We start from the raw sequence: 51,132 nt of genomic DNA, 5'->3' as shown, positions 1-51,132 counted from the left end.
ACATTATTGGTGGGAAAGAGACAGGAAGCTCATCACTACTTTGAAAACCTGGGCGTTGTTCGAAGCGCCATCAGGTGGAGGCGTAAAATCCGTGCAGGTTATACAGACAGACTCGGTAATATGAGTGAAAGAACGATATGGCCTTTCGCGCTGGGTTACTTCTCCGGCGCTATTGTGCTTGCTGCATGGTGTGAAGAACGTAACGACTTCCGTCATTTCGACGTAACGCGATTAAAATCTCTTCAGTACCTGCAGGAAGGATATCCTCATTCCCGGCATAGCTTACTCCGTATATGGCGTAATGCAGGTCTGGATAACATCGTTCCCACGCGTAGCTGAAATGGATATGATTGCCCCAGAAAATCCAGGCTGTTCTTATCTATAAATATATCCGCTCTTCGCTCATAACGGACCTAAGCCTGCAGTAAAAGTCCGCTTTGTGCCAGGAGCGGACGTTGCTTACATTGCGATATATTCATTTATGGAGGGCAGGTCAAATGCCTGGCATTACGCATGAAAGCCGATACCAGAGGGAAAGAATGACGCGTTTAGAAATATCAGAGAAACACCTGGCACAAAAAATGAAGGTAGTAAGTGAAGAAAAACGAAGAAGTGCAGTCAGAGTGGCTTGTGAACTCGCTTTTCAAATCTGTCCGGTAGACCTGCCTGTAGTGGACGAATCACTCAGGCAACTACTATCAGGATATAAGCTATCGATCGAGCAGGTTGCGAAACTGGAATGGCTGGCCGCACAGTTAGATGAAGAATATTTTAACCTGCATGATAGTCAGAACGAAGAGATGCAATTAAATCCTCAAGCTTTGCATTTGTTTAGCCAGGCACGCGCAGTATCAGCTCTCGCTTGCGCCGGGAGAGAGGATTCAATTGAGTCAGCAACCGAAGCAATTTATGAAGCAGCCTCAGCCATTGATGATGGCCTGGTTTTGAATGCAGTCTTTTCGGTTCTGTCAGAGATTTAGTCGACAGCTATATCATAGTTCTGCAAAGTCTGCTCCTCGCTCTTAGCGCACAGAGTTTTTTTACAGTGCCTGCTTCATCCGCTCGAGCGCACTACTGCTCTATAACTGCGGTCGCAATTAATTCTCTAAAGGGAGATCTGATGAAAACAGGACTACTTTCACTGGTTTTGCTGGCCACCACGCTGCTTACCGGTTGCGATGCTGGCGCGAAGAGTATTGATTGGTATAAAGCGCATGACGCGGAGCGCAAAGCTAAATATGAGGAATGCACGAAAGCCTTTGATCCACGCGATACCGAAGACTGCCGCAATGCGATTGATGCCACTGTCCACGGCGGCTCTTTTACAAAGAGTCCTAAGAAAAGTAGGTAAATTCAGGCGAGCCGCCGCCTGGCGGTTTTTCATGCCCTTCTGCGGGAACAGGTATAACGTCCTTTCTGTCAGCCACTCAAAGGCAGATGCCGGGCACAATTGACATTGCACTACCAAAAGGCAATGGTTATTTTAGAATCAAGTGGATCTACTATATTCGCACATAAGGAATGGAGTTCTCATGTCATATAGCTGCTATTTACTTCTCAATCGGCGTGAAATGACCAGCCTGAGCTGCCCTGGTATTGGTACATTTCCTGCTTTTTCTGGTCAAAAAGAAGGCCGCAATAATCCTGAAAAAACAAACGTACCTGATATAGGCCCAATAGTTCGTGGCCGTTACTTTATTGTAGAACGACCTTCAGGTGGAAGATTGGGGCCGTTTAGAGAACGCTTGTTGAAAGAGATATACGGTACAGATCGCTCAACATGGTTTGGACTATTTCGTGACGATGGAAAAATCGATGACTACACGTTTGTACAAGGCATCAGGCGGGGTAATTTCCGTCTGCACCCTATTGGGCCATTAGGGCTGAGTGAAGGCTGCATCACACTTCAGCATCCTCCTCAGTTCAATTACATGCGCGACATGTTCCTTAAATCTGGCCCAACGCTTAACATCCCAGGCAGCCAGCTCAAAGCCTATGGAACGGTAAAGGTATACTAACGATGCGCTTTATTTTAACTATTTTTCTGTTTGTTTTTTGTGCGATTGCTATTTCAAAAGCTATTGCTGTCATAGTGCCGGTAACATTCTTTTATGCCATCGCAGGTTTTTTCAATATTAATGGCGATGAGGCAACCATCGACTTTGTAATGTCAGCCAATATCCTTATTTCTATTATTATGTCTGTTGCGCTTTTATGGGTGCTGAAAGCTGTTTTCAAAAAGCATTAAACAGGACTGTATGAGTACCATTGAGTAGAAAAGTCAGTCTTCTGGCTTTAGTGAACGCTACAATCAACACCGTATCCGGTTAACTTTATGGGGCAGTGCCTCGCGCTCCTTCGCTGCATCCACCCGTTACTGTAAGAGCATTATCAGACCGTGATGGTATGAGTATGCTGCCGGATGGGCCTCTGCTCCCGCCAATTGCGCCTGCTGTACTCTTCACTGCACTTCAACTCCCACACTTTGAGACTATTACCCTTGTCTCAGATAGCCGCAGCCAGGATCCTGCTCTATTCTCGGGGAAAATGGATTCCTCCAGGCTTTGTCGAGGCACTATGACGTACAAATCCCTGATTGCTGAAGTCCACAATCAGCAGCGCACCCTGACCGCTATTGTCGAACAGGATGAGCGCACTGCCTATTTTTACATCTGGCCAACCGACCTGTTCCGCAGCCAGTATGCGGTACGCGGCTGCTGGCTACGAAACCTGCTGCCGGCACCGGCGCAGGAAGATCGCGAGGCGATGGAGCAGGGCATAGCGCCGCTGCTCAGCGCCGAGTATTGCCGTAATCTGGAAGCCGAACCCGCGCTGGATCCAGCCGGTCTGCAGGTGCTGTGGGAGCCGAGCGATGATGGCGCGGCGCTGTGGTACTACGGCCAGCTGCTGGCGGTGATCCCCGGCTGGAGTCTCTATCAGGAGAAGCAGGTGAGCTTCTCTGCAGGCTGCATCAAAAAGAACCGGCTGACGGCACCGCTGGGGTCGGCATCAACCAATGACTACTACGCCCGAGCGGAGCATCAGCGTCAGTTCTGGCGCGAATGGCACGACGGCAGCGAGTGGGATAAGGTGCAGAACGATCTGATGGCCTGCTATCAGGCGCGCTTTGGCGAGTCAGTGAAGTATTACGCTATCGATCAGGGCAGCTGGCCGCCGATGGCGATCTCCCAGCACTGGCATCAGGGCGTCTGGTATTTCCTGACCATCGGCATGAGCATTCGGCCGATGCCGCAGGTCGATTATCTGTTTGATGAGCTGGCGCCGCAGTATCGCCGCATTGAACTCGGCATGGCGGTTGACGGTGAAGTCATGACCGAAGGCAACGCGGTGCAGATGGCCAGCGCGCTGGCGGAGTTCGTGCATCTGCCTTGGGCGCGGCTGACCTGGCTGGGCGAGGGCCATACGCTGGCGTCGGAAGTGGCACCCGTCGGCTTTGAAAGCTTCCTGCTCGCCAATGAGCTGGCAACCGATCAGGCGCAGTTCTCGCTGCCAAAACGCGACGGCGATCGCCCGACTCTGCTCTGGACCACGCCGATTACTGAAGCGGAACGGCAGTTCGCGCAGGCGGATGAACATGGCGGTCAGAAGTTACGGGAATTGTTAACGGCGGATGGCAATAATCACATCTTCCGCCCGCGCCAGCAGGTCGTCAGTTCAGAAGAGTAGGCCAGCAATAATGCGGCTGTTCGCCCATTCCCCGGCGCCCGCCGGGGATGTGATAGTTTCCATATGAAATTAAATTTTTACAAAAATCAAACATTTCTCAAATATGTGATCCTGCTCATCTCAAGTTCCCGCTTGCCGCGCCGTTAAACCCGATCAGGCAATCGCGCCGCACCAGGTTCAGGGGAACGAAGATGTTTAAAACAACACAATCCCGCTTCACCGCAACAATGATCGCGTTCTTTGTTGCGCTTTTACTCGTTACAGTCTGGGTTATTAATCAGTTTGTCGCGCCACAACTGGTGGATAGCGAAAGCCGTCTGGTTCGCTATCAGGTGGATTCGCTGGCTTCCGGTATCGTTGAACAGATGAACCGCGTTCAGGCCCAGCAGCGCGCCATTACCGAAGCCGCATCTGTCATGGACAGCGCCACCATCGACACCCTATTACCGACGCTGGTTAACCAGTATCAGGACAGCAATGTGTTTGGTGGCGGGATCTGGCCACTGCCAAATCGTCGTGACCCGGCCAAAGAGAAGGACAGCAGCTTCTTTGCCCGTAATGCCAGCAATGAACTGCAGGTGAACACCTACTGGAACTCGGGCGCGGCTGACAAATACTGGGAGCAACCCTGGTACAAAGATGGCATGGCCGCTCCGAAAGGCCAGTGTGCCTGGGCAAAAGCCTATCAGGATGCCGCCAGCCCGCAGCCGCGCACCAACTGTGCGATGGCCATCTACAAAAACGGCACGGCCTGGGGTGTCGCCACCATCGACGTGACGCTGGGGTTCTTTAACCAGCTGGCGAAGCAGATGGGTGAAACCATTCAGGGCAACGTCCTGATCGTCGAAGCCGACGGTAAAGTCGTGGGCAATGGCGCGCTGGTGAATGCCGCACCGAAGCTGGAGAACCTGGCTGACGTGCAGATGCCGATGGCAGCACCGCTGAAAACGCTGCTTAACGGTGTTGGCAATCAGCCGCTGGAAACCACCTATGACAGCAGTGAAGGCGAGCAGACGCTGTTCGTGCAGGCCATTCCTGGCAGCCCGTGGTATCTCGCCAGCAGCCTGCCAACCAGCCTGCTGAAAGCGCAGTCGCACAACATGCTGACTCGTCTGGGTCTGGTGCAGATCCCTCTGGCGGTGATCCTGCTGCTGGTGTCGCTGGGCTTTGTCCGCGCCATGATGAAACGCCTCAACGTGCTGAACAGCAACATCGAAGCACTGTCGACCGGTGGTGCCGATCTGACTCAGCGTCTGCCAGCCAGCAACAGCCCGGAGTTCAACGCCGTCGCGCAGAGCTTTAACCAGTTCATCAGCTATCTGCAGGGGCTGCTCCAGCAGGTGGGCGACAGCGCGCTGGCGATCACCGCCGCGTCGCGGGAAATTGCCAGCGGCAACGCTAATCTCTCTTCCCGTACCGAAGATCAGGCCAGCTCGATTGTAGAAACGGCCGCGTCGATGGAGCAGCTGACCGGCACCGTGCGTCAGAACGCCGACAACGCCACCCACGCTAACCAGCTGGCGGGTGATGCCTCGCAGGTGGCCGCACGTGGCACCGAAGTGGTCCGTCAGGTGGTCACCACCATGGGCGAGATTCATCACTCATCCCGTAAAGTGGTCGATATCATCAGCGTGATCGACAGCATCGCATTCCAGACCAATATCCTGGCGCTGAACGCCGCAGTAGAAGCCGCACGGGCCGGTGAACAGGGTCGCGGTTTTGCGGTGGTGGCATCGGAAGTGCGCAACCTGGCACAGCGTTCAGCCAACTCGGCGCGTGAGATTAAAAAGTTAATCGAAGAGTCGGTGGCGAACATCGATACCGGCAGCGCGCTGGTCGAGCAGGCGGGTCAGACCATGGATGAGCTGATGAAGGGCGTGAGCAGTGTGACAACGCTGATGAGTGAAATTATGTCAGCCAGCCGCGAACAGAGCCTGGGCATCGAACAGGTTAACGTTGCGATTACCCAGCTGGATGGCACCACGCAGCAGAACGCCGTGCTGGTGGAGCAGGTTTCTGCTGCCGCGCAGGCGATGGAATCGCAAAGCACCCAGCTTGAGCGGGTGGTTCAGAGCTTCCGACTGTAATCCCTCTCCAGGCCAGCCCTGCTGGCCTGATTTTCTCTCTGCTTCATCCGCTTATCTCCGCCTGACCCGGGTAAAAAATCCTCGATGATCCGCCCAAACCGATAATTCTGTGCCAGAATAGTTGGGAATAATCTCAAGGAAACGCCATGTCTGCTATTGAAGTTATCCTCGTTGACCACCTCGATCGTCCCACCGGCAAGATGGAAAAGCTGGAAGTGCATGAAAAAGGATTACTGCACCGCGCGGTGACGGTCTACGTCTTCAATTCCCGGCAGGAGCTGTTGCTACAACGGCGTGCCAGCGATAAATATCATTGTGGTGGCTTGTGGAGTAATACCTGCTGTGGTCATCCTTATCCCCATGAATCAACCCGCGACGCCGCCGAGCGCCGCTTGCGTGAAGAGATGGGGATGGTGGTGACGCTGACGCCGGTGTTTGAGCTGAGCTACAACCTGAAACTGAGCAATGGCCTGACTGAACATGAGTATGGTCACGTCTTCTTTGCCGTCTGCGACAGCCTGCCGCAGCTGAATCCGCAGGAAGCGGATGCCTGGGATTATCGCCCGATGGCGCTGATTGAGCAGCAGATGCAGCAGCAGCCACAGCAGTTCACACCGTGGTTTTTGCACACCTTCCCGCGCATCCCGGACTATCTGGAGCAGTTTCCTTTCCCGCAAGTCACCGCATAAAAAAACCGCACTAAGGTGCGGTTTCAATGCTGGCCGGAGAAGTCGGGCCGGTGTAAACAATGCGCCAGGGTTATGAGCCCGTTTGCTCCCTGAGCCTGCGCGCTATCCACGCCCTGACCATTGATTATCGCTGCAGCTCGAAATCTTCCGCATCCACATCATAACCCGACGGTTCCCAGCGGATCGCCAGCAGCGCCAGCAGGCCCGCCAGTGGTGCCAGGAAGATCACCCAGAACACGCCGGTGCCCAGCGCCGCGACCAGCACCGGAAACAGAAACAGCGAAACGGTAGAGCTGCCGCGCATCAGCGTCTGGTTAAAGCCGACACCCACGCCACGCAGCGACGTCGGGTAGCTCAGCGACGCAAAAGTCATGGTATGCGAACCCGGCCCGAATCCCTGTCCAAAGAGAAACAGCGCCAGCATGCCGATCGCCAGCGCGGCTTCCTGGCCGCCTTCCGGACGACCAATCAGCGCCAGCCCGAGCAGCGCCACGCACTGACAGGCATATCCCGCCACCGACATCTTCCACGCCCCGAGGCGCGGCACCAGCCGCACCGCCAGTATCCCGCCGACAAAGGCGAACAGCAGATTCAGCGCCAGCGACACCAGAATGGTGGTAAGCATTGACTGGGCAAAGAAGCTGGAGATGATCACCGGCAAGCCAAACGCCACCGCGTTATAAGCAAAAGATGAGGCAATGGAAGTGATGGTCGCCAGCAATGTACGGCGGCGATAAACGCCCTGTAACAACGCACCATAGTTACGCCAGCTCGCCTTGCGCACCGGCATGGCAGCCGTCAGCGCGGCGTCGGGCGCCACCTGGGCATTAATATTCCACGCACTGCGTAAAATCGCCGCGGCACCTTTCAGGTCGCCCTGATTCGCCGCCCAAACCGGGGATTCGCTCATGTAACGGCTACGGATGGCGATGATGATAATCGCCGGAACGGCACCAAAACCAAGGATCAGTCGCCAGAGCCAGTCGGTGTGGCTTTCGGGTAACACGGCATAGAGCAGCAGCACCAGCAGATAAGAGATACTGATTGCCGCATACCAGGTAGGGCACCACATCGCCACGCTGGCCGCTTTATTCCCCTTGCCACGCAGTCGGGAAAACTCCGCCAGAAACGCCATCGCCACCGGCAGATCGATTCCGACCCCCAGGCCCATCACAAAACGCGCGCCGGCCAGCACGTACTCATTGGGGGCAAACGCACAGGCGATAGCCGCCACCACGAAAAAGAACATATCGGCCATAAACACCCGATAACGGCCAATTTTATCCGTGAGATAGCCGCCGATCAGCGCGCCGATAATGGCTCCGAAGGTGATTGCCGAGGCGACCATGCCGGTGCCGGTCGGGGTGAGATTAAATTCACGCGTGATGTCTTTGATGCCAAAGGCCAGCGCACCCAGGTCGTAGGCGTCAAGGAAGACGCCCCCCAGCGCAATCGCCACCACAATGCGGGCATTATTACGGGCGCTGTCGCCACTGTTCACTAATCGGGAGACGTCAGCTGCGCTGCGGATCCACTGTGTTTCGCCACCGGGCGAACTCCCTGCTGTTGCCACATGGGCGGAAGAGGTCAGGTCGGACATGATGTTGTGCTTCTTTTATTATAAAAACAGATTTTCGAGGATAGCCGTTTAGACGCCCAGACGTAAATTCATTTCGGTTATATGAGATGAATTTATAATCTCAAATCGTTATCAATTTGCGATAAAGTCAGCTGCATCGCCGCTGCGCCAGGCTACGCTTTTAAGGCAGATAATTTCCGCTGCACGCCTTGCCAGCCTCCCGCAGAGTGGCAGGAGGGCAGCCTGAACGCGCAGGCGCACAACGCCTTGTGAATCATCACGCATGAACAAAACGTAAAAACAACACACTGCGATAAGGAAAAAGCCATGGTCAGAATTCGGGGTTGGATGGGCGTCAGCGCTTTGCTGCTCAGCATGGGGATAGCACAGGCGGCGGACCCGGTGCGGGTCGGCTCAAAAATTGATACCGAAGGATCGCTGCTGGGCAATGTGATTCTTCAGGTGCTGGAAAAGCATGGGGTAAAAACCGTCAATAAAATACAGCTCGGCACCACGCAGGTGGTGCGCGGTGCCATCACGGCGGGCGAACTTGATATCTATCCGGAATATACCGGCAACGGTGCATTTTTCTTCAATGATGAGAAAGACAGCGCCTGGAAAAATGCCGTCGAAGGCTACGAGAAAGTGAAGAAGCTGGATGCGGAGAAAAACCATCTGGTCTGGCTGACACCCGCTCCGGCCAATAACACCTGGACCATCGCTGTGCGAAAAGATCTGGCTGAAAAAAATCAGCTCAATTCTCTGGCGGATCTCAGCGCCTGGCTGAAAAAAGGCGGCACCTTCAAACTGGCGGCCTCAGCAGAATTTATTGAACGCAGCGATGCCTTACCCGCCTTTGAAAAAGCCTATGGCTTTGACCTCAAGCAGGACCAACTGCTGTCGCTGGCTGGCGGCGATACCGCTGTCACCATCAGCGCAGCGGCACAGCAGACTTCCGGCGTAAACGCGGCGATGGCGTACGGCACCGACGGTCCGGTAGCGGCATTAGGTCTGCAGACCCTCAGCGATCCTAAAGGGGTTCAGCCGATTTATGCGCCGACGCCGGTGATCCGTGAATCGGTACTTAAAGCCTATCCAGAGATTGCAGAGTGGCTGAAGCCGGTGTTCAGCGCGCTTGACGAGAAGACGCTGCAACAGCTCAACGCCAGAATCGCGGTCGACGGTCAGGATGCCAGCAGCGTAGCGACCGAATGGCTGCAGCAGAAAAAGCTGCTGTAAACGATGCAGATATCGCGGGAAGCGATACGCCGTCCGGTTGAGCAGCCGGTGGCACTGCTGCTGCTGACGCTGCTGACTCTGGCGCTGGTGGCATTGCCGTTTCTGAACTTCGCCCCGAACCGTCTGGTGGCGGGTGAACCGCTGATGGGTTGGCAGATTAGCAGCTTCGGGCTGTTGCTGCTGCCGCTGGTGACGCTGTGGCTGCTGCTGTGGCGGCATCCGACCCGCATCACGCTGATGCTGGCGCTGCTGGCGGCAGAACTGATGCTGGCGGTGATTATCTGGCTCAGCGGTCATCAGGCCACTTTACTCAGCCAGCAGGGCAGCCGTCTGGCGCGCACCAGCTTTGCCAGCGGACTGTGGTGCAGCGGCGCGCTGATCCTGCTGATGATCACCGATCAGGTGCGGCAACTGACCCGCCATCGGCTGGCACAGCTGCTGCTCAATCTGCAGGTCTGGCTGTTGCCGCTGCTGCTGCTGTTCAGTGGCCAGCTCAGCGATCTCTCCCTGCTGAAAGAGTATGCCAACCGCCACGCGGTGTTTGATGCCGCGCTGAGCCGTCATCTCACCCTGCTGGCGGGAACGGTGCTGCCTGCGCTGATGATTGCGCTGCCGCTGGGCGTCACGCTGTTCCGGCGGCCTGGCTGGCAGGGTGGGGTGTTCGGCGTGCTGAATGTGATTCAGACTGTTCCCTCGGTGGCGCTGTTTGGTCTGCTAATTGCGCCGCTGGCCGGATTGGCTCAGCAGTTTCCGTGGCTCGGCGACTGGGGCATCAGCGGCATTGGGATGGCTCCGGCGCTGATCGCGCTGGTGCTTTACGCCCTGCTGCCGCTGGTGCGCAGCGTGGTGGTGGGGCTGCAACAGGTGCCGCACGAGGTGCGTGAGAGTGCACGTGGCGTCGGCATGAGTGGCTGGCAGCAGTTTATTGCGGTGGATGTGCCGCTGGCGCTGCCGGTCTGGCTGGCGGGCCTGCGGGTAGTGGTGGTACAGACGCTGGGCATGGCGGTGGTGGCGGCGCTGATTGGCGCGGGCGGCTTTGGCGCAATTATTTTCCAGGGACTGTTAAGCAGTGCGCTTGATTTGGTGTTGCTGGGAGTAATCCCGGTGATTGCGCTGGCGGTGGTCATTGATGCGCTGTTCCGCCTGCTGATCTCACTGCTGGAGAGAAAAGATGATTGAGTTTGACGGCGTTTCCCGCGCGTTTAACGGTAAAGCGGCGGTGAAAGATCTGTCGTTACAGGTGGCGAAAGGGGAGTTTTGCGTGCTGCTTGGCACCTCTGGTTCGGGCAAATCGACCACCCTGAAGATGATCAACCGGCTGGTGGAGTTTGACAGTGGTGAAATCCGCTTTGCCGGAGAGTCGATTCGTCAGCTCGATGCCCGCACGCTGCGGCGGCGCATGGGTTACGCCATTCAGTCAATTGGTCTGTTTCCGCACTGGACGGTGCGGAAGAATATCGCCACGGTGCCAGTGCTACTGGGCTGGCCCCGGGCACAGGTCAATGAACGTATCACGGCGCTGCTGGCGCTGCTGAATCTTGATGCGCAGCTGCTGGACCGCTATCCGCATCAGCTCTCGGGTGGGCAGCAGCAGCGCATCGGCGTGGCGCGGGCGCTGGCGGCGGATCCGGAGGTGTTACTGATGGATGAGCCGTTTGGCGCACTCGACCCGGTGACGCGCGGGGTGCTGCAACAGGAGATGTTGCGCATTCATCAACTGTCGGGCCGTACCATCGTGCTGGTGACGCATGACATCGACGAAGCGCTGACGCTGGCGGACCGCATTGTGCTGATGGATAACGGCGAGATTGTTCAGCAGGGCAGGCCAGTCGAGCTGCTCACCCAGCCGAAAAATGATTTTGTGCGCGACTTCTTTGGCCGCAGCGAAATGGGAGTACGGCTGCTGTCGCTGGAGCAGGTCGGTAATGCCGTGCGGCGCGGCGAGTGGCTGCCGGGCGAACCGATCGCTGCGGCACTGACGCTGCGCGATGCCCTTTCGCAGTTTATCGCCCGGCGTACCGATAAACTGCCGGTCATTGACGATCAGCAGCGGCCGCTGGGCGTACTCCACTTTGGCGATCTGCTGCAACTGCGCGAGGATTTAACATGCGCAGGCTAAGGGATCCGCTGCTGTGGCTGGTGCTGTTCTACGGCGCGCTGCTGACCCTGATGCCTTACAGCGGGCCGCTGTTTCACCGCTGGTTTCCCGAACTGGCGCGGCCTCTCTATCAGCAGGAGAGCTTCTGGCAGCTGACGCTGGCGCATCTGTTTCTGGTGATCACCGCCAGCCTGCTGGCGATTGTGATTGGTATTGGCAGTGGTGTGTTGGTGACACGGCGGGCGGGGCGGGCCTTCCGGCCGCTGATGGAAACCATTGTGGCGGCAGGGCAGACGATTCCGCCGGTGGCGGTGCTGGCAATTGCGGTGCCGGTGATGGGATTTGGCGCCTGGCCCGCAGTCGTGGCGCTGCTGCTCTATGGATTGCTGCCGATTTTACAGGGGACGCTGGCGGGTATTGATAGCGTACCGGCCAGCAGCCGGGAGATCGCCATCGGGGTCGGCATGAGTAGCTGGCAACGGCTGTGGCAGATTGAGCTGGCGCTGGCTGCGCCGGTCATCATCGCCGGGATACGCACCTCGGTGATCATTAACATCGGCACCGCTGCCATCGCCTCGACGGTCGGCGCGAAAAGTCTGGGATCGCCGGTGATTATCGGCTTAAGCGGCTTTAATACAGCCTATGTCATTCAGGGGGCATTACTGGTGGCGCTGCTGGCGATAGTCAGCGATCGCCTGTTTGAACGCCTGCAGCGCTGGCTTAGCGTGAGTGAACGATGAGAGAGTATCCCACCAGCATCAGACCGCCGGTGCCACCTGCCGCCATAATAAAAAACAGCGTGGCGAAGAAAGCTTTTTTACAGTTCATGGGTAAAACCTGAGCTCGTTAACAGTGAGGCGGGGATAATAGCGCGCGCAAGGCAGCAGGCAAAGTGCCCGGCGTGCGTTTTTGTTATCAGGCGGGATCGTGCAACCGCACGGCATAGCCCTGTTCCTGCCAGTGTGACAGCTGTTCCTGCTGGCGGCGGGTCAGTTTTTTACCGGTAAAGACAAACATATTCATGCCGGGAAAGAGTTCAGGACGCGGTAAATCCAGCGGTTCTGCCAGCACATCAATCCGCCAGCCATGCTGCGACAGACGCCAGCCTTCCAGCCAGATTCGGGTACGATCGTCGATACCCCAGCCAATAATCAGCGCATCTTTACCCGATTTTTTGCGGCTGCCGGTCAGGCAGAACGCGACATAATCGATCAGCAAACCATCCAGCAGACTGCACATGGTGCGGGCGGTGTTCTGGTCCAGACTCAGCTTCTGGCGCACCGGCATAAAAACATGGTCGATCAGCGCATCAATCGGATGTTCGCGACCAATCGCGGCAATTTTATTACGAAGTTTAGCGGGTCTGACATGACGCAGGACGCTGATCAGCTCATCCTGGAGTGTGGTCCAGCCGTCATGGGCATCAACATCGCCACCTTCCAGCAGTGCCTTAACTTTACCGACCGGCACGCCGCTTTCAATCCAGCGCATAATTTCTTCGATGCGATGAACATCTTCTTCGTCAAACTGACGATGTCCGCCTTCGGTACGTTGCGGCTTCAGTAAGCCATAACGACGCTGCCAGGCGCGCAGGGTGACTGGGTTTATGCCACAGCGCTCGGCGACGTCACCGATACTGTATAAGGTCATAAATTCCTCTTTCGATTGGTCTGAGTGCAATTACCATAACGAAGCCGACTAAGTTGTACAATACATTTCTCGATGTACAACTTGACTGATACGCCGTTTCTCCGTTATATCTCATATAAGAGAATTATTCCCAAATATGAGAAATCACCATGTCAGAGCTGAATACGGAGCAACGACTGGCGGTGAGGCTGGCAGAATTACGCCTGCAACGCGGCTGGTCGCTGGATGAACTTGCTGTCGCAACGGGCATCAGTCGTGCGTCATTATCGCGCATTGAGCGAAGCGAGACCAGCCCTACTGCTGCGCTGCTTAACCGTCTGTGTGTTGCCTACGGATTAACGATGTCGCGCCTGCTCAGTGAAGTGGAGGAGGAGTCCAGTTTGCTGATCAGAGATGACCAGCAGCCCGTGTGGCAGGATGAATCCAGCGGATTTATTCGCCGGAATGTTTCACCTCCTGCGCTTCATTTCCGATGCGAACTGGTTGAGGGCAAATTACGGCCCGGTGCACGTATAGATTACGATGCGCCACCCATTCAGGGGCTGGAGCAGCATATCTGGCTACGCGAAGGCGGCCTCACCGTCACGATGGGGGCGCAGCAGTGGGCGCTGAAGCCCGGTGATTGCTTACGTTTTCATCTGGTCGGGAAATCGGCTTTTGAGGCGCACCTGACTGACGGCGCGCGCTATTTACTGGTGGTGGCGAAAACATGATCAATTACAGAATACTTCGCGCCGACGAAGCGCAACCGCAATTGGATGAACTCACAGCGGTGCTGCAGGGCTGTGTGGCAGACGGCGCCAGCGTCGGCTTTATTGATGCTGAAGACGAAGAGGTGATGACGCGATTCTGGCAGCAGCGGATTGCCGCTCTGGCAGACGGCGACAGCGAACTATTCGTTGCGCGGCAGCACGGTCGCATCGTGGGCACGGTCATTCTCAATGGCAGCGCCATGCCTAATGGCCGACACCGGGCGGAGATCAGCAAACTGCTGGTGCATCCGCAGGCGCGCCGTCAGGGCATCGCGCGTGAGCTGATGCAGCGCGCTGAGCAGCAGGCCCGTGCGCAGGGCAAAACGCTGCTGGTGCTGGATACGCGCAGCGGCGATGTCGCCAGCGATCTCTATCGCTCGCTGGGCTGGCAGGTGGCGGGGTCGATCCCGTTTTATGCCGAATCCACCGCGGGCGTGCTGGATGCCACCACCTATATGTACAAAGTGCTGGCGTAGCCAGCCGCTAGCTCATGCGGCTGGCCTTTCTTCGTGCCGGACCGGCCCGGGTTGACGGGCTGCCCGCACGACCCTGAAACGGGCAACTGCTGAAATTTACGACGTCGCACGAAAAATTCGGCGCGAAAGCTGACGCCAACAGGATACTGTGTAAAAATACAGGCCATATTTTCGGTGTGGTAACGCAAATCATGGCCCTGACAGCCGCAGTAAAAAGCCAGATAGCGCAGTGGTATAAAGCGCTTCAGCAGCAGGTGCCTGACTTCATCCCACGTGCGCCGCAGCGCCAGATGATCGCCGAAGTGGCGAAATGCCTGGCGGGCGACGATTCGCGCCATCTGGCGGTTGAAGCGCCAACCGGCGTGGGCAAAACCCTCTCTTATCTGATCCCGGGCATCGCCGCCAGCCGCGCCCAGGAGAAGCGGCTGGTGATCAGCACCGCCAACGTGGCGCTGCAGGATCAAATCTTCACCAAAGATCTGCCGCTGCTGAAAAAAATCATTCCCGATCTCACCTTTACCGCCGCCTTTGGTCGCGGGCGCTATGTCTGTCCGCGTAATCTGGCGGCGATGGCGGCTGATGACGATGAGCAGGGCGATCTGCTGCTTTATCTGGACGATGACGCCGTCAGCAGCACTAAAGAGGAGCAGACGCAGTGTGGCCGGTTGCAGAAATCGCTGGATCGCTATCAGTGGGATGGCCTGCGCGACCACAGCGACGAGAACGTCAGCGACAGCCTGTGGCAGCGGCTCTCCACCGACAAAGCGAGCTGCCTTGGCGCACACTGTCGCTGGTATCGTGAATGCCCGTTCTTTGTGGCGCGGCGCGAAATCGAGCAGGTCGATGTAGTGGTGGCGAACCATGCGCTGGTCATGGCAGCAATGGAGAATGAGTCGGTGCTGCCACCGGCAAAAAACCTGATGCTGGTGCTGGATGAAGGGCATCACCTGCCGGAAGTGGCCCGCGATGCGCTGGAGATGAGCGCCGACATCACGCCGGGCTGGAGCAGCCTGCAGCTCGACCTCTTTATCAAGCTGGTGGAGAGCATTATGACGCAGATGCGGCCAAAATCGCCGCCGCCGCTGGCTAACCCGGAGCGCCTGAAAGCGCACTGCGATGAGCTGCGCGAACTGCTGACGATTACCGCTCAGGCGCTGAATCCGCTGCTGCCACCGCATAACCAGCCGGGCGAATTCCGCTTTGTGCTGGGCGCGTTGCCGCAGGAGCTGCTGGATCTCTGCGCCCGGCTCTTTAAGCTCAGCGATGCGCTGCGCGGCCTGAGTGAAGGTTTGATTAATGCGCTGAGCGAGCAGACCGGCAAGGTGGATGTGGTGCGACTGCATCGCAATCTGCTGCAGCTCAATCGCCAGTTTGGCTGGTTCGAATCGGTCAGCAAACTGTGGCGGCTGGCGGCGATGGAAAAAGCCTCTGGCGCGCCGGTATCGAAGTGGATCACCCGTGAGCTGCGCGAAGGTCAGGCGCACCTGCTGTTTCACTGCGCTGGCATCCGCGTCAGCGACCAGCTGGAGAAGATGCTGTGGCGTAAAATTCCGCACGTGGTCGTGACCTCCGCCACCCTGCGATCGCTTAACAGTTTCAACCGCCTGCAGGAGATGTCGGGACTCAGCGAGAAGGCGGGCGACCGATTTGTGGCGCTGGACTCCCCGTTTAACCACGTGGAGCAGGGCAAGCTGGTGATCCCGCAGATGCGCTATGAGCCGCTGATGACGCACGAAGCGGAGCATATCGCGGAGATGGCCGGTTTCTTCCGGCAGCAGATGGCGGAGAAAAAGCACAAAGGCGTGCTGGTGCTGTTTGCCAGCAACCGGGCGATGCAGCAGTTTGTCGCCTGTCTGCCCGACCTGCGCCTCTCAATGCTGGTTCAGGGCGATCAGCCGCGCAGCCGCCTGGTCGATCTGCATCGTCAGCGCGTCGCCAAAGGGGAAACCAGCATCCTGATTGGCCTGCAGTCGTTTGCCGAAGGGCTGGATCTTAAAGGCGATCTGCTGAGTCAGGTGCATATCCACAAAATCGCTTTTCCCCCGGTAGACAGTCCGGTAATTTTGACCGAAGGCGAGTGGCTGAAAAGCCTGAAACGCTATCCGTTTGAGGTGCAGAGCTTACCCAGCGCCTCTTTTACCCTGATTCAACAGGTCGGACGCCTGATTCGCAGCCATCAATGTTATGGCGAAATCGTCATTTACGACCGCCGTCTGCTGAGCAAATCCTACGGCAGCCGGCTATTAGCGGCGCTGCCGATCTTCCCGATTGAGCAGCCGGAAACGCCAGAGCCGGCAGCGATACCGGCCACCGTGGTGCCAAAAAATACGGTGCGTAAACGACGTCCCACGCGGCGCTGAGCCGCGCACTTAACCGGAAGCGAGTGATGGAACTGAATAAAATCATTAAAGAGATTGGTCGCGGTAAAAATCATGCCCGCGATATCGACTTTGATACTGCCGTGGCGCTCTATGGCGCGATGCTGGCGGGCGAGGTGCCGGACCTGGAGCTGGGCGGCATTCTGATTGCGCTGCGTATTAAAGGCGAAGGCGAAGCGGAAATGCGCGGCTTTTATCAGGCGATGCAGGCGCAGATGATGCAACTGCAGGCGCCGGAAAACCGCCCGATGCCGATTGTGATCCCCAGCTACAACGGTGCGCGTCGGCAGGGCAATCTCACGCCGTTGCTGGCGCTGCTGCTGGTGAAACTCGGCTTCCCGGTGCTGGTGCATGGCGTCAGCGACGACGCGACGCGCATCACCAGTGAAGCGGTGTTTGCCGCGCTGGGTATTACCCCCGTCACCACCGCAGAGGCGGCGCAGGCAAAACTCGATCAGGGCGAACTCGCCTTTATCACCATCGATCATCTCTGCCCGCCAATGGCGAAACAGCTGTCGCTGCGCTGGCGAATGGGCGTGCGTAACAGCGCGCATACGCTGGCAAAACTGGCGACCCCGTTTGCCGAACGTGCGGCGCTGCGTCTGTCGAGCGTGTCGCATCCGGAGTATGTGCCGCGTGTGGCGAAATTCTTCAGTGACATCGATGCGCCTGCGATACTGCTCAATGGCACCGAAGGGGAAGTCTATGCCAATCCACAGCGCTGCCCGGCGATCAGCATGATTCAGGGCGCAGGCGCAGAAGCGGAAGTGTGGGTTGAGCGTCAGCCCGAAGTGGCCGTTGAACTGCCGGCCGATAAGACGGCAGAGGTAACCGCGCGCTGGATTGAGCAGGTGCTGAATCAGCAGCGGCCGGTGCCCGCATCACTGCGACTTCAACTCGCCTGCTGCCTGCGCGCCAGCGGCCAGTGCGACTCGCTGGCGGCGGCAGAGCAGCAGATCCTCGCCGCCGGTTACTGACTCAGGCTGCTGGCAGCGCCTGTTCAACCAGGTTCTGCCAGAAAGTAATGCCAATTGGCAGCAGCGCGTCGTTGAAGTCATAGCGGGCGTTGTGCAGCGGGGCGGAAGGCGTGTCGCCATCCGCGCCCAGCCAGAAGTAAGCACCCGGACAGGCCTCCATCATGCAGGCAAAATCTTCAGACGCCATCGACGGATTAACCTGCCACTGAACCTGTTCGGCCCCCAGCGTCGCCAGCGCCACCTCGCGTACCTGCTCAGCCGGGACCGCATGGTTGGCGGTCACCGGATAGCCCGGTAACCACTCAATCTCACCGCTGACGCCAAACGGACGTGGCAGGGTAGCGACAAACTCATCAATCAGCCCGCGTACTTTTTCGCGCACGCTGGTCTGCAGGCAGCGCACCGTGCCGCGCAGCACAATCTGTTCCGGGATCACGTTGATCGCTTCGCCACCGTGGATCTGCGTCACGCTGACCACCGCCGAGGCGAGCGGCGAGAGCCGACGTGACGGAATCGTCTGCAGCGCCAGAATCAGCTCGGCCGCCACCACCATTGGATCGGCACCGCTTTCCGGCATCGCCGCGTGGCAGCTTTTGCCGTGCAGGGTAATCTCAAACGAATCCAGCGACGCCATCATGGCGCCAGGGTTAACCGCCAGTGACCCCAGCGGCAGGCCCGGCCAGTTGTGCATCGCATAGATCGCATCCATCGGGAAGCGCTGGAACAGTCCCTCTTCCACCATTTTGCGCGCACCGCCCAGGTTCTCTTCGGCAGGCTGAAAAATGAAATGTACCGTGCCGCTGAACTGGCGTGTGGCGGCCAGCTGTCGGGCGGCGGCCAGCAGAATGGCGCTGTGACCGTCGTGCCCGCAGGCGTGCATCACGCCGGGAGTGGCGGAGCGCCATTCAGTGTCGCCTTTTTCCGTAATCGGCAGCGCATCCATGTCCGCACGCAGCCCGATAACCGGGCCGGGACCGTTTTCCAGCGTGCCGATCACGCCGGTGCCCGCCAGACCACGAAACACCTGCAATCCCGCCCGCTCTAACTCATCAGCGATAAACTGGCTGGTTTGCTGTTCCTGGTAACCTAATTCGGGGTGGCGATGAAACTCACGGCGCCAGCGCAGGGCATCTTCAAGCAGGGCAGGGGAAAGGGTCATGCAGAGTCGCGCTCCATACAGAATGAGAAGATTTCACTTTAGAGGTCGGGTGGCGCTGCGTCTATCGCCGGCAGGACGAAATCTGGCTATAGGCTAAATCAAAATGGAATAAGTAATAAGGAAGTGATGTCCGGGCAGGGCTTCAGAAGGGAAAAATGCGACGAAAACGGGGCAAGCCGCTGCCCGCCCCGTTCAGCGTATTACTTCTGCATCGGCAGATTCAGGTCATGCTCTGCCGCGCAACTTTGTGCCAGCTCATAACCCGCGTCGGCATGACGCATCACGCCGGTGGCCGGGTCATTCCACAACACCCGACCCAGACGCGCATCCGCCTCTTTGCTGCCGTCACAGACAATCACCATACCGGCGTGCTGCGAGAAGCCCATACCGACACCGCCGCCGTGATGCAGGCTGACCCAGGTCGCACCGCCTGCGGTATTCAGCAGCGCGTTGAGCAGCGGCCAGTCTGAGATCGCATCCGAGCCATCCTTCATCGCTTCGGTTTCACGGTTAGGTGAGGCAACCGAGCCGCAGTCGAGATGGTCGCGGCCAATCACCACCGGCGCTTTCAGCTCGCCGTTGCGCACCATTTCATTGAACGCCAGACCGGCAAGATGCCGTTCGCCCAGTCCCAGCCAGCAGATACGTGCTGGCAGTCCCTGGAAGGCGATGCGCTCCTGCGCCATATCCAGCCAGCGATGCAGCGTTTTGTGGTGCGGAAACAGTTCTTTGAGTTTCGCGTCGGTCTTGTAGATATCTTCCGGATCGCCGGACAGCGCCACCCAGCGGAACGGGCCTTTTCCTTCGCAGAACAGCGGACGGATGTAGGCCGGTACAAAGCCAGGGAAGTCGAAGGCGTTGCTGACACCCTCATCCAGCGCTACCTGACGGATATTGTTGCCGTAATCCACGGTCGGGATGCCCATATGACAGAAGTCGAGCATCGCCTGCACGTGGACCGCCATTGAGGCACGCGCCGCTTTCTCCACTGCCTTCGGCTGTGAGACGCGCTCCTGCTGCCAGCGCGCCAGATCCCAGCCAGCCGGCAGATAGCCATTAATCGGATCGTGTGCCGAGGTCTGATCGGTGACGATGTCCGGTTTTGGCCCGCCCGCCCGGGCGCGTTTCACCAGCTCCGGCAGGATCTCGGCGGCATTGCCCAGCAGCCCGACCGAAATCGCTTTTTTCGCCGCGGTCGCTTCGCTGATTAACGCCAGCGCTTCATCCAGCGTGGTGGCTTTGTAATCTACATAGCGGGTACGCAGGCGGAAATCGATGCGCGACTCCTGACACTCAATCGCCAGCACACAGGCCCCGGCCAGAACGCCCGCCAGCGGTTGCGCGCCGCCCATGCCGCCCAGCCCGGCGGTGAGGATCCAGCGTCCGCTGAGGTCGTTGTTGTAGTGCTGACGTCCCGCTTCCACGAAGGTTTCGTAGGTGCCCTGCACGATGCCCTGCGCGCCGATATAGATCCAGGAACCGGCGGTCATCTGGCCGTACATCATCAGGCCCGCTTTATCCAGCTCATGGAAGTGATCCCAGGTCGCCCAGTGCGGCACCAGATTGGAGTTCGCCAGCAGCACGCGGGGTGCATCCGCGTGGGTGCGGAAGATGCCGACCGGCTTGCCGCTCTGGATCAGCAGGGTTTCATCCGGCTGCAGTGCCCGCAGCGAACGCAGGATCTGTTCGAAGCACTCCCAGTTACGCGCCGCCTTACCGATGCCGCCGTAAACCACCAGATCTTCCGGCCGCTCGGCAACATCGGGATCGAGGTTGTTCTGAATCATGCGGTAAGCGGCTTCAATCAGCCAGTTGGCGCAGTGCAGCGTGGTACCGTGAGGCGCGCGAATTTCACGTGCCACAGCCTGAGAAAGAGTTTCGCTCATGAAAGATTCCTTAATTCAAGAAGTTGGGCGCATGCTCGGCAGCAGCGCGGTCAATGCCTGAGGCCAGTCAGTGCGACTTGCCCACTGACGCATTGCCTCGATATCGGGAGCCAGCAGGCGATCCTCCTCAAGGAAGGCGACCTGCTCGCGAATGGTGTCGATGGCCTGCTCAATCAGCGCAGAGCTTTTCAGCGGCCGGTTGAATTCAATGCCCTGTGCGGCGGCCATCGCCTCAATGCCCACGACTGCGGCGCTGTTAAAGCACATGCTGCCGAGACGGCGGGCGGCGTAGGTCGCCATCGAGACGTGATCTTCCTGATTAGCGGAGGTCGGCAGGCTGTCGACGCTGCCCGGATGGGCCAGCGATTTGTTCTCAGAGGCCAGGGCTGCGGCGGTCACCTGGGCGATCATAAAGCCGGAGTTTACGCCGCCGTCGCGCACCAGGAAGGGCGGCAGACCCGACAAGCCGCTGTCCAGCAGCAGCGCCAGCCGCCGCTCGGAGATGGCCCCGACTTCGGCAATCGCCAGCGCCAGGATGTCAGCAGCAAAAGCCACCGGCTCGGCGTGGAAGTTACCGCCGGAGATCACATCGCCGCTGTCGCTGAACACCAGCGGGTTGTCAGAGGCCGCGTTCGCTTCGATTTCCAGAATCCGCGCGGCGTGGCTGAAGTTGTCCAGGCAGGCACCCATCACCTGTGGCACGCAGCGGATGGAGTAGGGATCCTGAACGCGGCCGCAATGCGTATGCGACAGCACTATTTCACTGCCCTCAATCAGGGTGCTGACGGCAGCGGCGACCGCAATCTGACCATGCTGGCCGCGCGCCTGATGGATACGGGCGTCGAACGGTTTTAGCGAGCCTTTAATCGCCTCCAGCGACAGCGCACCGGCCATCAGACCAGCGGCAAACAGGTTTTCACCCTCAAACAGGCCGCGCAGCGCCAGCGCAGTTGAGACCTGGGTGCCGTTAAGCAGCGCCAGTCCCTCTTTCGGGCCGAGTACAAACGGCGACAGGCCCACGCTTGCCAGGCCTTCGGTGGCCGGGATCAACTCACCCCTGAGCCGGACCTGACCTTCGCCCAGCAGCATCAGGGACATGTGCGCCAGCGGCGCCAGATCGCCGGAGGCACCGACCGAGCCTTTTTCCGGGATGCAGGGCATGACACCCGCATTGAACAGCGCCAGCAACGCCTCAACCAGTTCGATTCGCACGCCAGAGTGACCGCGTGCCAGGCTGATGATTTTGGTGGCGACCACCAGACGGGTAACATTGTCGGGCAGCAGATCGCCCAGCCCGACGCTGTGTGACAGCACCAGATTACGCTGCAGATCCGCCAGCCGACTGGCCGGGATCTGCGTCTGCGCCAGCTTGCCGAAGCCGGTATTAATGCCATACACCACGTTGCCGGAGGCGACAATCGCATCCACGGTCTGCTGCGCCGCCGCAATCGCCTGACGCGCGGGCTCATCAAGCGTCAGCGTGACGTTGCCCTGATAGATAGCGCGTAATGTGGCGAGGTCCACCTCGCCTGGCACCAGGCGCAAAACCTGAAACGAACCTGACATAGTCTACTCCTGTCTATACAAGTGTGCTGGTGTGGCTAAACTGCTCTCCTTGCCCTGATCCAGCGGAATAATACGAGTGAAACATAAGCGTTAATTCTTGTCTATGCTTGTCTATACAATCAAAGGGAGCAAGCAAGTGCCGTGCCAGGCCGATCACAAAAATCGATTGCCCGTCCGCTGCGGGTTGACTATTTAGCGCTACTCAGAGGCTGCACCATCAGGATGCGCAGACTGCACCATTGGGGCACCGCGCAGCGTACTGGATGTATATACATTCACACGGTGAGACAGTAGACTTAGGGGACTTTCAGCATAAGGAACAGCAAATGGTTGAGCATACGGCACTGGCACAACTGGCGGCGGCAATGAGCGATGAGCCTGCCCCGATTTATCAGCGGGTGAAGCAGGCCATCGTCAGCCAGATCCGTGAAGGGTTGTGGAAAGCGAATCAGCGTGTGCCATCAGAAAGTGAACTGGTTAATGAACTGGGCGTCAGCCGCATGACCATTAACCGGGCGCTGCGTGAACTCACCAGCGAAGGCTTTCTGGTGCGGATGCAGGGCGTTGGAACCTTCGTGGCGGAGATGAAAGGCTACACCGCCATGCTGGAGGTGCATAACATCGCCGATGAGATCGCTCAGCGCGGCCATCAGCACAGCTGCAAAATTCTCGCCATCGGCCAGGACAAAGCCGATCCAGAGCAGGCGGCGGTGCTGGGACTGACCACCGGGCAGACGCTCTATCATTCGCTGATTGTGCATTACGAAAATGATCTGCCGGTGCAGCTGGAGGACCGTCTGGTCAATCCGCTGGTCGCACCCGATTACCTGACGCAGGATTATCAGCAGATGACGCCTTACACCTATCTGATGCGCGTCGCGCCGCTGACGGCGGGCGAGCACATTGTTGAAGCGGTGTTGCCCGATGCGCGTCAGCGTAAACATCTGTCGGTGGATGAGCACGAACCCTGCCTGCTGATTCGCCGTCAGACCTGGAGCGACACTAAAATCGTGACCTATGCGCGGCTGCTCTATCCCGGCTCACGTTACAAACTACTGGGCCGCTTCAGGGGACACGGTTAAGACGGGTAAACAGCAGCCGGGCATCGGTATCGCACGGGCTGAATGCTGTTTCTTCATCGACCCACCACGCGCCCTGCTGCGCAGTCAGCCGTTCCCCGTCAGCCATCTGCCAGGCGCCAGCCAGCACCCAGGCAATGCCATGCAGAGTGCTGACCGGCGTGGTCACCACCTCCACCGCTGCCTGCCATTCCCCGCGCCGCGTCATAATATTAAAATCTTCGCTGACGCTGCCCTGCAGCTTTGCCGTTAAGGCGAGTTCGCCGGCAAACGCCCAGGGCTGCTGAGGCGTCAGTAAGTGCTGCACGCCCGGCGCGGTCAGCAACACCGGATCGCCATGCAGCAGGGTAATCACCCGATCAATGTCAGGAAAGGCTGAGAAGGGGCCATCCTGCGCCAGCGTCGCAATGCTGGCGCGCCAGCCGAAGCGCTCCGCGCCGGGTGGAAAGCTGATGATTTCGCGGGTTTCGCCGCCGCCGTTGCGCCAGCGGCTGACCGCCAGCTCCGCGTACGTGAACCGGGCGATCATCGCAGCGCCTCCATCGCCTGAGCAAAGCGGGCGGCACACGCCGTCTGGTGCGGATGCACCCCATCTTCTACCACGGCTTTACCCGCCACATAAACGTCCCGAATCTGATCGCGCTGCCCGGCAAAGAGCCAGCGGTTGAGGACGGCGTGCGACCCGACGCTGCCGAGCCACGCCTCATCCCGCAGCACCAGCCAGTCGGCACGTTGTCCCACCGCCAGCGTGCCCTGCTGAATGCCACACGCCTGCGCACCGCCCGCTGCTGCCTGTTGCCACAGCAGATCGCCTACCGACGGCTGGCCGGGCAGGGTAATCCGGTTGCGACGCTGGTCGCGCAGTCGCTGAGCATACTCCAGCCAGCGCAGCTCCTCCTGGGCGCTCAGCGAGACGTGACTGTCAGAGCCGATGCCCCAGCGTCCGCCCTGCGCGATGTACTCCACTGCCGGAAAGATGCCGTCACCGAGGTTGGCTTCGGTGGTCGGGCAGAGACCCGCCACTGCGCCGCTGCGGGCGAGACGCGCCAGCTCACTCTCATCCAGATGGGTGGCGTGGATCAGGCACCAGCGCGCATCCACCTCAAAGCGGTTCAGCAGCCAGGCCACCGGACGCTCGCCGCTCCACGCCAGCGAGTCATTCACCTCTTTCTGCTGTTCAGCCACATGGATATGTACCGGCAGTGTCAGATCACTGGCCGCCAGCACGTCCTGCATCTGGCTTTCACTCACCGCCCGCAGTGAATGGAAACAGAGGCCACGGTTCAGCAGTGGCCTTTGCTGCTGCCACGTATCAAGCCGCGCCTGCTGTTGCAGATAGCGGTCGGTCTGCTGGATAAAACGCTTCTGACCCGCCGACGCTGGCTGGCTGCCGAAGCCGCTGTAGCTGTAGAGCACCGGCAGCAGCGTCTGGCCGATACCGGCGATCTCCGCCGCTTCAATCAGCTGTTGCAGCATCGCATCATCACTGTAGGGCGCACCCTGTGTGTCGTGGTGCAGGTAGTGAAACTCTGCCACCTGGGTGTAGCCGCCTTTCAGCATCTCGATGTAGAGCAGGGCGGCAATATCGCCCACCTGTTGCGGCGTCAGGCGCTGCACCATGCGGTACATCAGATCCCGCCACGTCCAGAAACTGTCCTGAGGATCGCCCGCCACTTCAGCCAGACCCGCCATGGCACGCTGGAAGGCGTGCGAGTGCAGGTTGGCGATTGCCGGGATCACCTCGCCGTTGAGCCGGATAGCCTGATCAGCGTGGCTATCCGGAGTAATAGAGTCGATAAAACCGGCCTGATTGACCGTGATACGCACCTGCTGCTGCCAGCCCTCCGCCAGCAGGGCACGCGAGGCAAAAAAAGTCGCCATGGTTGATCCTCATCGGATGTGGTTGTATATACATATACATACTTTGAGGCACAGTGTAAACGGCGGAGGCATGAGGTAACGATGGCAGAAGAGATGCGCGTAGAGACGGTGTGGACCGGGGCTGACCTGGTCACCATGCGTGACGGAAAGTACCATCTTATCCCGCAGGGGGCGCTGGTGGTGCGGGCGGGCAGGCTGGTGTGGGTCGGGCCGCAGGCGGAGATGCCCGCGTTCGTCGCCGATCAGCATCATCATCTGCCGGGCGGCATCGTGACCCCGGGGCTGGTGGATTGTCATACCCATCTGGTGTTTGGCGGCGACCGCAGCCAGGAGTTTGAACAGCGCCTGAATGGCGTCAGCTATGCAGAGATTGCCGCGCAGGGCGGTGGCATCCTCTCAACCGTGCGCGCTACCCGCGCCGCCACTGAAGAGGAACTGGTGGCATCGGCTCGCTGGCGGCTTAACCGCCTGCTGGCTGAGGGCGTCACCACCGTGGAGATCAAGTCCGGCTATGGCCTGGATGAAGAGAGCGAACTGCGGATGCTGCGGGCGATTCGCCAGCTGGGAGAGAGCGTAGCTGCTGACGTGCGCGCCACCTGTCTGGCGGCACATGCTTTTCCGCCGGAGTTTAAGCACGACCCGGATGGCTGGGTCGATATCATCTGCGAACGGCTGCTGCCGCAGGTGCAGGCACTGGGACTGGCGGATGCGGTGGATGCGTTCTGCGAGCATCTCGCCTTTTCACCGCTGCAGGTGGCGCGGGTGTTTGATCGGGCAGTGGCGCTTGGCATGCCGGTGAAACTGCATGCGGAGCAGCTCTCGGCGTCAGGTGGCGCAGCACTGGCGGCGCGCTATGGGGCGCTCTCTGCCGACCACCTTGAATATGCCACCGAGGAGGATGCCAGAGCGATGGCACAGCATGGCACCGTGGCGGTACTGCTGCCTGGTGCATTTTATCTGCTGCGGGAGACCCAACGTCCGCCGGTGGATCTCTTCCGGCGCTATGGCGTGCCGATGGCGCTGGCCAGCGATGCCAATCCCGGCACCTCGCCTGCGCTGTCGCTGCGTCTGATGCTTAATATGGGCTGTACCCTGTTTGGCATGACGCCGGAAGAGGCGCTGGCGGGCGTCACGCTGTGGGGGGCAAAAGCGCTGGGGCTGGCTGACAGTCACGGCTCGCTGGAGGCGGGAAAAGTGGCGAACTTCGTTCACTGGCCGCTGGCCCGTCCGGCAGAACTGGTTTACTGGCTGGGTGGTGAACTGCCCTGTACCGTTATCTATCGTGGAGAACCGCAATGAACCCTTTCCATTTTACCCAGGGCAGTCTGCCGCTGCTGGTCAGCATTCCCCACGCCGGTACCGAGCTGACGCCCGACGTGGAAGCCGGATTGAGTGAGGCCGCGCGCGGCTTACCCGACACCGACTGGCATATTCCCCTGCTGTATGATTTTGTGCGTGATCTCGGAGCCAGCGTGTTAATCGGCCGCTACTCCCGCTTTGTGGTCGATCTCAATCGCCCGCCCGATAACCAGCCGCTCTACACCAGCGCCACCACCGGCCTGTTCCCGGAAACCCTGTTCGACGGCACACCGACCTTTGCGGCAGGCAAAACACCCGACGACACGGCGCGTCAGGGCTACATCGATCAGATCTGGCAGCCCTATCATCAGCAGATTCAACAGGAGCTGGCGCGGCTCAAAGCGCAGCATGGCTATGCGCTGCTGTTTGACGCCCACTCTATCGCCAGTGAAATTCCCCGCCTGTTTGACGGCCGTCTGCCCGATATCAACATCGGCACCAACGACGGCGCAAGCTGCACGCCAGCAATGAGTGCGGCGCTGGAGGCCGTGTGCGCGGCGCAGAACGACTACAGCTGGGTGATTAACGGGCGCTTTAAAGGCGGTTACATCACCCGTGCCTACGGTCAGCCGCAGCAGCAAATTGAGGCGGTCCAGCTGGAGCTGGCGCAGCTCAACTACATGGATGAAACCCCACCTTACGCCTGGCAGCAGGCGCGTGCCGCCCGGTTGCAGAACGTGCTGAAGGCACTGATCCACGCCATGCTGGCGCAGGCTAAATCGCAATAAAACTCACCAGAGCGATGCGCCACTCCGGTGCATCGCTGCCCTGATTAAGTGCAGCGGCGGGCAGGTCGCCTGCCAGCTCACAGACTCCCGCCGCTTTTTTCCACCTCTGCAGAGCTGGCATAACCTTTGCTTGGTTGTATGTACAAGTGCAGCAGCACCGCCATCTGCGTAATAAATTCTGTCTGGCTCACAAAACGATAAAGCCGGCAATGAACTGTGCTGCGTTAACTTGTATATACATGACATATCATCCTGTGAAATTTATGTTAAATCTCGTCAGGGCGATCACCAGGCCGCTACTTTCAGGAGAACCGTATGACGCACCCTCTGACTCTTCGTCGTTTATGTCTCACTACGCTGGTTTCCAGCCTGCTGCTCTGTGGCGTCAGCGCCCAGGCCAAAGAGTGGAAGTCGATCACCATTGCCACCGAAGGCAGTTATGAACCCTGGAACCTCACCCTGCCAGGCGGCAAGCTGGGCGGTTTTGAACCGGAGCTGATGGCCGATCTCTGCCAGCGTATGGCAATACAGTGCAAGCTGGTGGTGCAGAACTGGGATGGAATGATCGCCGGTCTGAATGCCGGAAAATATGACGTGATCATGGATGCAATTGTGATCACCCCCGAGCGCAAGAAAGTGATCAATTTCACCGTGCCCTACGCCTCAACGCCCGCCACCTTCATCACGGTGAAAGGGTCGTTGATGCCTGCCGACAATAAGATCATCAAACTTACCGACGATGAGAAAACCGTGGAGCCTGCCATCGCACCCCTGAAAGCGGCGCTGAAGGGCAAAACCATCGGTATCGCCTCCGGCACCGTCTACACGCCGTTTATCGACAAGTACTTCAAAGAGGTGGCGGATGTGCGGGAATACACCAGCTCAGCCGATGCGATCCTTGATTTGCAGGCGGGGCGTATTGACGCGGTGTTTGACGATGTGACCTTTGCGCAGTCGATGCTGGCGCGACCGGATAACCGTAACCTCAGCTTTAGCGGTCCGCAGCTGGGCGGCCCAATCTGGGGTGAGGGCGAGGCGATGGGCGTGCGCATGGCAGACAACGATCTGAAAGCCCGGCTGGATCAGGCGATCAAAGCCGCGCTGGCCGATGGCACAGTGAAAAAGCTGAGCGAGAAGTGGTTCAAAACTGACGTCACACCCTGAGTGAGGTAACTGATGATAAGCCTGCTGAGTTTTGGCCCGGAGGGCTGGGGACGGTTGATTCTGAGTGCCACGCTGACGACGTTGCTGCTCTCATTTGCCGCGCTGCTGGTCGGTGCGGTAGTGGGATCGGGCGTTGCCGCTGCAAAGTTATCCCCGCACCGCGCGGTGCGCTGGGCAGGGGAAGGCTACTCGGTGATCTTTCGTGGCATCCCTGAGCTGCTGGTGATCTACCTGTTCTACTTCGGCGGATCGGGATTGATCACGCAGATCGGACAACTGTTTGGCGCGGACGGGTTTATCGAAGCGCCGCCGTTTCTGATCGGGGCGCTGGCCATCGGGCTTATCTCCGGCTCTTACCAGGCGGAAGTCTATCGTGCCGCACGGCTGGCCCTGGCGAAAGGGGAGATCGAAGCCGCTGTCGCTATTGGTATGCCGCGCTGGCGTATCCGGCAACGCATCCTGCTGCCGCAGGTGGCGCGCTATGCGCTGCCTGGCCTGTCAAACGTCTGGCAGATGAGCCTGAAAGACTCGGCGCTGGTGTCAGTGACCGGCATTGTCGAGCTGATGCGGGCCAGCCAGATTGCGGCCGGCTCCACCCGTGATTACTTCTCCTTTTATCTGGTGGGCGGTGCCTGTTATCTGCTGCTGACGCTGCTGTCGAACCGCGCCTTTCTGCGGGCTGAATCCCGTCTTGGTCGCGCCTGGCAAAGCCGCACCGCTGCACAGCATTAAGGAGATTTATGATCGATTTCGCGTTCCTCACTGACACCTTCCTGAAACTCAGCGCCGCGTTGCCGGTTACGCTGGGCCTGTTTATCAGCGCCTTCCTGTGCGGCGGCGTGCTGGCGGTGGGTATTCTGGCGCTACGCATGAGCCGCTGGCGTCTGCTGAGTGCTTTTGCCCGTGGCTACATTCTGGTGTTTCGCGGCTCGCCGCTGATGATCCAGCTGTTTCTGATCTACTACGGTCTGGGGCAGTTTGGTGTGATCCGGCACAGTCTCTTCTGGCCGTTTCTGCGTGAGCCCTTTACCTGTGCGGTGCTGGCGCTGTCGCTCTGCACCGCCGCCTACACCGCGGAGATCCTGCGCGGCGCGCTGCTGGCTGTGCCGCCCGGTCAGGTGGAGGCGGGGATGGCGTGCGGCATGTCGCGCGGGCTGCTGCTGCGGCGCATTATCGCGCCGGTGATGCTGCGTTATGCGCTGCCCGCTTACTCCACCGAGGCGATTCTGCTGGTGAAGTCGACCGCGCTGGCCAGTCTGGTCACGGTCTGGGATGTCACCGGGGTGGCGCAGCAGATTATCCAGCGTACTTACCGCACCATGGAGGTGTTTCTCTGTGCGGCGGCAATCTACCTGATCCTCAACTTCATCATTGTGCAACTCTATGCCCTGCTGGAGCGGCGTCTGACGCCGGTTCATAAACCGGAAAAAAAGCCGTTACCGGCCGCTAAGCCGATTCCTGGAGGAAAATAAACATGTCTGAACTGCCACCCGTCACGCTGTCGGCCAGCGATATCCATAAATCCTTTGGCGCCATGGAGGTGCTGAAAGGCATCTCGCTGCAGGCGCACCAGGGCGATGTTATCTCAATACTCGGTGCCAGCGGCTCGGGCAAAAGTACGCTGCTGCGCTGCATTAATCTCCTTGAGACGCCTGACGCGGGCGTGGTCAGCGTGGGCGGTGAAACCATTGAGATGAAGCGCCATGCCCGGGGACACCAGCTGGCGGCTAATCCGCGTCAGATTGAGCGGCTGCGCTCCCGGCTCGGCATGGTGTTTCAGAGCTTTAACCTCTGGTCGCACCTGACGGTGCTGCAGAATGTCATTGAAGGGCCGCACTACGTCCTCAAGCGCGATAAAAAAGCCTGTATTGCCCAGGCGGAACAGCTGCTGGATCGGGTCGGTCTGCTGAATCGCAAAGATTTCTATCCCGCCCAGCTTTCAGGCGGTCAGCAGCAGCGGGTGGCGATCGCCCGGGCGCTGGCAATGGACCCGGAGGTGATGCTGTTTGATGAGCCAACTTCGGCACTCGATCCGGAACTGGTGGGCGAGGTGCTGAAGGTCATGCGCAGCCTGGCGGAAGAGGGCCGCACCATGCTGGTGGTGACCCATGAGATGGGTTTTGCCCGCAACGTCTCTAACCGGGTGGTGTTTATGCATCAGGGCACCATTGATTGTCAGGGCACGCCAGAGGCGATGTTCGGCGAGGCGGGATCGGCGCGCTTTAAGCAGTTTATCTCCAGTCATCATCAGGTGGAGCCGGTGGTATGAGCGACGTAATACGTCAGACGCTGGTCTGGGGCGATGGCCCGCTGAAATGGCAGGCGCTGGTGCAGGTCGCCCGGCACGGCGCCACCCTGACGCTGAGCGACAGTGCCTGGCAGCGCATTGCGCAGAGCCGTGAAATCGTCGGTAATATCGTGGCGGCGGGGCAGGTGGCTTACGGCATCAATACCGGGCTGGGGGCGTTGTGCAACATCACCCTGTCTGAAGATGAGCTGAGCCAGCTGTCGCGCAATACCCTGCTGAGTCATGCCTGTGGCGTCGGGCCGGTGCTGGCAAAATCCGAGGTCCGCGCCATTCTGTGCGCTGCGATTGCGAACTACAGCCACGGAAAATCAGGTGTTTCAGTGGCGCTGGTGCAACATCTCCTGGCGCTGCTAAACCTGCAGATTACGCCACAGGTACCGTCGCAGGGATCGGTGGGATATCTGACCCACATGGCGCATATCGGCCTGGCGCTGATTGGCATCGGCGAGGTGGAGTGGCAGGGCGAAATCGTGCCGGCGCAGCAGGCGCTGGCACAGGCGGGATTAGCCCCTTACCGGCCTGGCGCCAAAGAGGGGCTGAGCCTGGTCAACGGCACGCCCTGCATGACCGGCTTAGCCTGTCTGGCGCTGGACGATGCCGAACGGCTGCTGGACTGGGCAGACGTCACCGGTGCGATGAGCTTTGAAGCGCTGCGCGGTCAGCTGGTGGCGTTTGACCCTGAGGTGCTGGCGCTGAAGGCCAGCCCGGGGATTCAGCGCAGCGGCGAACGCCTGCGCCAGTTGCTGAGTGACAGCCCGCTGCTGAAAGCCAGCGTTGGCATCCGGACTCAGGATGCACTCAGTCTGCGCTCGATGCCGCAGGTGCACGGCGCCTGCCGCGATCAGTTTAGTCACGCTGTCCGTCAGGTGGAGACCGAACTCAACGCCTGTACCGACAATCCGCTGGTGCTTGGGACGCCGCAGGCCTGGCGCGTGGTGTCACAGTCCAATCCGCATGGCGAGTCGGTGGCAATGGCCTGCGACCTGCTGGCGATTGCGATGGCGGAGCTGGGCAGCATCGCCGAGCGACGGCTTGATCGGCTGGTGAATCCGCTGGTCAGCGGCCTGCCGCCATTTCTGGTGGCCGAGCCGGGCGTCAATTCCGGCATGATGATTGCGCAGTACGTGGCGGCGTCACTCTGCGCGGAGAACCGCCAGCTGGCGCAGCCTGCGGTGCTTGATAACTATGTCACTTCAGGATTACAGGAGGATCATCTGAGCCTCGGCACCGGCTCGGCGCTGAAGCTGCTGAAACTGGTCAGCAATGTTGATCACATTATCGCGATTGAGTATCTGCTCGCGGCGCAGGCGCTGGAGTTTCACGGTGAATCACAGCTGGCAGCAGGCACGCGGCGCGCCTGGCAGCATTTGCGGCAGGTTGTTGAGCGCTGGCAGCAGGATCGCTGGCTGGCACCCGACATCGCCTGCGCGGTAGCTCAGATTAAAGCGCACCGGGCCGATGCGCTTGTGGGGTGAGGATTACCTGCGGCGTGCGTCCGGACGGACTAAATCAAAACGTTGCGCTTCGCTGATGCCGTAATAGGCGCTGGGGCCGCCCGCGCGCAGAATCGGCTCGGCTTTAGCGGTCTGATAAATGCCCTCTTCCAGCAGCGATTCATCGATGTGAATCGCCACCGCTTCCCCCAGCACCAGCCAGCTGTCGATCAGATTGCCGCTGGCATCCTGCAGCTGAATCAGTTGCGTCAGGCGGCACTCGAAGTTGACCGGGCTCTCTGCCACCAGACTGGCGCTGACCTGAGAAGCCGCCAGCGGCGTTAAACCGGCAAAGGCGAACTCATCCTGATCGGCAGGCAGCGAGGCGGAACTTTCGTTCATCGCTTCCGCCAGCGGACGCGTCGCCAGGTTCCAGACAAACTCTTTGGTCTCAGCAATATTTCTCACGCTGTCTTTCCAGCCACTACTGGCGAAACCGATAATCGGTGGATGATAGTTGAAACAGTTAAAGAAGCTGTAAGGTGCCAGATTGTGCTGGCCGCTGCTGCTCACTGAGCTAATCCAGCCGATCGGGCGCGGCCCGATAATGGCGTTCAGCGGATCGTGCGGCAGACCGTGACCAGCACGGGGTTGATAGGAATAGCGTTTCCGGGTCATAACTTCTCCAGCAGGGAATTTTATTTATCTTAGCCCGACAGCATCGCCCGACGGAATCGGAAAGAGGTAAGCGGATGGTGCGGGTTTATTTTCCGCCGCCTACAGCGTATTGTACGCGCGCCTGAATAATTGAGAGAACGTATGAAAAAGTCAGCCAGCTCGTCGCCTTTCCACGCCCGCAATCGCCATCAGGGCGAATACGATTTTGCCGCGTTAACCGCTGCCCATCCGCCGCTGAAAGCCAAAGTCCGGCCCAATGGTTATGGCGTGCAGTCCGTGGATTTCGCGGACCCGGAGGCGGTGATGCTGCTGAACCAGGCGCTGATCAAACTATTTTACGACATCGACTGGCAGCTGGCTCCCGGCTCACTCTGCCCGCCCGTGCCGGGACGCGCCGATTATCTGCACTACCTTGCCGATCTGCTGGCGCTGGATAACAACGGCGTGATCCCGACGGCGGACGTTCTGGATGTCGGCTGCGGTGCAAACTGCATCTATCCGCTGATTGGCGCGGCAGAATATGGCTGGCGCTTTACCGGCACCGAAGTCGATGAAGCCGCCATCAAAGCTGCTAACCGTATTGTTGCAGCCAATCCGCGCCTGACGCGCCAGATCCGTCTGCGTCGTCAGAAAAACAGCGATGCAGTGCTGGCTGGTGTAGTCAGTAAAACTGAATTTTTCAGTGCAGTAATGTGTAATCCGCCGTTCCACGCGTCGGCGGAAGAAGCGGTATCGGGATCGCAGCGTAAGGTCCGCAATCTCGGACTGGATAAGAGTGCGCCGCTCAACTTTGGCGGCCAGCACAATGAGCTGTGGTATCCCGGTGGCGAAAAGGGCTTTATCGGCAAGATGATCGCCGAGAGCGTGGCGTTTAGTCGTCAGATCGGCTGGTTTACCTCGCTGGTGTCGCGCAAAGAGAACTTACCGGCGCTGGAAAAACAGCTGCAGGCGCTCGACGTGGCGGAGATGCGGGTGGTTAATATGGCGCAGGGTCAGAAGCAGAGCCGTTTCCTGGCGTGGAGTTTTATGCCTGCCGCCCAGCGCACTAAACTGCTGAGTCGCCTGGGGAACTGAGGTGTCGCTTTACATGGTAACAGGTGTATCTGTGGGCGAAGAGTAAAATAGAACGGGCCGCGATGCGGCCCGTTTTGATTGTTGACAACGCCCGACTCGGTGGAGGTAAGACCGAGCTGGCACAGGGAACCCGGTCAGATCGGAAAGACGCAAAGGCTGTCATCCATGACACGCTCGGCCCGCGCCGTCCCTGGCGCGGGACGCTTTCCTCTTCTGACCGGGTTCCCTGTGCTTCGGGTTTATTCGTTGTGCTGCCAGATTTACCCTGGTTTGGATTGTCATCAGTTTTAACGGGCCGCTTAGCGGCCCATTTTGATCAGGAGACGTGCTGCAGGAATTCGCGCAGACGCTCGCTCGGTGGGTTGCTGATCAGGCTGTCGGGATCGCCATCTTCCGCAATCCGGCCTTTATCGATAAAGATCAGCCGTGAGGCCACCTTCTGTGCGAAGCCCACTTCGTGCGTCACAATCACCATCGTCATGCCTTCTTCCGCCAGATCCTGCATCACCTTCAGCACTTCGTGACGCAGTTCCGGGTCGAGCGCTGAGGTTGGCTCATCAAACAGCATCATTTTCGGCTTAACTGCCAGTGCACGGGCAATCGCCACGCGCTGCTGCTGACCGCCGGAAAGCTCAGACGGAAAGTGGTGCGCGCGCTCGGCGAGGCCCACTTTGCCCAGCAGCTCACGCGCCAGCTGGCGTGCCGCCTCTTTGCTGGCACCGCGCACCCGGATAGGACCAAAGGCGACGTTATCCAGCGCACTCATCTGTGGAAACAGATGAAACTGCTGAAACACCATGCCCGCTTCCTGACGAATCAGGCGGTCATCGACTTTCGGGTCATTGACGCGCAGGCCATCGACAATCAGTTCGCCACTGGTGATCTCTTCCAGCTTGTTAATGCAGCGCAGCAGGGTTGATTTACCGGAACCGGATGGGCCGATAATCACCACCACTTCGCCCTGGTTAATCTTCAGGTCAATATTGTGCAGCACCTGGGTCTGGCCAAAATGCTTGGAGACATCTTTAAATTCAATCACAGGATTTTCACCCTTTTCTCAATGCGGCGCAGCACAAAGCTCAACACCAGCGTAATAACCAGATAGATAATCGCGACGGCGCTCCAGATTTCCAGCGCGCGGAAGTTACCGGCAATAATCTCCTGACCCTGACGGGTCAGTTCAGCCACACCAATAACGATAAACAGCGAAGTATCTTTGATGCTGACAATCCACTGGTTGCCCAGCGGTGGCAGCATGCGGCGCAGCGCCAGCGGCATAATCACGTAGCGCAGCGTCTCGCGGCTCGACAGGCCAAGCGCCAGTCCGGCTTCGCGGAAGCCCTTGTTGATCGACAGCACGGCACCACGGGTAATCTCGGCAATGTAAGCGCCGGAGTTAATCATGATGGTCACCACCGCCGCGCTGAAGGGATCAATGCGCAGGTCGGGGAACGCCATCGGCAAAGCAAAATAGATAAACATCACCTGCACCACGATAGGGGTGCCGCGAATGATTTCGATAAACACCAGTGCGATGTTATTGGTGATCCAGCCACCGTAAGCGCGGGCAAAGCCCGCTACCAGGCCGATGAAGAGGCCGCCAACCAGTCCAATAATTGAGATAATTAAGGTCAGTTTAGCGCCTTCAAGCAGCGCTGGCATGGCGGGCCAGATGACGCTCCAGTCAAACTCCATGGTGTCACTCCAGATATGTTGCGATGGAAAAAAGCAGGGAAAAAGTTTCCCTGCTGAAATCAGATAACGGTCAAATTATTATTTAGGTTCGGTGCCGAACCATTTTTTATAGAGCGTGTTGTAGGTGCCGTTCTCTTTCAGGGTTTTCAGTGCGCCGTTTACTTTTTCACGTAAATCGTCGCTGCCTTTCGGGAAGGCGATACCATACTGCTGCGCTTCAATTGAATCGCCTACCGCTTTAAAGCGGCCTTTACCGGCGGTATGGATGAAGTAAAGGATGTTAGGCGTGTCATGCAGCACGGCGTCCGCACGGTTGGTGCCCAGCTCCATATAGGCGCTGTCGATATTCGGGAACTGACGCAGATCTTTGGATTTGATGTTGGCTTTCGCATATTCCACGGAGCCGGTGCCGCTTTTCACTGCGACCACTTTACCGTTCAGATCGCTGATGCCTTTGATGTCGTTTTCATTGTTACGCACCATCACCTGCAGACCGCTTTTGTAATAGCCGTCAGAGAACTCAATCGCTTTTTTACGTTCCTCGGTAATGGTGATACCCGCCAGTGCCAGATCGACATTGCGCGTTTGCAGTGCAGGGATAATGCCGCTGAAGTCCATTGGCTTCAGGGTGTAATCGAGCTTCAGCTCTTTCGCAATGGCATCCCACAGATCCACATCGAAGCCGACATATTTATCACCCTGTTTAAATTCAAACGGAACAAAGGCGGTATCCGTGGCGACGACCAGCTTTTTGTCTGCTGCAGTGGAAGAGAGAGAGAAGGCCAGCGCCAGCGCGGCCACAGAAACTTTTAACAGTGACTTCATCATTTTTCCTTTTTTTACTACCAGGCGGCAGGGCCTGCGTTTGCGGCTTGTCATATGAAAGAATTATGCCAACTTTGCAAAATCTGCGAAATCAGAGAGTTAAATAACATAGCTGACACGATTTTGCAGTTAATTCTGCCATTGCACCAGTTTGGCGCTCAGTTTTGGTGCAGGTGGCTGTTTTGGTGCAAGCGGTAGTGTGCCTCAGATGTTAAGGCTGTGAAGCGGAGGAGGGAAGAACTGTTAACAGGGTCATAAAAATGCGGTAACACAGACGTAAAAAAGGCGGGTTTCCCCGCCTGACAGACTGCATTGAGTCTTATTCGATGTTCGCTTCGATAAACCACAGGAATTTATCAAGGTCACGTGATGCCGCAGTGAAGATGTCAGCGGTATCTTCGTCTTTCACTTCAGTGATTGCTTTACGGGTGTCATTCGCGACAACGCTGTAACGGTCTGCCAGCGCTTTCAGATGATCCTGAACGCTGTGAATATTCAGCGGATAGCTCTTCAGCGGAGTCGTATCGTTAACGACCTGCGTGGTGCCCAGCGCCACGCCACCCAGCTGAACCACACGCTCGGCAATAGTATCCTGATGATCGGTAATCGCGGTGCGGAAGCCGTCCAGCATCTCATGCACACCGATAAAATTAGCACCGCGCATGTTCCAGTGCGCCTGCTTAGTGATCAATGACAGGTCAATAAACTCGACTACCAGACGGTTTAACACCGCGATGGTGGCTTTTTTATCGTCTTCGGCCACATCATTGCGGGTATAAATCAGGTCAGAAGATTTAGTTTTAACCAATTTAGCGGTACTCATCGTTTCAGTCCTCTCTTTGATGGTTGTCCTAATCAAGTACCGCATAAGTATAGCAGCGCTTTTCAGCTTTGCAGAAACGACTTTGTCGATGGATGAAATAGCGTGTGTCTTTACTCAAAGCAGAGCTGGGCTAAGAAGGTTAATGCCATGTTAAAATATAAAATAAAATAAATAGCTATTTAAATCATGTTGTTATTCTATTATGTAAATAACTGGTAAGTGTCTGTTTCAAAATAGGCAACTCAGGAAGGAGCGAAGATTAGGAATAATTCTCATGATGAGCATGATTATTATTTAGCCCCGCCTGCAGGCGGGGCGGATAGCGTTTATTTTTGGATATCGTCTGATAATTCAACGCTGTTTAACTGACTCTTTTTCGGCCGCATGGTCAGCGTTGAACCTGCCGAGGCGATGATGATCGCCAGCAGCGCCAGCCACTGAAGCCCGGTCAGGGTTTCCCCCAGAAACAGCATGCCGGAAAAGGCAGCCATGGCGGGTTCCAGACTCATCAGCGTGCCGAAGATGCGCGCCGGTAAGCGGGTGAGGGCGATCATCTCCAGCGAATAGGGGATGGCGCTGGAGAGCAGGGCAACCAGCAACGCGATCGGCATAACGGCCCATGTCCAGATGCCACTTTCTGCGAACGTCAGCCCCAGCGGTACAAAAATCACTGAGGCAATCAGCGACCCGATAGCCACTGTCGCCGGGCCATGTTTTGCGCCTGCCCGCTGTCCCGCCAGGATATAGATCGCCCAGCAGGCGCCTGCACTCACTGCCAGCGCAGCGCCCAGCGGATCAATCGCAGTCATGCCTGTGCCAAAAGGCAGCAGGAACCATAGACCAATCACGGCCAGCAGCACCCAGACAAAATCCAGTGGCCGGCGCGATCCGAATAGCGCCAGCGCCAGTGGGCCGGTAAATTCCAGTCCCACCGCCACACCCAGCGGCACGGTACGAATCGCCAGATAGAACGTGAAATTCATTGTGCCCAGCGCCAGTCCATACATCAGGAGTGGCAGACGTTGTTCCCGGCTAAAGCGTAAACGCCAGGGTTTGAAGATAATACAGAGTATCAGGGTGCCAAAGCCCAGACGCAGCGCGGTGATGCCGGTAGCGCCAACGGCAGGAAACAGGCTTTTCGCCAGCGAAGCACCGCCCTGAAGCGACAGCATCGCAATCAGCAGCACGGCAATCGGCATCACTATCGGGGCAAGGTTTTTAGAAGCGGGAGAGGCAGACATCCTGTGTACTTTTCCTGGTCATCAACGTAATGAGACAGCCAGTGTAAAGGAAATAGCAGGCAAAAAATCACGGAATGGGGTTTTAAATTTCTCTCAACTGAGCGATTTTTGGCCAGAATCAGGGCCATTTAGGTAAAGAAATGTCAGGTTTTTTTAGGATTTAACTTAAAGAACGAAATGAGCACAAAATGATTATTGCAGAAAGATGACGGATTTTATAAGAAAAATGAATGACATAGGTTGTCGCATTAACTTCCTGTTACACCAAACATTCTGTTAGACAACAAAATCCGGGCAGAGTTTCTCGCTATTTTTTGTTATATTTTCAGCGTTGTCAGGAGAGAAGTATTTTCACATTTGAGGTGGTTATGAAAAAAATTGCATGTCTTTCAGCATTAGCCTGTGTACTGGCAGTATCTGCAGGTTCAGCAATGGCACAGAGCACCGTAACTGGTGGCTATGCTCAGAGCGACTATCAGGGCGTAGCTAACAAAGCTAACGGCTTCAACCTGAAATACCGCTACGAAGACGGTTCTAACCCACTGGGTTGGATCGGTTCATTCACCTACACAGAAAAAGATAACACCGATTCTGGCATTTATAACAAAGGCCAGTACTACGGTGTGACCGGTGGTCCTGCTTTCCGTCTGAACGACTGGGCAAGCATCTACGGTGTTGTGGGTATCGGCTACGGTAAATTCCAGCAGAACGATACTTCATCACGCGATAAAACTGATTCAAGCGACGTAGGTTTCTCTTACGGCGCAGGTCTGCAGTTTAACCCAGTTCAGGACTTCGCAGTTGACGTTGGTTACGAGCAGAGCCGTATCCGTAACGTTGACGTTGGCACCTGGATTGCTGGCGTAGGTTACAGCTTCTAAGTTTAGCTTAGCTGACCTGCAAAAAAGCGGCCCCTTGTGGGCCGTTTTTTATTGTGCTGATTTACTCACCCTTCTCTCGTATCTGCACGTTTCCCGACTTTTCCGGATCGCTGTAGCCGATCAGCAGCCATGCTGGTTGAAGCCGCAGGTCATATTGATTCGATGGGGAAACAGGAAAAAGAGAGAGCAGAAAGGGAGAGTGCGCCTCTCAGCCAGCGGCTGAAAGGCATAGAATCAGGATTAGCCGCGCCAGATGAGATTCTCACAGCGACGATCGTCAGACTTATGGCCCAGCAGTTTTTCCAGCAACATCAGACGCAGTGTGAACGGTGAACGCGTCAGCAGGCACAGCCAGGATTTCATCTCCGTGGTTGTTTTCTTCTCAGCCTGGAAGCATTTACTGCAATCTAAGCAACATTTCAGGGTGCTCATAGAATCACCTCCCAATCATTGTCGACGCGGTAGTCAGCAGCCTGCGGTGAGAGGCGTCATCATCACCGGAGCAACAGAGGATCACCAGGGATCGCTCTTTTGCTGCTTACATTATCGTCAAATATAGCACTGGCTATATCCTTTAGCCAAGGCTAATGACGAAAAATTTGAGCTTCTTTGCGGCTGGTTTACAATGAGCGCAGCTAAATCCGTACAGCAGTGACAGTACGGGAAAAAATAATGAGGAAGCTGAATGAGTCGTCGTGCTAAAAGCGTGGTTTCTGCGCCAAAAGGACCACTGAAAGATATTGAAGAGCATGTCGAAGGTTTTCGGCAGGTGCGTGAAGCGCATCGTCGGGAATTAATTGATGACTACGTTGAGTTAATCTCTGATTTGATTGGTGAATTTGGCGAAGCGCGTCAGGTTGATATGGCGGCCCGCCTGGGCGTTTCACAACCGACCGTAGCGAAAATGCTGAAGCGGCTTGGCAGTGCCGGGCTGGTTGAACAGGTGCCTTACCGCGGTGTCTTTCTGACTGGTGAAGGAGAGAAACTGGCAGAGGAGAGTCGCGCCCGTCATCACATTGTTGAAAGTTTTCTGCTGGCGTTAGGCATCAGTCCCGAAACTGCCCGACGTGATTCAGAAGGTATTGAGCATCACGTCAGTGATGAAACGCTGGCCGTATTTAAGAAATTCTCCGAAACCCGCTAACGCTAAGGCGTACCTTCATCATGCCTCAACTGCTTCGATCTTTTTTGCATGACTCTGTTTTGCATTTATTAATCGTGATTGGTGTAGTTCTGGCATTTCTGGCGGATTTTCGCTGGGCCGATCTGCCCGGTGCCGTAGACTGGCATACCATTATTACGCTCACCGGGTTGTTGATCCTGACCAAAGGGCTGGAAACCAGTGGCTACTTTGACGTGCTGGGGGGACGACTGATTGCGCGTTTCCGGCACGAACGTGCGCTGGCGCTGTTTATGGTGCTGGCTGCCGCGTTGCTCTCTACGTTTCTGACCAATGATGTGGCGCTGTTTATTCTGGTGCCGCTGACGCTGACGCTGCGAAAGTTCTCTCACTTACCCATCTCGCGACTGATCATCTTCGAAGCGCTGGCGGTCAACGCCGGATCCCTGCTGACGCCGGTCGGCAACCCGCAAAACATTCTGCTGTGGAGCCACGGCAAATTAAGCGTTGTCGCGTTTATTATGCAGATGCTGCCGCTGGCCGCCTGGCTGCTGCTTAGCCTGATGGTATTAACCTGGTTCAGCTTCTCAAAGCGGTCGATTGATAAGCATGACAACCCGGAACAGCCGCAGTGGCAGAAGCCGCTGTTTATTGTCAGCGTGGTGCTATACCTGCTGTTTATCGCCGGCCTGGAGCTGGAAATCACCGGTTGGGTCCTGCTGCTGATTCTTGCCACGTTCCTGGTGATGGCGCGTCCGGTGCTGCTGCGCATCGACTGGAGCCTGCTGGCGGTGTTTATCGCCATGTTTATTGACGTCTTCCTGATGACGCGTCTGCCGGTGATGCAGGCTCACTTTGATGCGGTTTCTCATTTCGGTCAGGGGCAGCTCTACCTGCTGGCGATTGGTCTGTCACAGGTGATCAGCAACGTTCCGGCGACGATTCTGCTGCTGCAAAAAGTCCCGCCTGGCGATGTGCTGGCCTGGGCGGTCAATATTGGCGGATTCGGCCTGCTGCCGGGTTCGCTCGCTAACCTTATTGCCCTGCGTATGGCGAAAGATCGGGCCGTCTGGTGGCATTTCCATCTCTTTTCTCTCCCTCTGCTTGCCTGGTCGATGGCCAGCGGTTGGCTGCTGTTGCGGCTGCTTAATTAGGCCCGACGCATCCTGCTACCCGCCACAGGTGGCAGGATGTGCGCCATTTCTCAAGTTTCGTAAAGTTGCGCTGGATTTTGTCAGTTTCCGATATAAGGTTAACAGGACCTTTATGCCCGGGAATTAGGGCCTTAGCCAGTGATGGGAACTATGAGCGAGAATAACCAACGCGATCCACACCAGCAGGACGCAGAAAATGCGACGGATAAAAACCGTCAGTCAGAGGAAAATCAGGACAACGACCAGCAGCCTGAGCGTAAACGCCCCGGTAAAAAGCCGCTGATTATTCTGGCGGTAGTGGTGGTGATTATGCTGATTGTCGGCTTCTGGTTCTGGTTCACTACCCGCAATATTGAAACCACCGACGACGCCTTTACCGAAGGCGATGCCGTTACCATTGCGCCTAAAGCCTCCGGCTATGTCGTGAAGCTGCTGGTGAAAGATAACCAGCGGGTGAAGAAGGGCGATCTGCTGGTGGAGATCGATCCCAGCGACAATCGTGCCCAGCGTGAGCAGGCTAATGCGCAGCTCGGTTTAGCTGTCGCACAGCTGCATCAGGCGCAGGCTCAACTGGCGCTGTCAAAGGTACAGTATCCGGCACAGCGCGATCAGGCGCTGGCGGATCAGGCGAAAGCCGAAGCGAATCTGCTTAATGCGCAGGCGGATTATCGTCGCCAGCGCGGCGTCGATCCGCGTGCGACCAGTCAGCGTAATATCGACAGCGCGTCCGCGCAGTTACGTTCGGCGCAGGCGCAGTTACAAAGCGCGAAAGCACAGGTTGAAGTGGCGTCACAGGTTGCTCTGCAGATTCGCCAGCAGGAGACCAATGTTGAAGCGCGTCAGCAACAGGTTGAGCAGGCTAAGGCGCAGTTAAGCACGGCCGATCTTAATCTCTCCTATACCCAGGTTCGCGCGCCCTATGACGGGTTTGTCACCAAGCGTAACGTTCAGCTGGGCACACTGGTGCAGGCGGGATCGTCGCTGTTTTCACTGGTCTCGCCTGAGATCTGGGTCACCGCTAACTTCAAAGAGTCTCAGCTGCAACACATGAATCCTGGCGACAAAGTTGAAATCAGCGTCGATGCCTGGCCGGATATGAAGCTGGAAGGGCATGTCGACAGTATTCAGATGGGCTCTGGTTCACGCTTCTCGACTTTCCCGTCAGAAAACGCCACCGGTAACTATGTGAAAATCGTTCAGCGCGTACCGGTGAAAATCGTCATCGACAAGGGCCTTGATCCGAACCATCCTCTGCCGCTGGGTCTCTCTGTTGAACCGAAGGTAACGGTGGAATGAGTACGGCGCAGAGCTGGAAACCCGCCAGTAATCCGTGGTTAGTGGCGATCACGGTCACGCTGGCGGTGTTTATGGAGATCCTCGACACCACCATTGTTAACGTGGCGCTGCCGCATATCGCCGGTTCGCTCTCCTCCAGTTACGATGAGTCAACCTGGGTGCTGACCTCCTATCTGGTGGCGAACGGCATTGTGCTGCCTATCTCTGCGTTCTTCAGCCGACTGTTTGGCCGTAAACAGTTTTTCCTGATCTGCATCGTGATGTTTACCATCTGCTCCTTCCTGTGCGGCATCGCTACCGAACTGTGGCAAATCATTCTGTTCCGCGTGCTGCAGGGCTTTTTTGGTGGCGGATTGCAGCCGGTTCAGCAGTCTGTGCTGCTGGACTACTTCAAAGCGGAAGATCGCGGCAAGGCATTTGGGCTCTCCTCCATTGCCATTATTGTCGCGCCGGTGATTGGTCCGACATTAGGTGGCTGGATTACCGACAACTACAGCTGGCGCTGGGTGTTCTTTATCAACATTCCGGTCGGCGTGCTTACCGTGCTGGCGATCTATCAGCTGCTGGAAGATCCACCGTGGGAGCGTAAGTGGGCCAAAGGTAAACTGAAGATCGACTATATCGGTATCAGCCTGATTACCTTAGGACTGGGTTGTCTGCAGGTGATGCTGGATCGCGGAGAGGATGAGGACTGGTTTGCCTCGCACTTTATCGTGCTGTTCGCCATTCTGGCGCTGATTGGCATCGTCGGTGCCATCTACTGGCTGATGTATGCCCGTAAGCCAGTGGTCGATATTCTGGTGATGAAAGACCGCAACTTCTGGGTCGCCGGGCTGTTGATGGCGGGGATGGCGATGATTCTGTATGGCAGCTCCGTAGTGCTGCCACAGCTGGCGCAGCAGGATCTGGGGTACACCGCCACCTGGTCAGGTCTGGTGTTGTCGCCTGGCGCGGTGCTGATTGTGCTGACCATACCGCTGGTGCTGAAACTGATGCCAATCGTTCAGACGCGCTACATCATTGCCTTTGGCTTTAGCTGTCTGGCCGTGGCGTTTCTCTACTCCGCCACCTTAACGCCCAACGTTGATTTCACCACTTTGGTGTTGATGCGCAGCGCACAGTCAATCGGGCTGGGTTTCCTGTTTGTCCCGCTGACGACTATCGCTTTTGTCACCATTCCGCAGCGGCTTAATGCTGACGCCTCGGCGCTGTTTACCATGTTCCGTAACGTTGCCGGATCGATTGGGATTTCACTCTCGACCGCTGCCATTACCGAGCGCGAACAGGTGCGGTCAGCGCACATGGTGCATAACATGACGCCGCTGAATGAGCCGTTCAACATTACGCTTCAGCACTGGGCGCAGGCGATACGCGACTTTACCTCGGCGGTGGGCGATCCCGTCACGCTGGCAACCGGTCAGCTCTATCAGGAGATGATTGCGCAGTCGCGTATCCTCGCTTACATCGATGTCTTCTCAGGCCTGAGTATTGTCGCCCTGATTTTGATTCCATTTTGTTGGCTGCTGTCGCCGATTAAGAGCGAAGGCAGTGCAGGAGCACACTAACATGAAGGTTTTTTACTCTCATCGCCTGAAACCCCTGAGTTTACTGCTGGCCCTCGGGCTGGCGGGCTGCGCCGTCGGACCTGACTATCAGGCGCCGAAACCTGCCGTGCCGGGTGGCTACAACACCCTGGATTCGCAGGAGGCGTCAAAGCCACAAAACGCCGCGATTAATTCACGCTGGTGGCGCAGCTTCAATGATCCGCAGCTCGACAGTCTGATTGAGCGCGCGATTGCGGGCAACCTGAGCCTGCAGCAGACGGTGCTGCGCATTGCCGGGGCACGTGAACAGCTGACGCAGGCGCAGGGCAGCCTGTTCCCCACCCTGGGCGGTTCAGCCAAAGTGACGCGTCAGCAGCTCGGGCTGGAAGGCTTGCTGAAATCCAATGGCGCAACCGATCAGCTCGACAGCAACGTGGCCAGCCAGCTCAATGGATTGACCCAGCCGGTTAACCTCTATCAGGGCAGCTTCGATGCCAGCTGGGAGCTGGATCTGTGGGGCAAAGTGCGCCGTCAGGTTGAGGCAGCCAATGCCCAGCAGCAGGCAGCGATAGAACAGCGCAACGATGCGCTGGTCTCACTGGAGGCCGAAGTGGCGCGTGCCTGGCTGCAGCTGCGCGGCGCGCAGAGCACGATTCAGACGCTGCAACAGCAGATTGAGGTGGCGCAGCAGACGACCGAGCTGACCCAAAGCCAGCAGCGTAATGGCCTGGCCCCGCTGACCGATGTGGAAAATGCGCGTGCCCAGCTCAGCACGCTGCAGGCGCAGCTGCCGCAGTATCAGTCGCAGGCACGGCAGGCGATGAATGGGTTAGCGGTGCTGCTCGGCAAGACACCGGGGGCGCTGGATGCTGAACTCAGTACGCCAAAAGCGTTACCCCCGCTGCCACAGTTTGTCCCGGTAGGCATTCCTTCTACGCTGGCACGTCGTCGTCCTGATATTCGTCAGGCTGAAGCGACGCTGCATGCACAAACCGCTGAGATTGGGGTTTCTGTCGCGCAGCTTTTCCCGAGCCTGTCCCTAACCGGCCAGCTGGGCGTGCGCAACACCGATGTCAGCTATCTGGATAACTGGAGCAGCCATTTCTACAGTTATGGCCCGTCGTTATCGATTCCGATTTTCCAGGGCGGACAGCTGGTGTCGAGCGTGAAGTTAGCGCGGGCACAGCAGGCCAGTGCCGCGCTGGATTATCGCCAGACGGTGCTGACGGCGTTGCAGGATGTGGAGAATGCGCTGGTCAGCTATCGCGCCGATCAGCAGCGGGTCACCGCGCTGGATGAGACAACCGGTGCGCTTCAGCGCGCGTTTGATCTCGCCAGCGACAGTTATCGCCAGGGGCTCTCGACCTTCCTGGAGGTGCTGGATGCGCAGCGTCAGCTGGCTCAGGCAGAGGAGCAGGCGACACAGGCGCGGATGCAGAGTGCACTCGATTTAGTGGCGCTCTATAAAGCGCTGGGCGGCGGCTGGGAGACTTACCAGAACGTGGATATGCCGCAATATCCGGTATTTGGCCCGGCCACGCAGGCGAATTAGTCATCCGGCGGTAGCTGCCTCTGCGCAGTTACCGCTTTATCTCTCCTCCGGCAGCGTTAAACCGATGCTGCCTTTCTCTCCATGTTGTTCATCATGATCTAACTCGTTGATAAAGAGAGCTTCTCAGCATCACTGGAACGGGTGCAGCCAGCAGAAAATAAAACAGTGGTAATCGCAGGGTTATTATCAGCGTCTCCGGCGAGCGATTAATTTTATGTTGCAGGCACTTTTCGGATTCAGGTTTTTGAGCTCTGTCACCTTTCTCAGTTTATTTCTTTGACGCTTTTTTAAGGCAACTTACGACTGAACGAGTGGGGGCGCGTGAGGCTATTCAGTCAGCCTGAGCCGGGCGGAACTGTTATTGCGCAGCTAAGCGATCTGCGAATAATCCGACTCTGCTATAAATCGCAGCGGCAAAAATGGTTAACAGGTGGCAAAGGGCATAATTAAAAAAGCCACCAGAGCGTTAATTCTTTTGCGCTATTTAACGGTGCCGGGGGTGGCTTTTTAAGCATAATCTGTAAGCTGGTGTGACTGGGGTCACGGGCAGGCACATTTTTAATCTGTTATCTCCGGCCCGTAAGCGTAAATAATGAGGCTGCATGGCCCGCATTTAGTAGATAGCGTTAACTGCCTTCTGCCGGGATAATCTGCCTGAAATCGTTTTCAACTCCTGAGTAAAAGTGCCATTTGTTGTTAATTCAGCGTTAATAAAAGGTCAGGCTCGCCCGATTTTAATAGCCCTGTTTCGGCCGAATTAATACTTAGGAATTATCTGTAGCGTAAAAATAATTTATTTTTTTATTTGAATTAGGTAGTCTTGGCGCTACAGTTTTATTAACCCCCCTTAATCAAGGACATTGTGATGAGTGACGCATTTAAGGTACTGAACAATATTCGCACATTACGTGCCCAGGCTCGTGAACTGCCACTGACGGATCTTGAAGAGATCCTGGAAAAATTAACGGTTGTTGTTACTGAGCGCCGTGAAGAAGCAGAAGCGGAAGAGACGCAGAATCGCGAAAAAGAAGAAAAGCTTTCTAAATATCGCGAAATGCTGCTGGCTGACGGCATCGATCCTAATGAATTATTAGGTGCACTGGAAAGCGGAAAAAAACGTACCAAGCGTGCGCCGCGTCCGGCTAAATATTCTTACACCGACGAAAATGGTGAGCAGAAATCCTGGACTGGCCAGGGCCGTACCCCGGCAGCGATTAAAAAAGCGCTGGATTCCGGTAAAAGCCTGGACAGTTTCCTGATCGATTGATCGACACAATCCTTGTAAGTGGGAGCCGGGGGGCCATTATGGCCTTCCGGCTTTTTTATTTCTGCCGGGATATCAATCACCCCGCAAGGAATCCACGGCTGACGCTGGCGTGCGCTGCGTCACATCTGGCATAATAGCCGCCGTTTTTTCATCCATTCTCTTCACAAAGGTCAATGCCGTGTTAGTTAGCAGCAATATCACCATGCAGTTTGGCAGCAAGCCACTGTTCGAAAATATCTCCGTTAAATTTGGCGGCGGTAATCGTTACGGTTTAATCGGTGCGAACGGCAGCGGAAAATCCACCTTCATGAAGATTTTGGGTGGCGATCTGGTGCCTTCAGGCGGCAATGTTTCTTACGATCCCAACGAGCGCATCGGTAAGTTGCGTCAGGATCAGTTCGCCTTTGAACAATTTAGCGTACTGGACACCGTTATCATGGGTCACCATGAGTTATGGGAAGTGAAGCAGGAGCGCGACCGTATTTATTCTTTGCCAGAAATGAGCGAAGAAGAGGGGTATAAAGTCGGCGATCTTGAGGCACTTTACGGTGAGATGGACGGCTATAGCGCGGAGTCTCGTGCCGGTGAGTTATTACTCGGCGTCGGCATTCCGGTTGAGCAGCATTATGGCCCGATGAGCGAAATTGCGCCGGGCTTTAAATTACGTGTGCTGCTGGCGCAGGCGCTGTTTTCTAATCCTGATATTCTGTTACTCGACGAACCGACGAACAACCTGGACATCGATACTATTCGCTGGCTGGAGCAGGTGCTGAACGAGCGTGACAGCACCATGATTATCATTTCGCATGACCGTCACTTCCTTAATATGGTCTGTACGCACATGGCTGATTTGGATTATGGCGAGCTGCGGGTTTATTCCGGTAATTATGACGAATATATGACCGCGGCGACCCAGGCGCGTGAACGTCTGTTATCCGATAACGCCAAGAAAAAAGCGCAGATTGCTGACTTACAATCGTTCGTCAGTCGTTTTAGCGCCAACGCCTCTAAATCGCGTCAGGCGACATCACGCGCTAAGCAGATGGATAAAATTAAACTGGATGAAGTGAAAGCCTCCAGCCGCCAGAACCCGTTTATCCGCTTTGAGCAGGACAAGAAGTTGTTCCGTAATGCGCTGGAAGTGGAAGGTTTGACCAAAGGATTTGATAACGGTCCGCTGTTTAAGAATTTAAATCTGCTGCTGGAAGTGGGTGAGAAGCTGGCGGTGATCGGTGCCAACGGTATCGGTAAATCAACACTGTTAAAATCGCTGGTGGGTCAGCTGACGCCAGATAACGGCAGCGTTAAATGGTCAGAGAATGCACGTATTGGTTATTACGCTCAGGATCACGCCGATGATTTTGCCAATGACCTGACGGTATTTGACTGGATGAGTCAGTGGAAACAGCCTGGCGATGATGAGCAGACCATTCGCGGTATTCTGGGTCGCCTGCTGTTTTCGCAGGATGATATTAAGAAGCCGGCCAAAGTGCTTTCCGGTGGAGAGAAGGGTCGTATGCTGTTCGGTAAGCTGATGATGGAAAAACCGAACATTCTGATTATGGATGAGCCGACCAACCACCTCGATATGGAGTCGATTGAATCGCTCAATATGGCGCTGGAGATGTATGAAGGCACGCTGGTGTTTGTTTCACACGACCGTGAATTTGTCAGCTCGCTGGCAACCCGCGTGATAGAGCTGAAAGCAGATCGCGTGGTGGACTTCACCGGTAATTACGAAGATTACCTGCGGAGTCAGGGTATCGTCTGATTGAAACGGGGTGGCGCAGGTCACCCCGTTTTTTTTGTGCTGATGATTGGTTTTGTTATTTTTGATGCTGTTGGGTCTGTTGGTTGAGCACGGGCTTCAGGGAGCATACGCCTTTCGCAAAGACGCAAAAGCGCCATCCATGGCGGCTCAGCGCGGGCCATCCGTGGCCCGCGATGCTTTGCTACAGGCGTATGCTCCCTTCGCTTTAAGTTTTGAGCTGTCAGTGAACGTATACCCGCTGACGTTAAGCCCCGTCTCCACACACTTCACAATGCGCATCCTGCGCCACCTTCATGCTGCGGAACTCCGCGCTCATCGCATCGTACATCAGCAACCGGCTGGTGGCGGGCGTGCCAAATGCCGTTAGCACTTTAATCGCTTCCATCGCCTGCATCGCACCAATCACGCCAACCAGCGGAGCCATGACGCCCGCTTCCACGCAACTCAGGGTTTGTTCCCCAAACAGGCGGCTGATGCAACGATAGCAGGGTGTGCCGGGCTGCCAGTTGAATACACTGATCTGACCTTCCATCCGAATCGCGGCGCCGGAGACCAGTGGCACCCGCTGCTGACGACAGAGCCGGTTAAGCTGCTCACGCACTGCAACGTTGTCGGTGCAGTCAAGTACCACCTGCTGCCGGGCGATCAGCGCCAGCAGCGCTGCATCGTCCAGCTGTCCATTGACCGGATGCAACTGACAGTGCGGATTGATGGCGGCCAGGCTTTGTGCGGCGGAGACCACTTTGGCACGACCAATATCAGCATCGTGATGCAGGATCTGCCGTTGCAGGTTAGAGTGCGACACGGTATCGAAGTCGAGCAGCGTCAGGCTGCCGACACCGGCAGCCGCCAGGTAGGGCGCAGCGGCGCAGCCGAGTCCGCCCAGCCCCACGACCAGCGCGTGACTTGCTTTCAGCCGCTCCTGACCGTCGAAATCAAAGCCGCGCAATACAATCTGCCGGTTATAGCGCAGCATCTCCTCATCGCTTAATTCAGGCAGCATTTACGCCTCCAGCAGGGCGTTGAACGGTTCCACCTCGACCCATTCGCCCGGTTCAACATTGCCGCGATCCCGTTCCAGCACAATAAAACAGTTTGCCTGGGCGAAGGAGCTGAAGACGTGCGAACCCTGCATCCCGGTGGTTTCCACCTCCAGTTCACCCTGTGCGTTCTGTCGCAGGATGCCGCGCTGAAAATCGAGCCGGCCTGGTGACTTTTTAAGCTGCGAGGCGCAGCGCACTTTCTGACGTGGCGGCAATGCTGATTTTTGCTGACCGGTGAGGGTGGCAAGCAGCGGCTGAACGAGCTGATAAAAGGTCACGGCGGCGGAGACCGGATTCCCTGGCAGGCCGCAGAACCAGCTGCTGTTGAGGCGGCCAAAAGCAAATGGCTTGCCAGGCTTGATCGCCAGCTTCCAGAAGCTGATGGCACCAAGCTCTTCCAGCATCGTTTTGGTGAAGTCCGCTTCGCCCACCGAGACGCCGCCGGTAGTAATCACGACATCCGCCTGCCGATCGGCCTCGGTGAAAGCAGCACGCAGTGCGGCCGGGTCATCTTTGATAATGCCAAGGTCGATGACTTCGCAACCCAGCTTATGGAGCATCAGCGATACCGCAAAGCGGTTGGTGTCGTAGATCTGGCCTTCGGCCAGCGGCTCGCCTACCGGCTGGAGTTCATCACCGGTGGAGAAGATAGCGACCCGCAGTTTTCGCAGCACGCTGACCTGCGCGATACCCAGTGAGGCGAGCAGTGGCAGCTCCGCGGCACCCAGACGCGTTCCCGCTTCCAGCACCACGGTGCCTGGCTGAATATCATCGCCGATGAGACGAATGTTCTGTCCGGGACGGACCGGCGCGGTGACCATAATCGCATCACCCTGTGTTTCGGTCTGCTCCTGCATCACTACTGCTTCACAGCCTGCGGGCACCGGCGCACCGGTCATGATGCGAATCACGCTGCCCTGCGGCCACTCACCGCTAAACGGTGCGCCGGCAAAGGCTTTACCCGCCACTGGCAGCGGCTGACCGCTGCTGGCG

The 51,132-nt window shown here is 57.3% G+C and carries 50 protein-coding genes (1 of these 50 only partly in view); 33 read left to right on the top strand and 17 right to left on the bottom strand.

Annotated features, from left to right (window positions below; all coding sequences use genetic code 11):
* The 8 genes from OK409_RS08540 to idi all read left to right on the top strand — a co-directional run.
* On the top strand, positions 1–339 hold a 339-nt coding region (locus OK409_RS08540; RefSeq protein WP_264366975.1), incomplete at its 5' end, for a helix-turn-helix transcriptional regulator.
* Between the two features lie 200 nt (positions 340–539).
* Positions 540–980 carry a hypothetical protein gene (locus tag OK409_RS08535; protein ID WP_124889804.1) on the top strand — a complete coding sequence of 147 codons (441 nt, stop codon included), beginning with the start codon at positions 540–542 and terminating at the stop codon, positions 978–980.
* A 140-nt stretch (positions 981–1,120) separates the two neighbouring features.
* Entirely contained in the window at positions 1,121–1,351 is a 231-nt protein-coding gene (locus tag OK409_RS08530) for an EexN family lipoprotein (protein ID WP_264366974.1), read from the top strand.
* Positions 1,352–1,532: 181 nt separating this feature from the next.
* The gene (locus OK409_RS08525) at positions 1,533–2,018 is read left to right on the top strand and encodes a DUF2778 domain-containing protein (RefSeq protein WP_264366973.1); all 486 of its coding nucleotides are present in this window, start codon (positions 1,533–1,535) and stop codon (positions 2,016–2,018) included.
* A gap of 2 nt (positions 2,019–2,020) precedes the next feature.
* Entirely contained in the window at positions 2,021–2,248 is a 228-nt protein-coding gene (locus tag OK409_RS08520; protein ID WP_010254235.1) for a hypothetical protein, read from the top strand.
* Between the two features lie 329 nt (positions 2,249–2,577).
* Positions 2,578–3,687, top strand: coding sequence for a suppressor of fused domain protein (locus OK409_RS08515; protein ID WP_033779531.1), 1,110 nt, complete (start codon positions 2,578–2,580; stop codon positions 3,685–3,687).
* A 191-nt stretch (positions 3,688–3,878) separates the two neighbouring features.
* A complete protein-coding gene (locus tag OK409_RS08510; RefSeq protein WP_264366972.1) occupies positions 3,879–5,774 on the top strand; it encodes a methyl-accepting chemotaxis protein in 1,896 nt (631 codons plus the stop codon).
* A 146-nt stretch (positions 5,775–5,920) separates the two neighbouring features.
* Positions 5,921–6,463, top strand: a complete 543-nt coding sequence (idi, locus tag OK409_RS08505) for an isopentenyl-diphosphate Delta-isomerase (protein WP_010254245.1) — start codon at positions 5,921–5,923, stop codon at positions 6,461–6,463.
* Between the two features lie 124 nt (positions 6,464–6,587).
* Here the strand turns inward: idi and OK409_RS08500 are convergent, their stop codons facing one another.
* Positions 6,588–8,063: an MFS transporter gene (locus tag OK409_RS08500; protein WP_033766759.1), complete on the bottom strand. Its 1,476-nt coding sequence runs from the start codon at positions 8,061–8,063 to the stop codon at positions 6,588–6,590.
* 306 nt (positions 8,064–8,369) lie between these two features.
* On the opposite strand from OK409_RS08500, the gene OK409_RS08495 reads away from it, so the two are divergent.
* From OK409_RS08495 to OK409_RS08480, 4 genes are read left to right on the top strand one after another with little or no spacing between them, the layout of a single operon-like run.
* The gene (locus OK409_RS08495; RefSeq protein WP_223564164.1) at positions 8,370–9,281 is read left to right on the top strand and encodes an ABC transporter substrate-binding protein; all 912 of its coding nucleotides are present in this window, start codon (positions 8,370–8,372) and stop codon (positions 9,279–9,281) included.
* Positions 9,282–9,284: 3 nt separating this feature from the next.
* Positions 9,285–10,460 (top strand): ABC transporter permease, encoded by a 1,176-nt coding sequence (locus OK409_RS08490; protein WP_191918999.1) that lies wholly within the window; start codon positions 9,285–9,287, stop codon positions 10,458–10,460.
* The gene (locus OK409_RS08485; protein ID WP_010254263.1) at positions 10,453–11,400 is read left to right on the top strand and encodes an ABC transporter ATP-binding protein; all 948 of its coding nucleotides are present in this window, start codon (positions 10,453–10,455) and stop codon (positions 11,398–11,400) included. Before OK409_RS08490 ends, OK409_RS08485 begins: the two co-directional genes overlap by 8 nt.
* Complete coding sequence (locus tag OK409_RS08480) at positions 11,388–12,119, top strand: ABC transporter permease (protein WP_010669716.1); 732 nt, start codon at positions 11,388–11,390, stop codon at positions 12,117–12,119. The genes OK409_RS08485 and OK409_RS08480 overlap by 13 nt, the downstream gene beginning before the upstream one ends.
* A 175-nt stretch (positions 12,120–12,294) precedes the next feature.
* On the opposite strand, the gene OK409_RS08475 is transcribed toward OK409_RS08480, so the two are convergent.
* Positions 12,295–13,029, bottom strand: coding sequence for a MerR family transcriptional regulator (locus OK409_RS08475; protein WP_010254274.1), 735 nt, complete (start codon positions 13,027–13,029; stop codon positions 12,295–12,297).
* A 149-nt stretch (positions 13,030–13,178) separates the two neighbouring features.
* On the opposite strand from OK409_RS08475, the gene OK409_RS08470 reads away from it, so the two are divergent.
* From OK409_RS08470 to ybiB, 4 genes are all read left to right on the top strand, one after another.
* Positions 13,179–13,742 (top strand): helix-turn-helix domain-containing protein, encoded by a 564-nt coding sequence (locus OK409_RS08470; protein ID WP_264366971.1) that lies wholly within the window; start codon positions 13,179–13,181, stop codon positions 13,740–13,742.
* Positions 13,739–14,257 (top strand): GNAT family N-acetyltransferase, encoded by a 519-nt coding sequence (locus tag OK409_RS08465; protein WP_264366970.1) that lies wholly within the window; start codon positions 13,739–13,741, stop codon positions 14,255–14,257. Before OK409_RS08470 ends, OK409_RS08465 begins: the two co-directional genes overlap by 4 nt.
* 191 nt (positions 14,258–14,448) lie before the next feature.
* Positions 14,449–16,617, top strand: a complete 2,169-nt coding sequence (dinG, locus tag OK409_RS08460) for an ATP-dependent DNA helicase DinG (RefSeq protein WP_010254283.1) — start codon at positions 14,449–14,451, stop codon at positions 16,615–16,617.
* Between the two features lie 26 nt (positions 16,618–16,643).
* Positions 16,644–17,612: a DNA-binding protein YbiB gene (gene ybiB, locus OK409_RS08455; protein ID WP_122458992.1), complete on the top strand. Its 969-nt coding sequence runs from the start codon at positions 16,644–16,646 to the stop codon at positions 17,610–17,612.
* 1 nt (position 17,613) lies between these two features.
* Here ybiB and OK409_RS08450 read toward each other — a convergent pair whose 3' ends face one another.
* The 3 genes from OK409_RS08450 to hutH all read right to left on the bottom strand — a co-directional run bounded on the left by OK409_RS08450 (position 17,614) and on the right by hutH (position 22,223).
* Entirely contained in the window at positions 17,614–18,771 is a 1,158-nt protein-coding gene (locus tag OK409_RS08450) for a M20 aminoacylase family protein (protein WP_010669721.1), read from the bottom strand.
* Positions 18,772–18,971: 200 nt separating this feature from the next.
* On the bottom strand, positions 18,972–20,657 hold the full coding sequence (gene hutU / locus OK409_RS08445) for a urocanate hydratase (protein WP_010254290.1): 1,686 nt from the start codon (positions 20,655–20,657) through the stop codon (positions 18,972–18,974).
* A gap of 15 nt (positions 20,658–20,672) precedes the next feature.
* Positions 20,673–22,223 (bottom strand): histidine ammonia-lyase, encoded by a 1,551-nt coding sequence (hutH, locus tag OK409_RS08440; RefSeq protein ID WP_010254298.1) that lies wholly within the window; start codon positions 22,221–22,223, stop codon positions 20,673–20,675.
* Between the two features lie 326 nt (positions 22,224–22,549).
* Between hutH and hutC the strand changes: the two genes are divergently transcribed.
* Positions 22,550–23,305, top strand: a complete 756-nt coding sequence (gene hutC, locus OK409_RS08435; protein ID WP_010254300.1) for a histidine utilization repressor — start codon at positions 22,550–22,552, stop codon at positions 23,303–23,305.
* On the opposite strand, the gene OK409_RS08430 is transcribed toward hutC, so the two are convergent.
* Together OK409_RS08430 and OK409_RS08425 are read right to left on the bottom strand one after the other, a co-directional pair.
* Entirely contained in the window at positions 23,289–23,831 is a 543-nt protein-coding gene (locus OK409_RS08430) for a HutD family protein (protein WP_264366969.1), read from the bottom strand. The two genes, hutC and OK409_RS08430, sit on opposite strands and share 17 nt — an antisense overlap.
* Positions 23,828–25,183: a formimidoylglutamate deiminase gene (locus tag OK409_RS08425; RefSeq protein ID WP_062758097.1), complete on the bottom strand. Its 1,356-nt coding sequence runs from the start codon at positions 25,181–25,183 to the stop codon at positions 23,828–23,830. Before OK409_RS08425 ends, OK409_RS08430 begins: the two co-directional genes overlap by 4 nt.
* 81 nt (positions 25,184–25,264) lie before the next feature.
* Here OK409_RS08425 and hutI point away from each other — a divergent pair, with 81 nt between their 5' ends.
* Positions 25,265–26,482, top strand: a complete 1,218-nt coding sequence (hutI, locus tag OK409_RS08420) for an imidazolonepropionase (RefSeq protein ID WP_264366968.1) — start codon at positions 25,265–25,267, stop codon at positions 26,480–26,482.
* Positions 26,479–27,270: an N-formylglutamate deformylase gene (gene hutG / locus OK409_RS08415; RefSeq protein WP_245116773.1), complete on the top strand. Its 792-nt coding sequence runs from the start codon at positions 26,479–26,481 to the stop codon at positions 27,268–27,270. Before hutI ends, hutG begins: the two co-directional genes overlap by 4 nt.
* On the opposite strand, the gene OK409_RS08410 is transcribed toward hutG, so the two are convergent.
* Positions 27,257–27,391, bottom strand: a complete 135-nt coding sequence (locus tag OK409_RS08410; protein ID WP_264353201.1) for a hypothetical protein — start codon at positions 27,389–27,391, stop codon at positions 27,257–27,259. The genes hutG and OK409_RS08410 overlap by 14 nt on opposite strands.
* 194 nt (positions 27,392–27,585) lie before the next feature.
* Here OK409_RS08410 and OK409_RS08405 point away from each other — a divergent pair, with 194 nt between their 5' ends.
* From OK409_RS08405 to OK409_RS08385, 5 genes are read left to right on the top strand one after another with little or no spacing between them, the layout of a single operon-like run.
* Positions 27,586–28,434, top strand: a complete 849-nt coding sequence (locus OK409_RS08405) for a transporter substrate-binding domain-containing protein (RefSeq protein ID WP_264353200.1) — start codon at positions 27,586–27,588, stop codon at positions 28,432–28,434.
* 12 nt (positions 28,435–28,446) lie between these two features.
* Entirely contained in the window at positions 28,447–29,166 is a 720-nt protein-coding gene (locus OK409_RS08400) for an ABC transporter permease (protein ID WP_010254310.1), read from the top strand.
* 8 nt (positions 29,167–29,174) lie between these two features.
* Complete coding sequence (locus OK409_RS08395) at positions 29,175–29,906, top strand: ABC transporter permease (protein WP_010254311.1); 732 nt, start codon at positions 29,175–29,177, stop codon at positions 29,904–29,906.
* Between the two features lie 2 nt (positions 29,907–29,908).
* The gene (locus OK409_RS08390) at positions 29,909–30,703 is read left to right on the top strand and encodes an ABC transporter ATP-binding protein (protein WP_022625980.1); all 795 of its coding nucleotides are present in this window, start codon (positions 29,909–29,911) and stop codon (positions 30,701–30,703) included.
* Positions 30,700–32,217, top strand: coding sequence for an HAL/PAL/TAL family ammonia-lyase (locus tag OK409_RS08385; protein ID WP_191924739.1), 1,518 nt, complete (start codon positions 30,700–30,702; stop codon positions 32,215–32,217). The genes OK409_RS08390 and OK409_RS08385 overlap by 4 nt, the downstream gene beginning before the upstream one ends.
* 3 nt (positions 32,218–32,220) lie before the next feature.
* On the opposite strand, the gene OK409_RS08380 is transcribed toward OK409_RS08385, so the two are convergent.
* The gene (locus tag OK409_RS08380; protein WP_022625978.1) at positions 32,221–32,853 is read right to left on the bottom strand and encodes a flavin reductase family protein; all 633 of its coding nucleotides are present in this window, start codon (positions 32,851–32,853) and stop codon (positions 32,221–32,223) included.
* A gap of 141 nt (positions 32,854–32,994) precedes the next feature.
* Between OK409_RS08380 and rlmF the strand changes: the two genes are divergently transcribed.
* The gene (gene rlmF / locus OK409_RS08375) at positions 32,995–33,927 is read left to right on the top strand and encodes a 23S rRNA (adenine(1618)-N(6))-methyltransferase RlmF (protein WP_187492951.1); all 933 of its coding nucleotides are present in this window, start codon (positions 32,995–32,997) and stop codon (positions 33,925–33,927) included.
* Between the two features lie 316 nt (positions 33,928–34,243).
* Here the strand turns inward: rlmF and glnQ are convergent, their stop codons facing one another.
* The 5 genes from glnQ to rhtA form a co-directional block, all read right to left on the bottom strand.
* Positions 34,244–34,966: a glutamine ABC transporter ATP-binding protein GlnQ gene (gene glnQ / locus OK409_RS08370; RefSeq protein WP_010254327.1), complete on the bottom strand. Its 723-nt coding sequence runs from the start codon at positions 34,964–34,966 to the stop codon at positions 34,244–34,246.
* Complete coding sequence (gene glnP, locus OK409_RS08365; protein ID WP_022625976.1) at positions 34,963–35,622, bottom strand: glutamine ABC transporter permease GlnP; 660 nt, start codon at positions 35,620–35,622, stop codon at positions 34,963–34,965. The genes glnQ and glnP overlap by 4 nt, the downstream gene beginning before the upstream one ends.
* Positions 35,623–35,700: 78 nt before the next feature.
* Positions 35,701–36,447 (bottom strand): glutamine ABC transporter substrate-binding protein GlnH, encoded by a 747-nt coding sequence (glnH, locus tag OK409_RS08360; RefSeq protein ID WP_010254333.1) that lies wholly within the window; start codon positions 36,445–36,447, stop codon positions 35,701–35,703.
* A 319-nt stretch (positions 36,448–36,766) separates the two neighbouring features.
* The gene (dps, locus tag OK409_RS08355) at positions 36,767–37,270 is read right to left on the bottom strand and encodes a DNA starvation/stationary phase protection protein Dps (RefSeq protein ID WP_010254336.1); all 504 of its coding nucleotides are present in this window, start codon (positions 37,268–37,270) and stop codon (positions 36,767–36,769) included.
* A gap of 326 nt (positions 37,271–37,596) precedes the next feature.
* On the bottom strand, positions 37,597–38,511 hold the full coding sequence (gene rhtA, locus OK409_RS08350) for a threonine/homoserine exporter RhtA (protein WP_264366967.1): 915 nt from the start codon (positions 38,509–38,511) through the stop codon (positions 37,597–37,599).
* Between the two features lie 368 nt (positions 38,512–38,879).
* Between rhtA and ompX the strand changes: the two genes are divergently transcribed.
* Positions 38,880–39,392, top strand: coding sequence for an outer membrane protein OmpX (gene ompX, locus OK409_RS08345; RefSeq protein WP_010254344.1), 513 nt, complete (start codon positions 38,880–38,882; stop codon positions 39,390–39,392).
* 240 nt (positions 39,393–39,632) lie between these two features.
* Here the strand turns inward: ompX and OK409_RS08340 are convergent, their stop codons facing one another.
* A complete protein-coding gene (locus OK409_RS08340) occupies positions 39,633–39,824 on the bottom strand; it encodes a hypothetical protein (RefSeq protein WP_122458979.1) in 192 nt (63 codons plus the stop codon).
* Positions 39,825–40,077: 253 nt separating this feature from the next.
* Here OK409_RS08340 and mntR point away from each other — a divergent pair, with 253 nt between their 5' ends.
* From mntR to OK409_RS08305, 7 genes are all read left to right on the top strand, one after another.
* Positions 40,078–40,536 (top strand): manganese-binding transcriptional regulator MntR, encoded by a 459-nt coding sequence (mntR, locus tag OK409_RS08335; protein WP_010254350.1) that lies wholly within the window; start codon positions 40,078–40,080, stop codon positions 40,534–40,536.
* Between the two features lie 20 nt (positions 40,537–40,556).
* Positions 40,557–41,666, top strand: a complete 1,110-nt coding sequence (locus OK409_RS08330) for an SLC13 family permease (protein WP_264366966.1) — start codon at positions 40,557–40,559, stop codon at positions 41,664–41,666.
* A 150-nt stretch (positions 41,667–41,816) separates the two neighbouring features.
* Positions 41,817–42,962, top strand: coding sequence for an HlyD family secretion protein (locus OK409_RS08325; RefSeq protein WP_010254357.1), 1,146 nt, complete (start codon positions 41,817–41,819; stop codon positions 42,960–42,962).
* Entirely contained in the window at positions 42,959–44,527 is a 1,569-nt protein-coding gene (locus tag OK409_RS08320; RefSeq protein WP_010254360.1) for a DHA2 family efflux MFS transporter permease subunit, read from the top strand. The genes OK409_RS08325 and OK409_RS08320 overlap by 4 nt, the downstream gene beginning before the upstream one ends.
* Before the next feature lies 1 nt (position 44,528).
* Positions 44,529–46,058, top strand: coding sequence for an efflux transporter outer membrane subunit (locus tag OK409_RS08315; RefSeq protein WP_010254363.1), 1,530 nt, complete (start codon positions 44,529–44,531; stop codon positions 46,056–46,058).
* An 865-nt stretch (positions 46,059–46,923) separates the two neighbouring features.
* A complete protein-coding gene (locus OK409_RS08310; protein ID WP_003850507.1) occupies positions 46,924–47,325 on the top strand; it encodes an H-NS family nucleoid-associated regulatory protein in 402 nt (133 codons plus the stop codon).
* A gap of 178 nt (positions 47,326–47,503) precedes the next feature.
* Positions 47,504–49,096: an ABC-F family ATPase gene (locus tag OK409_RS08305; RefSeq protein WP_010254366.1), complete on the top strand. Its 1,593-nt coding sequence runs from the start codon at positions 47,504–47,506 to the stop codon at positions 49,094–49,096.
* 244 nt (positions 49,097–49,340) lie between these two features.
* Here OK409_RS08305 and moeB read toward each other — a convergent pair whose 3' ends face one another.
* Positions 49,341–50,099, bottom strand: a complete 759-nt coding sequence (moeB, locus tag OK409_RS08300; protein WP_264366965.1) for a molybdopterin-synthase adenylyltransferase MoeB — start codon at positions 50,097–50,099, stop codon at positions 49,341–49,343.
* On the bottom strand, positions 50,100–51,132 hold the 3' portion of the coding sequence (moeA, locus tag OK409_RS08295) for a molybdopterin molybdotransferase MoeA (RefSeq protein ID WP_264366964.1). 203 nt of this gene lie beyond the right edge of the window; 1,033 of the gene's 1,236 nt are visible here — the last part of the coding sequence; its start codon lies off the right edge, out of view; the stop codon is at positions 50,100–50,102. It lies immediately after the preceding gene.

The sequence above is a fragment of the Pantoea sp. RG18 genome, assembly GCF_025910075.1.
GTDB classification, from domain to species: Bacteria; Pseudomonadota; Gammaproteobacteria; order Enterobacterales; family Enterobacteriaceae; genus Pantoea; species Pantoea agglomerans.
The sequence above is the reverse complement of the archived record's forward strand: the minus strand, read 5'-3'. Positions and strand labels throughout refer to the sequence as shown.

Excerpts from the sequence above, each read along its gene's own strand:
- OK409_RS08430 (WP_264366969.1), bottom strand. The coding sequence starts at position 23,831 with ATGATCGCCCGGTTCACGTACGCGGAGCTGGCGGTCAGCCGCTGGCGC.
- OK409_RS08535 (WP_124889804.1), top strand. The coding sequence starts at position 540 with ATGACGCGTTTAGAAATATCAGAGAAACACCTGGCACAAAAAATGAAG.
- OK409_RS08530 (WP_264366974.1), top strand. The coding sequence starts at position 1,121 with ATGAAAACAGGACTACTTTCACTGGTTTTGCTGGCCACCACGCTGCTT.
- OK409_RS08330 (WP_264366966.1), top strand. The coding sequence starts at position 40,557 with ATGCCTCAACTGCTTCGATCTTTTTTGCATGACTCTGTTTTGCATTTA.
- hutU (WP_010254290.1), bottom strand. The coding sequence starts at position 20,657 with ATGAGCGAAACTCTTTCTCAGGCTGTGGCACGTGAAATTCGCGCGCCT.
- ybiB (WP_122458992.1), top strand. The coding sequence starts at position 16,644 with ATGGAACTGAATAAAATCATTAAAGAGATTGGTCGCGGTAAAAATCAT.
- OK409_RS08470 (WP_264366971.1), top strand. The coding sequence starts at position 13,179 with ATGTCAGAGCTGAATACGGAGCAACGACTGGCGGTGAGGCTGGCAGAA.
- OK409_RS08405 (WP_264353200.1), top strand. The coding sequence starts at position 27,586 with ATGACGCACCCTCTGACTCTTCGTCGTTTATGTCTCACTACGCTGGTT.
- OK409_RS08510 (WP_264366972.1), top strand. The coding sequence starts at position 3,879 with ATGTTTAAAACAACACAATCCCGCTTCACCGCAACAATGATCGCGTTC.
- OK409_RS08500 (WP_033766759.1), bottom strand. The coding sequence starts at position 8,063 with ATGTCCGACCTGACCTCTTCCGCCCATGTGGCAACAGCAGGGAGTTCG.
- hutH (WP_010254298.1), bottom strand. The coding sequence starts at position 22,223 with ATGTCAGGTTCGTTTCAGGTTTTGCGCCTGGTGCCAGGCGAGGTGGAC.
- OK409_RS08410 (WP_264353201.1), bottom strand. The coding sequence starts at position 27,391 with ATGCCAGCTCTGCAGAGGTGGAAAAAAGCGGCGGGAGTCTGTGAGCTG.
- rhtA (WP_264366967.1), bottom strand. The coding sequence starts at position 38,511 with ATGTCTGCCTCTCCCGCTTCTAAAAACCTTGCCCCGATAGTGATGCCG.
- OK409_RS08485 (WP_010254263.1), top strand. The coding sequence starts at position 10,453 with ATGATTGAGTTTGACGGCGTTTCCCGCGCGTTTAACGGTAAAGCGGCG.
- OK409_RS08525 (WP_264366973.1), top strand. The coding sequence starts at position 1,533 with ATGTCATATAGCTGCTATTTACTTCTCAATCGGCGTGAAATGACCAGC.
- OK409_RS08340 (WP_122458979.1), bottom strand. The coding sequence starts at position 39,824 with ATGAGCACCCTGAAATGTTGCTTAGATTGCAGTAAATGCTTCCAGGCT.
- OK409_RS08490 (WP_191918999.1), top strand. The coding sequence starts at position 9,285 with ATGCAGATATCGCGGGAAGCGATACGCCGTCCGGTTGAGCAGCCGGTG.
- OK409_RS08495 (WP_223564164.1), top strand. The coding sequence starts at position 8,370 with ATGGTCAGAATTCGGGGTTGGATGGGCGTCAGCGCTTTGCTGCTCAGC.
- idi (WP_010254245.1), top strand. The coding sequence starts at position 5,921 with ATGTCTGCTATTGAAGTTATCCTCGTTGACCACCTCGATCGTCCCACC.
- dinG (WP_010254283.1), top strand. The coding sequence starts at position 14,449 with ATGGCCCTGACAGCCGCAGTAAAAAGCCAGATAGCGCAGTGGTATAAA.
- OK409_RS08390 (WP_022625980.1), top strand. The coding sequence starts at position 29,909 with ATGTCTGAACTGCCACCCGTCACGCTGTCGGCCAGCGATATCCATAAA.
- OK409_RS08425 (WP_062758097.1), bottom strand. The coding sequence starts at position 25,183 with ATGGCGACTTTTTTTGCCTCGCGTGCCCTGCTGGCGGAGGGCTGGCAG.
- OK409_RS08380 (WP_022625978.1), bottom strand. The coding sequence starts at position 32,853 with ATGACCCGGAAACGCTATTCCTATCAACCCCGTGCTGGTCACGGTCTG.
- OK409_RS08480 (WP_010669716.1), top strand. The coding sequence starts at position 11,388 with ATGCGCAGGCTAAGGGATCCGCTGCTGTGGCTGGTGCTGTTCTACGGC.
- OK409_RS08450 (WP_010669721.1), bottom strand. The coding sequence starts at position 18,771 with ATGACCCTTTCCCCTGCCCTGCTTGAAGATGCCCTGCGCTGGCGCCGT.
- OK409_RS08315 (WP_010254363.1), top strand. The coding sequence starts at position 44,529 with ATGAAGGTTTTTTACTCTCATCGCCTGAAACCCCTGAGTTTACTGCTG.
- OK409_RS08395 (WP_010254311.1), top strand. The coding sequence starts at position 29,175 with ATGATCGATTTCGCGTTCCTCACTGACACCTTCCTGAAACTCAGCGCC.
- OK409_RS08400 (WP_010254310.1), top strand. The coding sequence starts at position 28,447 with ATGATAAGCCTGCTGAGTTTTGGCCCGGAGGGCTGGGGACGGTTGATT.
- OK409_RS08320 (WP_010254360.1), top strand. The coding sequence starts at position 42,959 with ATGAGTACGGCGCAGAGCTGGAAACCCGCCAGTAATCCGTGGTTAGTG.
- hutI (WP_264366968.1), top strand. The coding sequence starts at position 25,265 with ATGGCAGAAGAGATGCGCGTAGAGACGGTGTGGACCGGGGCTGACCTG.
- OK409_RS08520 (WP_010254235.1), top strand. The coding sequence starts at position 2,021 with ATGCGCTTTATTTTAACTATTTTTCTGTTTGTTTTTTGTGCGATTGCT.
- rlmF (WP_187492951.1), top strand. The coding sequence starts at position 32,995 with ATGAAAAAGTCAGCCAGCTCGTCGCCTTTCCACGCCCGCAATCGCCAT.
- hutC (WP_010254300.1), top strand. The coding sequence starts at position 22,550 with ATGGTTGAGCATACGGCACTGGCACAACTGGCGGCGGCAATGAGCGAT.
- OK409_RS08475 (WP_010254274.1), bottom strand. The coding sequence starts at position 13,029 with ATGACCTTATACAGTATCGGTGACGTCGCCGAGCGCTGTGGCATAAAC.
- mntR (WP_010254350.1), top strand. The coding sequence starts at position 40,078 with ATGAGTCGTCGTGCTAAAAGCGTGGTTTCTGCGCCAAAAGGACCACTG.
- OK409_RS08310 (WP_003850507.1), top strand. The coding sequence starts at position 46,924 with ATGAGTGACGCATTTAAGGTACTGAACAATATTCGCACATTACGTGCC.
- glnP (WP_022625976.1), bottom strand. The coding sequence starts at position 35,622 with ATGGAGTTTGACTGGAGCGTCATCTGGCCCGCCATGCCAGCGCTGCTT.
- moeB (WP_264366965.1), bottom strand. The coding sequence starts at position 50,099 with ATGCTGCCTGAATTAAGCGATGAGGAGATGCTGCGCTATAACCGGCAG.
- OK409_RS08515 (WP_033779531.1), top strand. The coding sequence starts at position 2,578 with ATGACGTACAAATCCCTGATTGCTGAAGTCCACAATCAGCAGCGCACC.
- OK409_RS08385 (WP_191924739.1), top strand. The coding sequence starts at position 30,700 with ATGAGCGACGTAATACGTCAGACGCTGGTCTGGGGCGATGGCCCGCTG.
- dps (WP_010254336.1), bottom strand. The coding sequence starts at position 37,270 with ATGAGTACCGCTAAATTGGTTAAAACTAAATCTTCTGACCTGATTTAT.
- OK409_RS08465 (WP_264366970.1), top strand. The coding sequence starts at position 13,739 with ATGATCAATTACAGAATACTTCGCGCCGACGAAGCGCAACCGCAATTG.
- glnH (WP_010254333.1), bottom strand. The coding sequence starts at position 36,447 with ATGAAGTCACTGTTAAAAGTTTCTGTGGCCGCGCTGGCGCTGGCCTTC.
- ompX (WP_010254344.1), top strand. The coding sequence starts at position 38,880 with ATGAAAAAAATTGCATGTCTTTCAGCATTAGCCTGTGTACTGGCAGTA.
- hutG (WP_245116773.1), top strand. The coding sequence starts at position 26,479 with ATGAACCCTTTCCATTTTACCCAGGGCAGTCTGCCGCTGCTGGTCAGC.
- OK409_RS08325 (WP_010254357.1), top strand. The coding sequence starts at position 41,817 with ATGAGCGAGAATAACCAACGCGATCCACACCAGCAGGACGCAGAAAAT.